The sequence below is a fragment of the Streptomyces sp. NPDC043878 genome, assembly GCF_056435735.1.
The window spans coordinates 62911-118837 of the sequence record NZ_JBWKDW010000011.1 but is presented as its reverse complement, the minus strand read 5'-3'; the positions used below and the strand labels follow the sequence as shown (position 1 = coordinate 118837).

Annotated in this window: 50 protein-coding genes and 6 pseudogenes (2 of these 56 running past the window's edge); 22 read left to right on the top strand and 34 right to left on the bottom strand. The window is 72.3% G+C overall.

Annotated elements, in window-relative coordinates; genetic code table 11:
- The 3 genes from AC07AZ_RS17335 to AC07AZ_RS17325 form a co-directional block, all read right to left on the bottom strand.
- Window positions 1–367 carry the 5' portion of a glycosyl hydrolase family 28-related protein gene (locus AC07AZ_RS17335; RefSeq protein WP_478848481.1) on the bottom strand. 1334 nt of this gene lie to the left of the window's left edge, so the window shows 367 of its 1701 coding nt (coding positions 1–367); it begins with the start codon at window positions 365–367; the stop codon falls past the left edge of the window.
- Window positions 368–900: 533 nt separating this feature from the next.
- Window positions 901–1140 carry a hypothetical protein gene (locus AC07AZ_RS17330; RefSeq protein ID WP_478848479.1) on the bottom strand — a complete coding sequence of 80 codons (240 nt, stop codon included), beginning with the start codon at window positions 1138–1140 and terminating at the stop codon, window positions 901–903.
- Between the two features lie 79 nt (window positions 1141–1219).
- Window positions 1220–1996, bottom strand: coding sequence for a polysaccharide lyase family 7 protein (locus tag AC07AZ_RS17325; RefSeq protein ID WP_478848694.1), 777 nt, complete (start codon window positions 1994–1996; stop codon window positions 1220–1222).
- A 77-nt stretch (window positions 1997–2073) separates the two neighbouring features.
- Between AC07AZ_RS17325 and AC07AZ_RS17320 the strand changes: the two are divergent.
- A pseudogene (locus AC07AZ_RS17320) lies at window positions 2074–2617 on the top strand (YceI family protein).
- Between the two features lie 48 nt (window positions 2618–2665).
- Here AC07AZ_RS17320 and AC07AZ_RS17315 read toward each other — a convergent pair.
- From AC07AZ_RS17315 to AC07AZ_RS17300, 4 genes are all read right to left on the bottom strand, one after another.
- The gene (locus AC07AZ_RS17315; RefSeq protein WP_478848477.1) at window positions 2666–3574 is read right to left on the bottom strand and encodes a GlxA family transcriptional regulator; all 909 of its coding nucleotides are present in this window, start codon (window positions 3572–3574) and stop codon (window positions 2666–2668) included.
- Between the two features lie 10 nt (window positions 3575–3584).
- Window positions 3585–4184, bottom strand: coding sequence for a cysteine hydrolase family protein (locus AC07AZ_RS17310; protein WP_478848475.1), 600 nt, complete (start codon window positions 4182–4184; stop codon window positions 3585–3587).
- Window positions 4185–4254: 70 nt separating this feature from the next.
- A complete protein-coding gene (locus tag AC07AZ_RS17305) occupies window positions 4255–4671 on the bottom strand; it encodes a DUF1330 domain-containing protein (protein ID WP_478848473.1) in 417 nt (138 codons plus the stop codon).
- A gap of 120 nt (window positions 4672–4791) precedes the next feature.
- The gene (locus tag AC07AZ_RS17300; RefSeq protein ID WP_478848471.1) at window positions 4792–6720 is read right to left on the bottom strand and encodes a glycoside hydrolase family 5 protein; all 1929 of its coding nucleotides are present in this window, start codon (window positions 6718–6720) and stop codon (window positions 4792–4794) included.
- 185 nt (window positions 6721–6905) lie between these two features.
- On the opposite strand from AC07AZ_RS17300, the gene AC07AZ_RS17295 reads away from it, so the two are divergent.
- The 3 genes and pseudogenes from AC07AZ_RS17295 to AC07AZ_RS17285 all read left to right on the top strand — a co-directional run bounded on the left by AC07AZ_RS17295 (window position 6906) and on the right by AC07AZ_RS17285 (window position 7960).
- Entirely contained in the window at window positions 6906–7295 is a 390-nt protein-coding gene (locus tag AC07AZ_RS17295; protein ID WP_478848469.1) for a TraR/DksA family transcriptional regulator, read from the top strand.
- Between the two features lie 258 nt (window positions 7296–7553).
- Window positions 7554–7748, top strand: a pseudogene (locus tag AC07AZ_RS17290) (HAD-IA family hydrolase); the annotation flags it as partial.
- Complete coding sequence (locus AC07AZ_RS17285) at window positions 7691–7960, top strand: VOC family protein (RefSeq protein ID WP_478848467.1); 270 nt, start codon at window positions 7691–7693, stop codon at window positions 7958–7960. The pseudogene AC07AZ_RS17290 and the gene AC07AZ_RS17285, both read left to right, overlap by 58 nt.
- 29 nt (window positions 7961–7989) lie before the next feature.
- Here the strand turns inward: AC07AZ_RS17285 and AC07AZ_RS17280 are convergent, their stop codons facing one another.
- Window positions 7990–8289, bottom strand: a complete 300-nt coding sequence (locus tag AC07AZ_RS17280) for a hypothetical protein (protein ID WP_478848706.1) — start codon at window positions 8287–8289, stop codon at window positions 7990–7992.
- On the opposite strand from AC07AZ_RS17280, the pseudogene AC07AZ_RS17275 reads away from it, so the two are divergent.
- The 3 genes and pseudogenes from AC07AZ_RS17275 to AC07AZ_RS17265 form a co-directional block, all read left to right on the top strand.
- Window positions 8267–8341 (top strand): annotated as a pseudogene (locus AC07AZ_RS17275) (transposase family protein); the annotation flags it as partial. The gene AC07AZ_RS17280 and the pseudogene AC07AZ_RS17275 overlap by 23 nt on opposite strands.
- 304 nt (window positions 8342–8645) lie before the next feature.
- Window positions 8646–9515, top strand: a complete 870-nt coding sequence (locus AC07AZ_RS17270; protein WP_478848465.1) for a dioxygenase family protein — start codon at window positions 8646–8648, stop codon at window positions 9513–9515.
- Window positions 9512–10591, top strand: a complete 1080-nt coding sequence (locus tag AC07AZ_RS17265; protein WP_478848463.1) for a maleylacetate reductase — start codon at window positions 9512–9514, stop codon at window positions 10589–10591. Before AC07AZ_RS17270 ends, AC07AZ_RS17265 begins: the two co-directional genes overlap by 4 nt.
- Window positions 10592–10900: 309 nt before the next feature.
- On the opposite strand, the gene AC07AZ_RS17260 is transcribed toward AC07AZ_RS17265, so the two are convergent.
- From AC07AZ_RS17260 to AC07AZ_RS17250, 3 genes are all read right to left on the bottom strand, one after another.
- Window positions 10901–11587: a hypothetical protein gene (locus tag AC07AZ_RS17260; RefSeq protein ID WP_478848461.1), complete on the bottom strand. Its 687-nt coding sequence runs from the start codon at window positions 11585–11587 to the stop codon at window positions 10901–10903.
- Window positions 11584–13242: a serine/threonine-protein kinase gene (locus tag AC07AZ_RS17255; protein ID WP_478848459.1), complete on the bottom strand. Its 1659-nt coding sequence runs from the start codon at window positions 13240–13242 to the stop codon at window positions 11584–11586. Before AC07AZ_RS17255 ends, AC07AZ_RS17260 begins: the two co-directional genes overlap by 4 nt.
- Before the next feature lie 269 nt (window positions 13243–13511).
- Entirely contained in the window at window positions 13512–16115 is a 2604-nt protein-coding gene (locus tag AC07AZ_RS17250; protein ID WP_478848457.1) for a PA14 domain-containing protein, read from the bottom strand.
- A 159-nt stretch (window positions 16116–16274) separates the two neighbouring features.
- On the opposite strand from AC07AZ_RS17250, the gene AC07AZ_RS17245 reads away from it, so the two are divergent.
- Window positions 16275–16547 carry a hypothetical protein gene (locus tag AC07AZ_RS17245; protein WP_478848455.1) on the top strand — a complete coding sequence of 91 codons (273 nt, stop codon included), beginning with the start codon at window positions 16275–16277 and terminating at the stop codon, window positions 16545–16547.
- Window positions 16548–16640: 93 nt separating this feature from the next.
- Here AC07AZ_RS17245 and AC07AZ_RS17240 read toward each other — a convergent pair whose 3' ends face one another.
- From AC07AZ_RS17240 to AC07AZ_RS17205, 8 genes and pseudogenes are all read right to left on the bottom strand, one after another.
- Complete coding sequence (locus AC07AZ_RS17240; protein WP_478848453.1) at window positions 16641–17438, bottom strand: SAM-dependent methyltransferase; 798 nt, start codon at window positions 17436–17438, stop codon at window positions 16641–16643.
- A gap of 77 nt (window positions 17439–17515) precedes the next feature.
- Window positions 17516–17689: a hypothetical protein gene (locus tag AC07AZ_RS17235; protein WP_478848451.1), complete on the bottom strand. Its 174-nt coding sequence runs from the start codon at window positions 17687–17689 to the stop codon at window positions 17516–17518.
- A gap of 132 nt (window positions 17690–17821) precedes the next feature.
- Window positions 17822–18820 (bottom strand): type I glyceraldehyde-3-phosphate dehydrogenase, encoded by a 999-nt coding sequence (gene gap / locus AC07AZ_RS17230; RefSeq protein WP_478848449.1) that lies wholly within the window; start codon window positions 18818–18820, stop codon window positions 17822–17824.
- A 132-nt stretch (window positions 18821–18952) separates the two neighbouring features.
- Window positions 18953–19909: a GlxA family transcriptional regulator gene (locus tag AC07AZ_RS17225; RefSeq protein ID WP_478848447.1), complete on the bottom strand. Its 957-nt coding sequence runs from the start codon at window positions 19907–19909 to the stop codon at window positions 18953–18955.
- Between the two features lie 141 nt (window positions 19910–20050).
- A complete protein-coding gene (locus AC07AZ_RS17220) occupies window positions 20051–21241 on the bottom strand; it encodes an MFS transporter (protein ID WP_478848445.1) in 1191 nt (396 codons plus the stop codon).
- A gap of 399 nt (window positions 21242–21640) precedes the next feature.
- Window positions 21641–21865 (bottom strand): hypothetical protein, encoded by a 225-nt coding sequence (locus tag AC07AZ_RS17215; RefSeq protein ID WP_478848443.1) that lies wholly within the window; start codon window positions 21863–21865, stop codon window positions 21641–21643.
- Entirely contained in the window at window positions 21852–22160 is a 309-nt protein-coding gene (locus AC07AZ_RS17210) for a DUF6400 family protein (protein ID WP_478848441.1), read from the bottom strand. The genes AC07AZ_RS17215 and AC07AZ_RS17210 overlap by 14 nt, the downstream gene beginning before the upstream one ends.
- A 134-nt stretch (window positions 22161–22294) precedes the next feature.
- Window positions 22295–22443: pseudogene (locus tag AC07AZ_RS17205) on the bottom strand (cupin domain-containing protein); the annotation flags it as partial.
- On the opposite strand from AC07AZ_RS17205, the pseudogene AC07AZ_RS17200 reads away from it, so the two are divergent.
- A pseudogene (locus AC07AZ_RS17200) lies at window positions 22444–22683 on the top strand (NADPH-dependent FMN reductase family protein); the annotation flags it as partial.
- A 96-nt stretch (window positions 22684–22779) separates the two neighbouring features.
- On the top strand, window positions 22780–25176 hold the full coding sequence (locus tag AC07AZ_RS17195) for an ATP-binding cassette domain-containing protein (protein WP_478848439.1): 2397 nt from the start codon (window positions 22780–22782) through the stop codon (window positions 25174–25176).
- 14 nt (window positions 25177–25190) lie between these two features.
- On the opposite strand, the gene AC07AZ_RS17190 is transcribed toward AC07AZ_RS17195, so the two are convergent.
- The 3 genes from AC07AZ_RS17190 to AC07AZ_RS17180 all read right to left on the bottom strand — a co-directional run bounded on the left by AC07AZ_RS17190 (window position 25191) and on the right by AC07AZ_RS17180 (window position 28538).
- Window positions 25191–26351, bottom strand: a complete 1161-nt coding sequence (locus AC07AZ_RS17190) for a sigma-70 family RNA polymerase sigma factor (RefSeq protein ID WP_478848437.1) — start codon at window positions 26349–26351, stop codon at window positions 25191–25193.
- Window positions 26352–26551: 200 nt separating this feature from the next.
- Window positions 26552–27790 carry a PP2C family protein-serine/threonine phosphatase gene (locus AC07AZ_RS17185; protein ID WP_478848435.1) on the bottom strand — a complete coding sequence of 413 codons (1239 nt, stop codon included), beginning with the start codon at window positions 27788–27790 and terminating at the stop codon, window positions 26552–26554.
- Window positions 27791–28070: 280 nt separating this feature from the next.
- Complete coding sequence (locus AC07AZ_RS17180) at window positions 28071–28538, bottom strand: winged helix-turn-helix transcriptional regulator (protein WP_478848433.1); 468 nt, start codon at window positions 28536–28538, stop codon at window positions 28071–28073.
- Window positions 28539–28630: 92 nt separating this feature from the next.
- Here AC07AZ_RS17180 and AC07AZ_RS17175 point away from each other — a divergent pair, with 92 nt between their 5' ends.
- Complete coding sequence (locus AC07AZ_RS17175) at window positions 28631–29125, top strand: PaaI family thioesterase (protein WP_478848431.1); 495 nt, start codon at window positions 28631–28633, stop codon at window positions 29123–29125.
- 475 nt (window positions 29126–29600) lie between these two features.
- Here AC07AZ_RS17175 and AC07AZ_RS17170 read toward each other — a convergent pair whose 3' ends face one another.
- A complete protein-coding gene (locus tag AC07AZ_RS17170) occupies window positions 29601–29969 on the bottom strand; it encodes a VOC family protein (protein ID WP_478848429.1) in 369 nt (122 codons plus the stop codon).
- A 63-nt stretch (window positions 29970–30032) separates the two neighbouring features.
- Between AC07AZ_RS17170 and AC07AZ_RS17165 the strand changes: the two genes are divergently transcribed.
- The gene (locus tag AC07AZ_RS17165) at window positions 30033–30485 is read left to right on the top strand and encodes a MarR family winged helix-turn-helix transcriptional regulator (RefSeq protein ID WP_478848427.1); all 453 of its coding nucleotides are present in this window, start codon (window positions 30033–30035) and stop codon (window positions 30483–30485) included.
- 94 nt (window positions 30486–30579) lie between these two features.
- On the opposite strand, the gene AC07AZ_RS17160 is transcribed toward AC07AZ_RS17165, so the two are convergent.
- A complete protein-coding gene (locus AC07AZ_RS17160; protein WP_478848425.1) occupies window positions 30580–30978 on the bottom strand; it encodes a nuclear transport factor 2 family protein in 399 nt (132 codons plus the stop codon).
- Between the two features lie 56 nt (window positions 30979–31034).
- Between AC07AZ_RS17160 and AC07AZ_RS17155 the strand changes: the two are divergent.
- Window positions 31035–31211, top strand: a pseudogene (locus tag AC07AZ_RS17155) (ATP-binding protein); the annotation flags it as partial.
- A gap of 42 nt (window positions 31212–31253) precedes the next feature.
- On the opposite strand, the gene AC07AZ_RS17150 reads toward AC07AZ_RS17155, so the two are convergent.
- A complete protein-coding gene (locus AC07AZ_RS17150; protein ID WP_478848423.1) occupies window positions 31254–31568 on the bottom strand; it encodes an ANTAR domain-containing protein in 315 nt (104 codons plus the stop codon).
- 269 nt (window positions 31569–31837) lie between these two features.
- Between AC07AZ_RS17150 and AC07AZ_RS17145 the strand changes: the two genes are divergently transcribed.
- Together AC07AZ_RS17145 and AC07AZ_RS17140 are read left to right on the top strand one after the other, a co-directional pair.
- A complete protein-coding gene (locus AC07AZ_RS17145; RefSeq protein WP_478848421.1) occupies window positions 31838–31960 on the top strand; it encodes a hypothetical protein in 123 nt (40 codons plus the stop codon).
- A gap of 300 nt (window positions 31961–32260) precedes the next feature.
- A complete protein-coding gene (locus tag AC07AZ_RS17140) occupies window positions 32261–33034 on the top strand; it encodes a GAF and ANTAR domain-containing protein (RefSeq protein ID WP_478848419.1) in 774 nt (257 codons plus the stop codon).
- A 232-nt stretch (window positions 33035–33266) separates the two neighbouring features.
- Here AC07AZ_RS17140 and AC07AZ_RS17135 read toward each other — a convergent pair whose 3' ends face one another.
- Window positions 33267–34253 carry a helix-turn-helix domain-containing protein gene (locus tag AC07AZ_RS17135; RefSeq protein ID WP_478848416.1) on the bottom strand — a complete coding sequence of 329 codons (987 nt, stop codon included), beginning with the start codon at window positions 34251–34253 and terminating at the stop codon, window positions 33267–33269.
- Between the two features lie 634 nt (window positions 34254–34887).
- Here AC07AZ_RS17135 and AC07AZ_RS17130 point away from each other — a divergent pair.
- Together AC07AZ_RS17130 and AC07AZ_RS17125 are read left to right on the top strand one after the other, a co-directional pair.
- Window positions 34888–35913: an alcohol dehydrogenase gene (locus AC07AZ_RS17130; RefSeq protein ID WP_478848414.1), complete on the top strand. Its 1026-nt coding sequence runs from the start codon at window positions 34888–34890 to the stop codon at window positions 35911–35913.
- A 596-nt stretch (window positions 35914–36509) separates the two neighbouring features.
- Window positions 36510–37040 (top strand): hypothetical protein, encoded by a 531-nt coding sequence (locus AC07AZ_RS17125; RefSeq protein WP_478848412.1) that lies wholly within the window; start codon window positions 36510–36512, stop codon window positions 37038–37040.
- Window positions 37041–37212: 172 nt separating this feature from the next.
- Here AC07AZ_RS17125 and AC07AZ_RS17120 read toward each other — a convergent pair whose 3' ends face one another.
- The gene (locus tag AC07AZ_RS17120; RefSeq protein ID WP_478848410.1) at window positions 37213–38550 is read right to left on the bottom strand and encodes a HupE/UreJ family protein; all 1338 of its coding nucleotides are present in this window, start codon (window positions 38548–38550) and stop codon (window positions 37213–37215) included.
- A gap of 2 nt (window positions 38551–38552) precedes the next feature.
- The gene (locus tag AC07AZ_RS17115; protein WP_478848408.1) at window positions 38553–39563 is read right to left on the bottom strand and encodes a DUF3500 domain-containing protein; all 1011 of its coding nucleotides are present in this window, start codon (window positions 39561–39563) and stop codon (window positions 38553–38555) included.
- A gap of 601 nt (window positions 39564–40164) precedes the next feature.
- Here AC07AZ_RS17115 and AC07AZ_RS17110 point away from each other — a divergent pair.
- Window positions 40165–42423: an N-acetylmuramoyl-L-alanine amidase gene (locus AC07AZ_RS17110; RefSeq protein WP_478848406.1), complete on the top strand. Its 2259-nt coding sequence runs from the start codon at window positions 40165–40167 to the stop codon at window positions 42421–42423.
- 3 nt (window positions 42424–42426) lie between these two features.
- On the opposite strand, the gene AC07AZ_RS17105 is transcribed toward AC07AZ_RS17110, so the two are convergent.
- Complete coding sequence (locus tag AC07AZ_RS17105; protein ID WP_478848404.1) at window positions 42427–42678, bottom strand: hypothetical protein; 252 nt, start codon at window positions 42676–42678, stop codon at window positions 42427–42429.
- 29 nt (window positions 42679–42707) lie between these two features.
- Window positions 42708–43544, bottom strand: a complete 837-nt coding sequence (locus tag AC07AZ_RS17100) for a PHP domain-containing protein (RefSeq protein WP_478848402.1) — start codon at window positions 43542–43544, stop codon at window positions 42708–42710.
- 154 nt (window positions 43545–43698) lie between these two features.
- Here AC07AZ_RS17100 and AC07AZ_RS17095 point away from each other — a divergent pair, with 154 nt between their 5' ends.
- Entirely contained in the window at window positions 43699–44619 is a 921-nt protein-coding gene (locus tag AC07AZ_RS17095; RefSeq protein ID WP_478848400.1) for a macrolide 2'-phosphotransferase, read from the top strand.
- A gap of 11 nt (window positions 44620–44630) precedes the next feature.
- On the opposite strand, the gene AC07AZ_RS17090 is transcribed toward AC07AZ_RS17095, so the two are convergent.
- From AC07AZ_RS17090 to AC07AZ_RS17075, 4 genes are read right to left on the bottom strand one after another with little or no spacing between them, the layout of a single operon-like run.
- Window positions 44631–45446 (bottom strand): hypothetical protein, encoded by an 816-nt coding sequence (locus tag AC07AZ_RS17090; protein ID WP_478848398.1) that lies wholly within the window; start codon window positions 45444–45446, stop codon window positions 44631–44633.
- Window positions 45447–45453: 7 nt separating this feature from the next.
- Window positions 45454–47094, bottom strand: a complete 1641-nt coding sequence (locus tag AC07AZ_RS17085; RefSeq protein ID WP_478848396.1) for a hypothetical protein — start codon at window positions 47092–47094, stop codon at window positions 45454–45456.
- The gene (locus tag AC07AZ_RS17080; protein ID WP_478848394.1) at window positions 47087–49807 is read right to left on the bottom strand and encodes a tetratricopeptide repeat protein; all 2721 of its coding nucleotides are present in this window, start codon (window positions 49805–49807) and stop codon (window positions 47087–47089) included. The genes AC07AZ_RS17085 and AC07AZ_RS17080 overlap by 8 nt, the downstream gene beginning before the upstream one ends.
- 44 nt (window positions 49808–49851) lie before the next feature.
- The gene (locus tag AC07AZ_RS17075; RefSeq protein WP_478848392.1) at window positions 49852–52803 is read right to left on the bottom strand and encodes a CHAT domain-containing protein; all 2952 of its coding nucleotides are present in this window, start codon (window positions 52801–52803) and stop codon (window positions 49852–49854) included.
- Window positions 52804–52998: 195 nt separating this feature from the next.
- Here AC07AZ_RS17075 and AC07AZ_RS17070 point away from each other — a divergent pair, with 195 nt between their 5' ends.
- The 3 genes in view from AC07AZ_RS17070 to AC07AZ_RS17060 are tightly spaced (each overlapping or abutting the next) and all read left to right on the top strand, a layout consistent with a single transcriptional unit that may run on beyond the window.
- Window positions 52999–54093, top strand: coding sequence for a lysine-2,3-aminomutase-like protein (locus AC07AZ_RS17070; protein ID WP_478848390.1), 1095 nt, complete (start codon window positions 52999–53001; stop codon window positions 54091–54093).
- Entirely contained in the window at window positions 54090–55268 is a 1179-nt protein-coding gene (locus tag AC07AZ_RS17065; protein WP_478848388.1) for a hypothetical protein, read from the top strand. Before AC07AZ_RS17070 ends, AC07AZ_RS17065 begins: the two co-directional genes overlap by 4 nt.
- On the top strand, window positions 55265–55927 hold the 5' portion of the coding sequence (locus tag AC07AZ_RS17060; RefSeq protein WP_478848386.1) for a class I SAM-dependent methyltransferase. The gene runs 84 nt beyond the window's last position; 663 of the gene's 747 nt are visible here — the first part of the coding sequence; its start codon is at window positions 55265–55267; its stop codon lies off the right edge, out of view. Before AC07AZ_RS17065 ends, AC07AZ_RS17060 begins: the two co-directional genes overlap by 4 nt.

Here is a 55927-nt window from a genome sequence, read left to right as displayed (position 1 = left end):
TGACCGTGCCACCGCCGGCCTGTCCGGCGGCGGCGATGGCACGGTTGATCGCGGGGGCGGAGTCGGTGGCGGCGTCCGCCGAGGCGCCGAAGGCGCGGACGTCGAACACGCGGGGGTGGCGGGGGAAGCACGCCGCCCCGCCCCGGTAGCCCGCTCGGCCGACATGGGGGATCTGCGGGTGGGTATAGGGCGTGCGGGTGAACTCCCGCCAGAGTCGCGGGACTTCGCCGCGGGGGGTGGGTGCTGCGGCTGCCGTGCCGGTGCCGGTCACGACGCCGGCCGCGACGGTCACGGCACTGCCCAGCAGCGTTCGTCGCGTGATGCCGGTGTGCCTGTCTCCGCTCTCGTTGGGGTGTAGCTCGCTCAAGACCGTCCGCCCTTCGATTCATGTACATGAACAATGTCTATGAATCTGTCGGCCGTGAGCATGCCATGTCTTCCCTCGGGCGGAAAGAGGTGTGCACGGCGGAACCTGACGGCGAACTCCAGGGGGTCGGCTCCTTGACGGTCTGACGCCTCTGCCTGCATCGTTGTCCGCTGATCGGTGGAAGGGGGCCGGCCTCGCCGCAGCTGCCGGGGGCTGTGACGACGGCGCACTCGGTGCTAACTCCCGTAGGACCGATCTCGCAGTCGTTCAAGGTGATGATCACGGACCTCGGCCGGACAGAGGGGCGAGGCGCTCGGCGAGGCGGTGGACGCGGCAATGGGCGGGGACACCGGACCCTCACCCCCGCCTCCCATCCGGGTCGCCGACCGGATACCGCCCGCCTTCGGCGCCCAGGGCCTGGTCCTGTCCTCCGCCGACGAGGGACGCCTGAAGATCATCGGTCACCACGGCCACCCGCCCGACGTCGTGGAGCGCCTCGACGCCCTGTGGGTCGGTCCTCGTCCACGGGCCCGTCAGCTCGGATGCCCCGGTCGGTGCCCCGTCTGCGGGCCCCAGTCATCCGGTCCGACCCCGCGCCAGTCGATCCAGAGGGCCTCGGTCACCTCCGACGGGTCGATCTCCAGCCCCGCCCGCCGCAGGAACTCCGCCACGTCGACCACGCTGTGCGCCAGGCCGAGGATCTCGCCGTCCACCCGCACCCGCCGGCCACCCGTGGGCGACGGCGGGTGCACGATCACGCGAATCGCCGACATGCCTCAATGATCGTCCGAACCGACCGGGCCCGCACCCGGACCGAACGGCGGCACCCGGCGCCCCGCCTGCGGTGACGCGTCAGCCGTGCGAGACGTTCAGGCCGTAGAAGGCCACCCGCGCCCCCTTGGTGGTGCTGTCGGAGGACGACTGGTTGTAGGAGCCGGCCTTGAAGTACTGCTTGTAGGGGAAGAACGCCGACGGGATCGGGTAGTGCGTGGTGCTGCCGTTGACGGTCAGGTCGATGGTGTCGCCCCCGGAGACGGCGATGGTGTAGCTCCAGGTCTTGCCGACCGGCACGTGTCCGACGGTGTGCGTGGTCTGGCCGCCGGAGGGGGAGTTCTCGGTGCCGATGACGATGTCGCCGCTGGAGCGGTAGTAGAGCTCCATGAGCGGCTTGGTGGAGGAGCCGCCGGAGCCGAGGTGTATCTGTCCGACGCACACGTTGGAGGTGACCGAGACGACGCGCAGCGTGGCGCTCAGCTTGTGGCTGCCGCCCAGTGACCAGTCGGCCGCGCCACCGCCGCGGTTCATCTCCCTCAACTCGGAGCGGGCGTAGTTGGAGTTGGGGGTGGTGACGCCCTTCTCGGGCGCCCAGAAGGTCATCGCGCCGTCCCGGGTGTCGGTGTAGAAGTACGCGTCCTGGAAGCCGTTGGCTCCCTGGAGTCGGGCGGAGGAGATGGTGGTGGGCGAGCCGGGGGAGCCCACCGGTTCCTGCAACTGCCAGGTCGACAGGTCGAAGTTGCCGCCGGGTGCGACCTTCGGATCGGCCGCGCCCGCGCTGCCGGTGCCCAGGAGGGTCACCACGGTGACGACGCCCGCGAGGGTGGTCGCGGCCAGAGCCCTGGAACGGATCATGTTCACGTCCTCGGTGATGTGGGGGAAGGGAGAGGTGCGCTGCGGATTCACCGTCCGGGAGTTCATGAACGTGAACGATGGGCGCACCCGTGAACCCTGTTGTGGGCGGTGACGCTAAAAGTCTGAACCAATCTCGTCAAGGGGTCGCGCGTCGAAAGCGCGCGGGTCCGGTGCGCGGCGCGGTCGCGCGGACGCACCCCAGCCGCCTTTACTTCGACGGGCGCGACCCGGCCCGTTCCCGGGCCGAGATCGTGCTGTCCACGGCGAGCGTCGACACCGGCGTCGAACAGCGCGACGCCCACCTGGTCGGCCGGGACTTCCTGTACGCCGCCACCTACCAGCACCGCCGTCCAGATGGCGGGAAGCGACGTCTACCGGATGACCGGGGACCTCACCATCAAGGACGTCGCCCGGCCCGTCGTACTGGAGCTCACCTACACAGGTCACGTCGACGACCCCTTCGGCTACCAGCGGGTCGGTTTCGACGGTACGACGACGATCAACCGCTCCGACTGAGGACGGACGTACAACAGCCGGCTGGCCGAGGGCGGTGCCATGGTGAGCGAGAAGGTACGGCTCCAGTTCGACATCGCCGCCATCCGGACGGCGCCTGTCGGCTGACGGGGCCGGACGGCCGGCGGCGGTCCTGCGGCGGCGCGCCCGAGACCGTCACCAGGTGCGGGCGCGAAGGCGACGCAGCATGCGCGGGTCCTCGAAACCGACCGAGCGGGCGGCGGCGGCGACCGTCGTGCCGTGTCCGATGAGGTATTCGGCGCGCTCCAGCCGCAGGGTCTGCTGGTAGCGCAGCGGGGTGAGTCCGGTGGCGCCGGCGAAGAGACGGGTGAGGGTGCGCTCACTCACGCCGACGGCCGAGGCCAGCGCGGGCAGCGGCAGCGGCTGGTCGAAGCGGGCGTCGATCAGGTCCTGAGCGCGGTGCACGGTGTCGTCGAGGTGGGACCGGTGCCGGAGCATCGCGCTGGACTGCGGCTCGTCGCCGTTGCGCCGGGCGTAGACGACCATGTTCCGCGCGACCTGGGCCGCGACGGCCGGACCGTGCCGGGCCGCGACCAGGTGCAGGGCCAGGTCGATGCCGCTGGCGATGCCGGCCGAGGTGATCACCCGGTCGTCGCAGGTGAAGAGGACGTCGCGGACGACGGTCGCCGCCGGATGGCGCAGGGCCAGCGTGTCCTGCACCTCGTGGTGGGTGGTGCAGCGGCGGCCGTCGAGCAGGCCGGCCTGGCCGAGCGCCTCGGCTCCGGCGCACACGCTGGCCACCGTGCCGCCCCTGCCGTGATGGTCCCGCAGGACCCCGAGGGGAGCGCCGCCGATGGCCGGTACGTCGGTCAGGCCGCCCGTGCGCCAGCCCGGCACCACGATCAGGTCGTCGGCCGCCAGCTCGGGCCAGTCGAGTGCGGCGACCAACGGCAGACCCTGTGCGGTGGGGACCACCGGTTGCTCGGCGACGTAGGACAGCGTGTAGGGGTGCCCGAAGTCGGCGGCCGTGGAGAAGACCTGCGCGGGGCCGGCCAGGTCCAGCAGATGGACGCCGGGCACCAGGAAGAAGACGACGTGGCTCACGATCCGGTCATCATGCCCGACGCGCGGCCGAGGCTTCCAGTTCGCCGACCGTGGCGATGGTCGCGAAGCGTCCGGCGAGGGCGTACTCGGTACGCCTGATGATCTCCTCGGCCGACAGCGTGCGGGGGTCCGCCAGCAGTTCGGCGACGCTCAGGCCGGCGGGCGCGTCGCGGTGCGCGACGGGGTTGGTCGCGGTGGCGTCGACGACGAACGTGACCTCGTAGCCGAGGTCCGAGGCGACTCGGGTGGTGGTCTCCACGCACTGCTCGGTGCGGATGCCGCAGACGGTGAGCTCGCGGATGCCGCGTGCGGTCAGCAACTGCTGGAGGCTGGTGGTGGTGAAGGCGTTGTGCGAGGTCTTGTGGAGCAGGGGTTCCCCCTCCGCCCGGTGCAGCTCCTCCATCAGCCGGACGTGTCCCAGGGCGGGGTCGAAGACGTCGCCGCTGCCGGGCTCGGAGTGCAGCACCCACACCACCAGGTCCCCGGCCTCCCGGGCGAGCCGGACCAGACGGTCCACCCGGTCGGCGATCTTCGGGTCGGAGATGGTCGCCCACAGGGGGCGGGCGCGGAAGGACTCCTGGACATCGATGACGATCAGTGCTCGGGTCATGTCGCCCAGCCTGCCGCCTCTGCGGCGGGCGGCGACAGGCAGCATCGGGTCCGGCAGCGGACCGATCCGGTCAGGCCGGGGAAGCGCCGGACCCTTTTTGCGGCGCGCCGGCTCCTTCTCGCGGTGCGCGGCCCGACGGCACCTCGTCGGGCAGGCTCTCGCGCAGCGCCTGCGCGGTGGTCGAGGGGTCGTAGCCCTCGGGGACGCCCGCGACCAGGATGATGTCGCCGTCGATGTGCCGGGAACGCAGCGGGGCGATCCTCTGGTAGGCGGGGGAGTCCCACCAGTCCCGCGCCTGTGCGAGCGACGGGAAGCCGATCACGACGACATGGCCGGGCCAGGTGCCCTCCTTCACCTCGTGCCCGGCGCCGTGCACCAGGAAGCGGCCGCCGTGCGGCGCGAAGGTGGCGGTGATGCGGTCGATGTAGTCGGCGATCTCCCGGTGCGGGGTGGCCTCTCGCAGGTGAGCTATCGCGTAGGCGGTCATGGCGGTCCTTCCGGTCGGTCGGTCTCCCTACGCCGACGACTGTGGCACCGGGGCCCGCCGCCGGTCGATGACCCGAGAGGTAATGCCCGCGGCGGGCGCGGCGGGGTCGGCGGGGTCGGCTCAGGCCAGCTTGCGGCAGTAGAGCGCGTCCGGGGTCTTCGCCGAACCCACCCGGCCGGTGTAGGCGATCCCGGCCGCGTACTCGTCGCTCGCGCACTGGCCCTTGTACCGGCCGTCGGCGAACTCACCGCCCCTGGCTGCCGCGCCCCTGTTGTCGCCCCGGTCGAACCACACCGTACGGGCGCCCGCGCCCAGCTTCCCGGCCGGGGCCGCCGTGCACAGGGCCGCGGAGACGGCCGAGCCGCGGACGCTGTAGCCGCTCAGGAACTGACCGTCGGCGCACTGGAGTTTCGTGTACCCCGACGCCCAGTCCTGCCCCGCCGCGACATGCCGCTCGTCGACGACGACCTCGGGTCCGGCGGACGTGGCCCCCAGCGCGCCGGTGGTCACGTCCGAGCACAGACCCCGGTTGCCCGTGTGGCTGAGGCCGAGCAGTCGCTGACCGTCGGGGCAGGCGGCCTTGCGGGCACCCGGGTCCCAGTCCGGGAGGGCGCGCATGCGCCGCGACGCGACGAAGTCGCCGTGGTCGGGGCTCAGCATCGACCAGTCCGGGACGGGATCGACGTGACCGGTGCGGCTGTCGGCCTCGATCAGCCGGGTCCAGGCGGCGGCCCGCCAGTCGTCGCCGTCGTACAGGCCCATCCGGTGCCCGGCGGCGTCCCAGTGCAGCAGCGCCCAGCCGTTGCCCTTGCGGTTCTCGTGCCAGCCGACCAGCGGCCAGTAGGCGAAGTCGGCGTCGGTACGGATCAGTTGGTCGACGAAGTGCTCGAACCAGGCGCGCTGGGCCACCCCGGTCTCGTCGCGGCCCCCGACACCGAACTCGCTGATCCAGACGGGGGCGGTGAAGTGCTGGTCGGGTTCCGACGCCACGAAGAACGCCTGCCGGTCGAGCACCCGGACGAGTTCGGCCGGGCTCAGGTCGCGGTAGCGGGGGTCGCTGGTCTCGCCCGTTCCGGTGGCACCGCTGTGGTTCGGTCCGGTGTAGTCATAGAAGTGGGCGGAGTACACGAGTTTGCCGGAGTCGACCAGGGTGTGGGAGAGGCGGCGGACGGGCTCCAGGGTGGGGCGTGCGTGGGGGAGGCCGTCGACCGGGACACCGGTCCAGTTGATGCCCTCGACGATGATCAGCAGGTCGGGGTCGGCCTCGGTCAGGATGCGGTCGCCGAGGTGCTGGGAGGCGGCGAACCAGTCGTGGTCGTCGCCGAGGCCCCAGTTGGGGTCGTCGAGGACGGAGCGGCGCACCTCGTTGTACAGGTCGGCGCCGACGACCCGCTTGTTGTCGCGGTAGCGGCGGGCCATGAACAGCCAGTCGTTCTCCCAGGCGTCGGTGGACCGGCTCGCGTTCCAGCGTTCGTTGCCGTCGACGCCGCAGCACCAACGGGTCGTGTTGGTGTGGTTGTTGAGGATCACGGCGAGGCCGGCGGCGGTGAGTTCGCGTACCACGACGTCGTAGACCTGCAGGGGGGTCCTGCCGCGCAGCGCGGGGTTGGCGGCGACGGCTGCGTCCGCGACGGGGCTGCTGTCGTGGATCATCTCGTTGGAGAACGGCAGCCGGATGCTGTTGACGCCGATCTCCCGGAAGCCGGCGATGATCTCGGCCATGGGGGCGCGGTCGAGGCCCAGCGGCATGCGGTGGGAGTTCTCGCCGGCGTGGTGGTCGGCGTCGTCGTCCACGCTGCCGGAACCGTTCCAGGTGCCGCTGGCGCCGTGCCAGTTGCCGGAGCGGAGCTTGAAGCGGTTGCCGTTCGCGTCCACGATCCAGCGGCCCCGGGTGCTGAGCGGGGCGGTCCAGTCGGCCGCCGCCACCCGGGGCGGGGCGGCGGACTCGGTTGCCGGTCGCTGTCCGGCCGCCGCCGCGGGGACGGGCACCGTGGGCGCCACGAGAAGGACGACGGCGGCCAGAGTGGCCCTGACGAAGGATCCACGCACGGTCGGCCTCCCGGGACGATGATTGTCATGACAGCGTCATCATGGGGGGTGGTGTGGTGTTGGTCCAGTCCTTCGGGTGCCGGAGATTCGTGGGTGGGCGCGCGGTCGCCCGGTGGCCGGCGCGACTCGTCATCACTCGGGGTAACCGGTGGAACGGATGGGGTCGCGCGGGCGTTGTACGGAGTATGAGTGACGTGCCCGACCAGGCGTCCGCGTCCACGCACGGACCCTCGTCGGCCCGGGAGCGACTCCTGGCCGAGCGGGCGTCGACGTGCGAGCGGATCGCGGCCCTCCAGCGTGACTTCGACAGCATCGTCGAGGCGAACGCGCTGGTGGCGGTCGACGACGAGCACGACCCGGAGGGGTCCAGTACGGCCTTCGAGCGTGCTCACGTCGCCGCCCTGCTGTCCCGGTCCCGCGAGCAGCTCGCCGAGCTGGACCGCGCGCTGGATCGGCTGTCGCGGGGCGGCTACGGGCGGTGCGAGGAGTGTGGCGAGGTGATTCCCGAGGCTCGGCTGGAGGCGCGGCCGGGGGCGACGAGGTGTGTGCGCTGTGCGGGGATCCGCCGTTTGTGAACGGCGCGCTGTGGCGGGGGCGGATCGGTCGGGCGCCGGGGGTGTGGGGGCTGGGGTGGTCGCGCAGTTCCCAAGCGTCCCCGGTGGGGGTGCTGAGGTTGGCTGGTTCCCGGCCGGACCGTGCTCGCGAGCCTCACCGGTGTGACCCCGTGACGGCTGCGCACGCTTCTCGGGCAGCCGCAGCCCTGAACCGCGGGTCATGAGCTGGACTCTGTGGCTCGGCGGACCAGGGTGAACGACCACCGGGCCAAGCAGCACTGGTCGCAAGAACACCCGGTGCACGAGGGCGGCAGCGGACGGCCCGAACCGCCGGACCGCGTCGGCCACGTCCTGCGCAACGGTCGTGGCCTGAGCGTTCTCGACCCCCGCTCCTTCGTCACCGGTACCCCGCGCCCGTGGCCCGACGTGACCGACAACGACGGGCCCTCCGACCACGCGGCGGTGATCACCACCCTCCCGGTGCGCTGGACCGTGTCCGACCACCGGCGTCGCCGGCCCGGACTACGCACCTGGACATCGAGGTCACCGACCTGGCCGCGGCCGTCGAGCGCGCGACCGCACTGGGCGCGTCGGTGGCAGGCTTCCAGCCTCAGGACGACGTACGGGTCATGCTCGATCCGGTCGGCCATCCGTTCTGCCTCTGGATCCGCGACCCCACCGCGTAGCCGGAGCGGTGGGGCCGGGCGCCGGCGGGTCAGACCTCGTGCCCCGGGTCCGCGAGCCACCGGTGGACGGCTTCCTTGCCGGCCACGGTGACCGGCGCGGGCCCGTCGGGTGCGGGGCCCTCGTCCTCGTCGACGCCGGTGGGACGACGCGGGCCGCGACCCGGGCGGCACCGGGCGAACAGCGCGCCCTGCTTCCGGGCGGCTTCGTCCCCGGCCGTCCCGGACCGGTGCCCGGCCGCCTCACGCAGCCACACCGGCGCCGGACGGTCGACGACCCGCTGATCCGTGGTCCGCCCGGCGGGCGGGCTGGTCGCCGCGTACTGGCGCACGAACCTGACCCTGCGCCAACTGGCGTCGCTGTTCGGGATGTCCAAGTCCGCCGGTGCGATGAGTCCGTCATGGTGACCGAGTCACCGCCGAGGGCGGGGGGACGTCACCTGCTGCCGGGTTCGTCTCACCCGGTACGCGGCCACCAGAAAGCATCCAGCCTGAACCCCCACGCTCCTCCAACCTCGCGCGCCGTGCAATGAACGGCCGGGACCACCCCGCCCAGCCGCAGGTGGGGCCCCTCGCGCCACTGGCGTGCCCCCGGCGCCGACGTGGCCGGTGGCCGGACGGTTGCCCATCGGCCCGCCGCGGCGGATCCTCGGGCACGGATGATCCTCGTACCGGGCAGGGAGCAGGCATGACGACCGACGCCACCGAGACCACCGTCACCGACGAGGTGGTGCGGAGCCTGCGCGGGACGGCGGACCCCCGCCTGCGCGAGCTGCTCACCGGCCTGGTCCGCCATCTGCACGCCTTCGCCCGCGAGACCCGCCTGACGCGGGAGGAGTGGGAGCGGGCCATCGGGTTCCTGACGGCGACCGGACAGACGTGTACCGACACCCGGCAGGAGTTCATCCTCCTCTCGGACGTCCTCGGACTGTCCATGCTGGTCGAGACGGTCCACGGCGACCGAGCGGCCGGCGCGACCGAGTCGACGGTCCTCGGCCCCTTCCACCTGACCGAGTCCCCGGTCCGCGCCCTCGGCGACAGCATCGACCTGGTGGGCGGCGGCGAGCCCTGCGTTGTCAGCGGCCGGGTGCGGTCCCAGGACGGCACCCCGCTGCCCGGTGCCGTGCTCGACGTCTGGCAGGCCGACGGCGACGGCTTCTACGACGTGCAGCGCCCGGACACCCAGCCGCCGGGCAACGGCCGCGGCCTGTTCACGGCGGACGCCGAGGGTCGCTTCCGGTTCCGCACCTGCGTGCCGAGCCCCTACCCGATCCCCACGGACGGCCCGGTCGGCGAGCTGCTGCGGGCCACCGGCCGGCACCCCTACCGCCCCGCGCACATCCACTTCATCGCAGCCGCCGACGGGCACACGCCGGTCACCACGCACATCTTCGTGGCGGGCGGCGACCACCTCGACTCCGACGCGGTGTTCGCGGTGAAGGAGAACCTGGTCCAGGACTTCGAAGTGACCGACGACCCCGCCCTGGCACGGGAGTTCGGGGTCCCGAACCCGTTCCGCCACGCCCGCTTCGACCTCGTACTGGAGCGCACCGCGTGAACGTCCCGGGCTTCTCCCACGAGACCCGCCCGGTGCGGGTCGTCTTCCGCCCCGGCGCCGCCCGGACCGCACCGCCGGAGGAGGCCGACCGCCTCGGCCTGCGGCGGCTGCTCGTGGTCTGCGGCAGCCGGGGCGAGAGCACCGCGCGGGCCGTCGCACAGGCGCTCGGCGACGCCTGCGCGGGACTGCACACCGGGGCCCGTATGCATGTGCCCGCCGACACCGCCGAGCGGGCCGTCGAGGCGGCCCGGGCAGCCGGCGCCGACGGGATCACCGCGGTCGGCGGCGGCTCCGCGATCGGCCTCGGCAAGGCGATCGCCCTGCGCACGCGGCTGCCGCTGATGGCCGTGCCGTCGACCTACTCCGGCTCCGAGATGACCCCCGTCTGGGGCCTGACCGAGCACGGCGTCAAACGCACCGGCCGCGACGCGGTGGTCCAGCCCCGCAGCGTCGTCTACGACCCCGAACTCACCCTGTCCCTGCCCGGACCGCTCACCGTGACCAGCGGTGTCAACGCGCTCGCCCACGCCGTCGAGGCCCTCTACGCCTCGGACGCCTCGCCCCTGGTGTCGCTGATGGCGGAGGACGGCGCCCGGGCGCTGGCCGAAGCCCTGCCGGCCCTGGCGAAGCGGCCCGGCGACCTCGACGCGCGTGCCCGTGCCCTCTACGGGGCCTGGCTGTGCGGGACGTGCCTCGGCTCCACCACGATGGGCCTGCACCACAAGATCTGCCATGTGCTGGGCGGCACCTTCGGGATGCCGCACGCCGAGACGCACACGGTGGTGCTTCCGTACGTCCTCGCCCACAACGCCCCCGCCGTTCCACAAGCGATGGCCGCGCTGCGCCGGGCGCTGGGCGCGCGGGACGTCCCGCGCGCCCTGTGGGAGCTGGCCGGGAGCCTGGGCGCGCCGCGCTCCCTGGCCGAACTCGGCCTGGCACCGGGCGATGTGGGGACGGCGGCCGACCAGGTGGCGGCCCAGCCGTACGCCAATCCGCGTCCGGTGACGGCGGACGCGGTCCGGGCCGTTCTCCGGGCGGCCTACGAGGGCCGGCCGCCGCGGACGCCCGAGGTGTGAGCGCCGGCCACGGGAGCGCGGGCGGACGCGGGAAGGCCCCGACTGGACGGGGGGACCAGCCGGGGCCGTGCGCGGTGGCGTGCGGAGGGCGGTCGCCTCGCGGCGAAAGGCTCCACAGGGCTTCAGCCGAACGATCGTCCCTGTGGGCTGTGGGTAGGCCCGGGGACACTGTCCCCTCCGCGGCCACATACAGATGAACGGTCAACCAACGCTGGTTGTTCCGGCCTTGTCCCGTGCCGCGTGTGAAGTGGAGCACGCCTCCCCGGCAGTACGAGGTCTGCGGCCGGCCGTGGATGAAGTGCCCGCCCGTCAGGGGCAGTCGTAGGTGAATCGGGTGCCGGCCGTCCGGCCCGAGGGGGTGAGGACGCGCAGCGTCGCCCGGGCGCGGTAGAGACCCTCGCCGTGGAACGTCCACAGCAGATGTACCCGCGCCTGCTTCCGGCCCGAGGGCAGCACCTCGCGCAGGACACCGGAGGTCGTGCCGTCGCTGCGTACCCAGCGGTAGGTGACGGTGCCCGGCCGGCCGTCGGTGGTGATCACGCCCGTCACGTCCACGGTGTCGTCGCAGGCCGCGGCCGACGCGCGGGAGGTGACGGACACGCTCTCCACGGTGAGACTGCTGCCCGCGCGGTACCAGGCGAGGAGTACGACGAGCGCGACCAGCACCAGCAGTGGCAGGGCGTGCCGGCGCGGGTCACGGCGTGGACGCGGGGCGGGCGCCGGCAGGACCGGCAGGGTCGTGTGGGAGCGGTTCGCCAGGGCGGCGGTCACGCCGGGTCCGAAGCGCAGCAGTGTGCCCTCGACGCGGTCGGGCGGAGTCGGCGGCGGGGCCGGCCTCCCGGCGGGTTCCTCGACCAGTGTGCGGTCCGGCTCGGGACGCTGGAACCAGTGACTGCCCAGCACCGTGGCGCTGTACTCGTCCTCGGCGGTGGGGACGGCGACGGCGGAGGGCGGTTCGCCGCCGAGCCGCCGCGTGGAATCGTCGGGCGCGGTCATCGGATGTCGCACCGCCTCGTGAGGAGTTGCTGCGACGCGCCGCCGTCGGCGGACGCGGGGGTCGTGGTGGCCTGTACGGCCCAGTAGCAGCCGGTGCCCTGGAAGGTGTGGTCGACGGAGAGCGTGTACTGCGTGGCGCCGCTGCGGTCGAAGGTCTGCGGCGAGCCGTCCGGCGTGCCGAGCTGCCCGCTGGTGTCGCCCGTGTACCAGGAGACGGTGACGGTGACGGGACCGGTGCCGTCCACGGTGACGGTGACGGTCGTCGTACCCGTGCTCGGGCCGGTCTGCCGGAAGCCGGTGACGGTGACGGACTTGACCGCGGGCGCGGCAGGCGGGGCGGACGTCGTGGGCGGAGCGGTCGTCGGCGGCGGCGTGGTCGTCGCGCCGCCGGACGGCGTCACGTCGGCGGTGGTGTCCGGGGCGGACGGCGACGCGCCGCCGGAGGTTGCCGTGCCGGAGCCGGACGGTGAGGGGCTCGGCGGCCCGGTGGGGTCGGGGGACCCGGACGGACCGGCCGTCGAGGTCGCCGTGGAGGCGGCGGCGGTGGGGCCCGACGCCACTGCGGGCCGCGCGCTGGTCGTGGCGAGCGCCTGCGCCGCCTGCGCCGCGTCCGGGTTCCCGCCGCGCGGCAGGCCGTGGGCGAGAAGGACCAGCAGGAGCGCGGCGACGACGGCCACGAGCACCCCGGGGAGGGTGGGACGCCACGCGCGCGCCCGTCCGGCGCCCCGGGCCGGCGCCTGACGCAGGACGGTCCGTGCCAGGTCCGTGGTGGATTCCGCCCTGCTGCGGGCCGACGGCAGCAGCAGCGCCAGCAGTACGACGAGGGCGGCGAGTCCGGCCCGGCCGCGTTCCTCCCAGTCGGGGCCGTAGCCGCCGACCGCGGCCGCCTCCAGTTCCGCGACGAACGCCTCGGCGTGCGAGGGCCGCTGTGCCGGGGACTTGGCCAGACCGCGCAGGACCAGTGGCCGTACGGCTTCGGGCACCTCCTCGGCGGGGACGGGGGAGTCGACGTGGTGCAGGGCGAGTTCGGCGAGGTTGTCGCCCGCGTACGGTTTGTGGCCCGTCAGGCATTCGAAGAAGGTCGCCGTGGCCGCGTACACGTCGCCGGCCGGTGAGGCGGGCGCCCCCGTCCACTGCTCAGGAGCCATGTAGGAGGGCGTTCCGGCCACACCGGCGCTCTCACCGGTGCTCACGGCGATGCCGAAGTCGACGAGCTTCGACGCGCCGTCCGGCATGACCAGGACGTTCTCCGGCTTGTAGTCCCGGTGGACCACGCCGAGGCGGTGCGCGTCGGCCAGGCCGAGCAGCGAGCCCTTGAGGAGCACGAGCGCCGCCTCGGGCTCGATCGGGCCCTGCCTGGTCAGCACGGACCGCAGGGAGGCGCCGTCCACGAGCTCCATCACGATGGCGGCGCCGTCGGGGCTCTCCACGTACTCGTACAGTCCTGCGACATAGGGGCTGTCGAGGCCGCCGAGCAGCCGGGCCTCCGCGCGGAAGTCGTGCACGAAGCCCGGGCGGGTGTGCAGCGACTCACTGAGGTACTTCACCGCGACCGGGATGCCGGTGTCCTCGTGCACGGCGAGCACGACCCGCCCGCTCGCACCGGAGCCCAGTTCCAGCGACTCGGTGTATCCGGGAACTGCCCATGTGCTCATCCGCATCCCCCTCGGGGCCGTCCTGGTTCCGGTGCGTTCCAGGCCTCGGAAGCTTCCGGCCACGCGATGACAGACACCATTTCGGCCACTTCGGTTGCGGTCAAGCGGCGAGACGGCTCCCGGTGCGTGGCCGGCGGTCCACGCCGTGGCCGCAAACGCGCCACGGTCCACCTCCCGGCGGGGGCGGTGGACCGTGGCGACCCTCCCGGAGGGTCAGGCCCGGGCGGGCGCGGGAACGCGGGGAGGCGTTCCCCCGGGGTGCGCCGGCGTCAGGAGCAGCCCGCCGGCGTGGGCTGCGACGCGTCGCGGATCAGCGCCTCGTGGGCCGCCTTCAGCCGTTCCACGTCGGGCTTCACCACCTTCCGGTCGTAGGTGACCAGTCCGTTCAGTTCGCCCTCCACGTCGGAGATCTGGGTGTAGACGGCGCCGTTGCCGCCCGCGCAGGCGAGCCGGTGCACCTCGGCCAGCCGGGCCAGGTAGTCGTCGGTGTACGTCGCCGGGTCGACGTCCACGTAGGACTGCTGCACCGACCAGGCGTGACCGGGCACCGCAAGGCCGAGACCGCCGTACTCACCGCTGACCAGGGCCCGTTTCCCGTCGGGGGCGGGGGGCAGCGCGGGGCTCGGATAGCCGTGCTCGTCCATGATGTCGCCGGTGCCGCCGTCGGCGCCCAGGTTGAGGCCCGACATGCTGTTGACCAGCCGGGTCGGGTCCCAGGACTTGGCCTGGTCGGCGATGCGGGCCTCGTCGTACTGGCCCCAGCCCTCGTTGAAGGTCACCCACATGACGATCGACGGGCTGCTGTAGTGCTCGTCGATCATCTGCTTCATCTCGCGCTCGTACTCGGCGCGGGACGCGGCGTCCGGATCGACCCCGGCGGTCATCGCGGGCATGTCCTGCCACACCATCAGGCCCAGCCGGTCCGCCCAGTAGAACCAGCGGTCGGGCTCCACCTTGATGTGCTTGCGGACCGCGTTGTAGCCCAGCCGCTTGTGCAGCTTGAGGTCGTAGGCGAGGGCCTCGTCGGTCGGCGCGGTGTGCAGGCCGTCCGGCCAGAATCCCTGGTCGAGGGTGGCCATCATGAAGACGGGCTTGCCGTTGAGGACGGTGCGCGGGACGCCGTCGACCTTCTCCACGGCGACGGACCGCATCCCGAAGTAACTGCCGACCCGGTCGGCGCCGACCTTCACCCGCAGGTCGTACAGGAACGGGTCGTCGGGCGACCACAGGCGCGGATGGGCGATCCTCAGCACCAGCGGCTTCCCGGTGCGGCCCGTGACCGTACCCACCGCGCGCTTCCCGGCGTACGCCGTGGCGGTGACCGCCACTCCGTCCCGGACGCCCTGGGGTTCGACGACGAGCCGGCTGCCCGCCACGTCGGGCGTCAGCTTCAGCGAGTCGACGTGGTCGGCGGCGACCGGTTCCATCCAGACGGTCTGCCAGATGCCGGAGGACGGCGTGTACCAGATGCCGCTGGGGTCCAGACGCTGCTTGCCCAGCGGCGGGTTCGCACCGCCCTGCGCGTCCGTCGGGTCGAAGACGCCGACGATCAGTTCCTGGGTACGGCCGGGCTTCAGCGCGTCGGTGACGTCGGCGCTGAACTTGTCGTAACCGCCCTTGTGTTCGGCCACCCTGGTGCCGTTGACGTACACCTCGGACTGCCAGTCGACGGCGCCGAAGTTGAGCCGCAGCCGCTTGCCCGAGCCGATCTTCCAGTCCTTGGGAACGGTGAAGGTCCGGCGGTACCACATGCGGTCCTCGTGCCGTTCGATGCCGGAGAGCTGGGACTCCACCGGGTACGGCACGAGGATCCTCTCGCCGAGGTTCCTGCCGACCGGGGGCCGCTCCCCGGCCTCGGCCGCCGCGAACTGCCACTGGCCGTTGAGGTTGCGCCAGTCGGCGCGGGTCAGTTGGGGGCGCGGGTACTCGGGGTGGGCGTTGCGCGGGGTGACGTCGTCCGCCCACTTCGTGCGGAGTTGGTGGGTGGAGTGGTTGGGGCCGCTGCTCCAGAAGGCGTTGACAACGTTGCCATCGCTGCCGGAAAGGCCACCCTGTCCGTCGTAGCGCAGGTCGGCGGTGCCACGGGCCGTGCCGGTCTTGTTGCCGACGACCGGTTCCGCTAGGCCGATCAGCAGGATCCTCGGGTCGGCGGGATCCAGACGGGCGTCGGTCAGCGGCCACTTGGCGCCGCCGATCACGGCCTGCGTGTGGTCCGTGAAGCCGGCCGGGGGCGCGGTGAGGGCCTGGGCGAAGTCCAGGCGCAGGGTGCGTCCGTCGGCCAGGACCGTCGTCGCGACGGCGCCGTCGTAGGCGTAGCCGTCGGGCAGCCGGAACGCCGACTGGGGGACGGCCGTCCTGTCGCCGCCGGGCGGAGTCCAGCGCAGGTGCAGGTTGGAGCCGCCGAAGTGCTCGAAGTACTCGACCTTGATGTCGTAGGCCCGTCCGGCGGTCAGGTCGACGGGCTGGGAGGTCTGTTCCCGGTCCCAGTCGTCGACCCAGTGGTCGATGGTGAGCCGACCGTCGATCCACAGCCGGAAGCCGTTGTCGCCGGTGATCGAGAAGGTGTGGGCGCCGGTCTGGTCCGGGACGATCCGGCCGGTCCAGCGGACGCTGACGTCGTCGGACTGTCCGGTGGCGAAGTTCAGGCGCGGCTCCAGGTTGTCGAAGTCGAGATGGGTGTCGAAGCCGGTGGCCTTCAACTCGTGGAAGTCGAAGGCCCCGGGGGCGGACTGGGTGTAGTACTCGGCTTTCAGGCCGTGGACCTCGACGGGTTCACCAGCCGCGGTCGCGGCCGGCGCGGCGGTGAGACCCGCCATGCCGAGCACCGCTGCGAGCAGGAGAGCCAGTCGAATTCTGAGGTGCCTGATGCGCACGAATCCTCCTTGCTGAGGAAGGGTGGCGGCTCGTTGCTTCGGTCTCTACAACGTGGGAAGGAGCGGCGGTTGGCATCACAACACGGCTCCTGCCCTCTGTCCAGGGGCATGACGAACGCGCCGGTGGTGGGCGGCGCGCGGGCATGAGGAGGAGTCGCCGTGCGGGTCGGCCCCTGCCGCACGAGCACGGTCTGCGCGCGCCGCAGGACGTGGCGGTGGCCGGGTTCGACGATCTTCAGGGGCCGGTTCGGGGCGGTCACCCTGACCACCGTCTCACCGGACAGGCAGGCCGTCGCACGCCTGGCGGTGGCCCCCCTCCTGCGCGGCCTCGCGGGCGCGGCGAAGCCCGGCGGGCCGCGACTGACGCCGGGAATCAGGCTGACGGAGCGCGAGAGCACCCTGGGCGCGGACGGCACCAGCCGTCACGCGTGACCGCGCCGAGGAACCCGAGACCGCCCGGCGCCACTGCACGATCGTCTCCGTCTCCAGGTGGGCCGGCACCGTACCGGCGCGGCACCTCCCGCTTCAGTCGCTCTTGCGGGCCACGCCGCCGTAGAAGCCGATCTCGCCGGAGCGGGCCGGAGGCGGGGTGTCCGGACGCCAGAACGGGACCTGGGCCAGGCCGGGTTCGATCAGGTCGAAGCCGTCGAAGAACCGCTCGATCTCCGCGCGGGGGCGCAGGTTGAGGGTGGCGGTGGCCTGGCGGTAGACGGCCTGGGCGGCGCTGCGGTCGGCGAAGTCGCCGGTGGCGTGGGAGAGCACGAGGAAGCTGCCGACGGGGAGCGCGTCCCGGAGGGTGGCGATGATCTGTCCTGGTCTGTCCGCTTCGGTGAGGAAGTGGACGACGGCCACCAGCAGCAGGGCGACCGGCTCGTCGAAGTCGATGACGCGGCGGACCTCGGGGTGGTCCAGGACGGCCTGCGGGTCGCGCAGGTCGGCGAGGACGGTGCTGGTCTCGCCGGAGCGGCTGAGCAGCGCGTTGGCGTGCGTGTTGACGATCGGGTCGTTGTCGACGTAGGCGATGCGTACGTCCGGTGCGATCTCCTGGGCGGTCTCGTGCACGTTCGGCGAGGTGGGCAGCCCGGTGCCGATGTCGAGGATCTGCCGGACCCCGCTCTTGACGACGTGGCGGACGGCGCGCTGGAGGAAGGCGCGGTTGGCGCGCACGCCGATCCGCACCTCGGGTGCCGCGGCGGCGAGTTGGTCGGCGGCCCGCTGGTCGACCTCGTAGTTGTCCTTGCCGCCGAGCAGGTAGTCGTAGATGCGCGCGGGGTGCGGCCTGCTGGTGTCGATCTCCTCGGCACGGAAGCCGTTCTCTCTCACGCTGTGCTCCTCTCGACGAACCGCTCCGGCTCCCCACCGTGCACGGTTCGGACAGTTTTCCATATCAACCTCGTTGCTCAGGGCGGCAGTTCACGGGACAGGGCGAACCCGGCACCGAGGGTGCGCCGGCTGCCGGGTTGCTCGTCGGGTCCGGATGCCGACCGGTGGCGGGACACGGCTGCTGTCCTGAAGACGAAGGCGCAGGGCGTCGCGAACAGGGTGCTGCCCGACAGTGTCAGGGCAGCGCCCACCGCGGGATGGCGGAGCCGGTCACCGCGGGCGACGGCGGGACGGCGTGGGAGAACGCGCCGAGGGCCGGTCCCGTGCTTGCGGGGACCGGCCCTCGGGCTCGGGGAGTCGCGGACTGCCGGTGGGTGCGCCGGTCAGTGGGCGGCGAGGAGTTCGAGCGTGTCGATCACGCGGTTCGAGAAGCCCCACTCGTTGTCGTACCAGGCGACCACCTTGACGTGCCGGCCGTCGACGCGGGTGAGCGCCGAGTCGAAGATCGACGAGGCCGGGTTGCCGGTGATGTCGGACGACACGAGTTCGTCCTCGGAGTACTCCAGGATGCCGGCGAGCGGACCCTGGGCCGCCGTGCGGTAGGCCGCCAGGACCTCGTCGCGGGTCACGTCGCGGGCGACTGTGGTGTTGAGTTCGACGATCGACCCGACCGGGACCGGCACGCGGATCGAGTCGCCCGACAGCTTGCCGTCGAGGCTCGGCAGGACCAGGCCGATCGCCTTGGCCGCGCCGGTCGTGGTCGGCACGATGTTGACCGCGGCGGCGCGGGCCCGGCGGGCGTCACGGTGCGGGCCGTCCTGGAGGTTCTGCTCCTGCGTGTAGGCGTGCACCGTCGTCATGAAGCCGTGTTCGATGCCGGCGAGCTCGTCCAGCACCGCGGCGAGGGGCGCGAGGGCGTTGGTGGTGCACGAGGCGTTCGAGACGACCGTGTGCAGGGCCGGGTCGTAGGCGTCGGTGTTGACCCCGAAAGCGAGGGTGACGTCGGCGCCGTCGGAGGGCGCGCTGACCAGGACCTTCCGCGCGCCCGCGTCGAGGTGGGCGCGGGCGTCCTTGGCCGACGTGAAGCGACCTGTCGCCTCCAGCACGATGTCGACGCCCAGTTCACCCCACGGCAGCTGGGCCGGCTCCCGCTCGGCGAGCACGGCGATACGGCGGCCGTCCACGACGAGGGCGTCCTCCTCGGCGGTCACGGGGCGGCCGAGCCGGCCGGCCGTCGAGTCGTAGGCGAGCAGTCGCGCGAGGGTGGCGGGCTTCGTGAGGTCGTTGACGGCGACGATCTCCAGGTCGCTGTCGCGTTCGAGAAGTGCGCGCAGCACGTTGCGTCCGATGCGGCCGAATCCGTTGATGGCGATGCGAGTCATGTGAGGTGTCCCTTCGGTTCGTCACCAGGCTCGCGCGCGGCGTCCGCGCGGGACAGCGGCGAGATCGCCATGGTTCGAAAGGATCGCGCCAGGGCGCCGGGGTACTGAGGGATCGCGCCAAGCGCCGGAGAGCTACTCGCCCTTGGTGAAGGTGCGCCGGTACTCGCTCGGCGTGGTGCCCAGGATGCGCTGGAAGTGCAGCCGCAGATTGGCGCCGGTGCCCAGGCCCACGTCCGCGGCGATCTGCTCCACGCCGCGCTCCGACCGCTCCAGCAGCTCACGGGCCAGGTCGACGCGGGCACGCATCACCCACTGCATCGGCGTGTAACCGGTCTCCTCGACGAAGCGCCGTGAGAACGTGCGCGGCGCCACCGCCGCGTGCCGGGCGAGGACGTCGAGGGTGAGCGGTTCGCCGAGCCGGTGCAGCGCCCACTCACGGGTGACGGCGAACCGCTCACCGAGCGGCTCGGGCACACTGCGCGGCACGTACTGCGCCTGTCCGCCGCTGCGGTACGGCGCCGCGACGAGCCGCCGGGCGGCGTGGTTCGACGCGGCCACTCCGAGCTCGCCGCGCAGGACGTGCAGGCACAGGTCGATGCCCGAGGCGGCGCCCGCCGACGTCAGGACGCTGCCCTCGTCGACGAACAGCACGTTCTCGTCGACCCGGACGAGCGGATGCTTCGCCGCGAGGGCCCGCGTGTAGTGCCAGTGCGTCGTGGCACGCCGGCCGTCGAGCAGTCCGGTGGCGGCGAGCGCGAAGGCGCCCGTCGAGATGGCGGCGAGCCGCGCGCCCCGGTCGTGGGCGGTGACCAGCGCGTCGACGACTGCGCGCGGGGGGTCTTCGCGGTCGGGGAACCGGTAGCCGGGGATGAACACGATGTCGGCCCACGCCAGTGCGTCGAGCCCGTCGGCGACGTGGTACGACAGACCGTCGCCGCCGGTCACCAGACCCGGTTCCGCCCCGCACACCCGTACCTCGTACGGCATGCTCGCCCGGGTCGTGAAGACCTGCGCGGGGATGCCCACGTCGAGCGGCTTCGCGCCTTCGAGCACGAGGACGGCGACACGATGCAGGCGGGAGGCTGACACGGGGAACAGGGTATGCGGGGCGCGACGCGGCAGCGGGGGCGACCTCAGGCCACCTCACACTTCGGGCGCGAGCTGACCGTTCCGGCGGGCGGGCGGGCGGGCGGAGCGGCGGTGCGGCTGCCGATCGGACGGTCGCGGCGGTCAGGCTTTCGTGGGCACCGGTCGCCGCAGCAGGTAGACGCCCGCCGCCGACACCAGGACGGCCATGCAGGCGATGAACACCAGGCCGGCGCCCTCCAGGCCGATCGGGTCCACCAGCAGCCCCACCCCGATCACCGGCACCGAGATGCCGGTGTAGGCCACCACGAACAGGGCCGAGACGACCGCGGCGCGCCGGTCCGCGGGAGACGCCCCGGCAACCGCCGACAACGCCCCGCGGAACGCCAGCCCCTGTCCGCCGCCGCCGACGACCGCGGCCAGCACCACCAGCACCAGCAGGTCCCAGTGCAGCGCGCCGGCGAGGAGGGCCAGCCCGGCGAGGAGCGCCGCGCAGCCCAGGGGCAGTGAGCGCCCCACCCCGACCCGGCCGACGGCCAGTTGGCCCGCGGTCGAGGCGAAGAAGGCGAGCGCGACGACGAGTCCGCTCACGGCGTGGTCGGTCACGTCCAGGGACTGCGCGAGGAAGGCGGGGCTGACCGAGGTGAACACCCCGAACAGGGCGAACCCCACGAAGGAGGCGATCGCCGCCGGCCCGAACACCGCCCGTACCTGCGAGGGGAGTTGGGGTCGCTGCGGCCGTACGGCGCGCAGCGGCCGCCGCTTGTCCACGGTCTCCGGCAGCCGCAGCAGGACGGCGGCCGAGCAGGCCACCAGGGCGAGGTGCACGGCGAACGGCAGGTACAGCGGCCAGGGGGCGTACTGCGCGAGCACTCCGGCGAGCAGCGGTCCGCAGCCCAGCCCGCCCATGTTGGCGGCCGTCGCCACGAACGTGGCCCGGGCGGCACCGCCGGAGGGCGCCAGGTCCATCACGTACGCGGTGGCGGCCCCGGTGAACAGACCGGCGGACAGTCCCGACAGCAGCCGCCCCGCGTACAGCCAGCCCAGCCCGGTGGCGCACAGGAAGCAGACGGCGCTGGCCGCGGCGAACCCCAGGCCCCACAGCAGCACCGGACGCCTTCCCACGGTGTCGGAGGCGTTGCCCGCCAGCAGCAGAACGCCGATGACCCCGAAGGCGTACACGGCGTAGACGACGGTGACCATCAGCTCGGAGAAGCCGAACTTCTCCTGGTAGAGGCCGTAGAGGGGGGTCGGGAGAGTGGTGCCGGCCATGCACACGGCGAACACCGCCCCACTGAGCAGACACTGGTGCCATCCTCGGCGATCACCGTCCATGCCGCAGACCGTATCCCCGCACCCCGTCCCACCCCGCCCACACCGCCCGGCGAGCCGCGGCGGCGAGGGGGCGGCCCGCGGCTGGTCGTGGGGCTCGGCGTGAACCCGGCACGCGGGCTGCGCCGAGGGCCGGATGCCGGATGCCGGATGCCGGATGCCGGATGCCGGATGCCGGCGGGGGTGGATGCACCGGCCGTCGCACCCGCGGCGTCGCGGCGTCGGTGAGGCGGAACCACCCCTGGCGTGCCGAGATCCGCGCGTGCCGAGATCCACGCGTGCCGAGGTCCGCGTGTGCCGAGGTCCGCGTGTGCCGAGATCCGCGTGTGCCGATCCGCGCGTGCCGAGGTCCGCGGGGTGCCGAAATCCTCAGGGGTGGCGGAAGAAATCGGTGGCGCGGGTTCAGCGGGAGCGGGTGGCTCCGAAGCCGGTCTCGTGGGTCCAGAGGTGGGTGCACGACGGGCACTGGAGGTGGAGCAGGCTGCCGGTGTGGGACAGCAGGTAGCGCCAGTGCTCGGAGCAGGTGCGCCGCTCGGTGCAGGCCGTGCAGCCGCGCGCGTCGTCGCAGCCCGGGCAGGCCACCCAGGCGCGGCGGCCGATCTCCGCCTGAGGGTCAAGTGGCAGCACGGCCGCCCCCGGTGCCGGGCAGCACGCCGGCCGCCACCAGGTCGTCGTAGACGCGCTGCTGCTGCTCGTCCAGACCCGAGTACAGCAGGCCGTACGCGGCGCTCTCGTCGCGCAGGGCGTCGAGCGGGTTCCAGTCGGGGCCGAGGGCGTCCAGGACGTGGGCGCGGCGCAGCAGCTCGTGTGCGGTGAGGTCGACGGCGAAGTCGGTCGGCGCGGCGGGGTCCGGCGGGCTCGCCGCCGGTCGGTTCCCGGCCGGTTCGTCCCGTTCGCCGGGGGTGGGGTCTTCAGGGCGCATGTGGCCGAACTTAGGTAGCCCTTCCTGGTGAGGGCAAGGGAACGTTAGGCACCTCACAGCAGGTCGGCACGGGCTCGGGCCCGCTCCCACCGGCTCGTGCGCGGCTGCCGGAGCCGGCGTCCGCGGCCGGGCCCTCAGTCCTGCTCGGGGGAAAGGGCGTACAGCCGGGGCAGGTTGACCACGACCGCCTCCCTGGTGCTGCGGGCGGTGACCACCACGGCCTCGTCGGACGGGTCGGGGTTCTCCTCGCGATGCGGACGAAGGGCGGTACCAAGACGTGGTCAAGACGGTGCTCCCGCCGGCCACCGGCGGCAGCGTCGCCCACGTCCTGGCGATCGGCTGCACGCCGGGGCCGGTGCTGAGTTCCATGGGGGCCGCGCACATCGTCCCGGGCTGGTTCACGCTCGACAAGGACATCACCGTCGACGCCGACGGCACACCGGTGGTCGCCACCGCCACCGCCGAGGCCCTCGGACCGGTCAGTAATGGAGAAGCGCCGGTCACCGGGTCGCGGATACCGTGACTCGACCGGGCCGGAGCCAGTCGGAGCGGGTGGGATCGAGTCGGGCGGCAGCGGCGGACACCGCCGGGGCGGTCCCGCCGGAGCGAGGGAGACACGATGAGCAGGGCCACGACGACGGACACGCGGTCGCCTGCGCCGCACGACGCCGACAGCCACGACCTGATCCGGGTGCACGGCGCCCGCGTGAACAACCTCAAGGATGTCAGCGTCGAGATCCCCAAGCGGCGGCTGACGGTGTTCACCGGCGTGTCCGGCTCGGGCAAGAGCTCGCTGGTGTTCGGGACCATCGCCGCCGAGTCGCAGCGGATGATCAACGAGACCTACAGCGCCTTCGTGCAGGGCTTCATGCCGACGCTGGCGCGGCCCGAGGTCGACGTCCTCGAAGGGCTGACGACCGCGATCATCGTCGACCAGCAGCGGCTGGGCGCCGACCCCCGCTCCACGGTCGGCACCGCCACCGACGCCAACGCGATGCTGCGCATCCTCTTCAGCAGGCTGGGCGATCCGCACATCGGCTCGCCCCAGGCGTTCTCCTTCAACGTCGCCTCGGTCCAGGCGAGCGGCGCGTACAAGGTGGACCGCGGCGCCGACAGGACCAAGACCGTCAAGCGGACCTTCACCCGCACCGGCGGCATGTGCACGCGCTGCGAAGGGCGGGGCGCGGTCTCCGACATCGACCTCACGCAGCTCTACGACGACTCCAAGTCGATCGCCGAGGGCGCGTTCACCATCCCCGGCTGGAAGTCGGACAGCTTCTGGACCGTCCGCGTCTACGCCGAGTCGGGCCTCCTCGACCCGGACAAACCGATCCGCAGGTTCACCAAGAAGGAGATGCACGACTTCCTCTACCGGGAGCCCACCAAGGTGAAGGTCGAGGGCGTGAACCTCACCTACGAGGGGCTGATCCCGAAGATCCAGAAGTCGTTCCTCTCCAAGGACCGGGAGGCGATGCAACCGCACATCCGCGAGTTCGTGGACCGGGCGGTCACCTTCACCACCTGCCCCGAGTGCGACGGCACCCGGCTCAGCGAGGCCGCCCGGTCGTCACGGATCGGCAGGATCAGCATCGCCGACGCGTGCGCGATGCAGATCAGCGACCTGGCCGACTGGGTCCGCGGCCTCGACGAGCCCACGGTCGCGCCACTGCTCACCGCGCTGCGGCAGGCCCTCGACTCGTTCGTGGAGATCGGCCTCGGCTACCTCTCCCTCGACCGGCCGTCCGGCACCCTGTCGGGCGGCGAGGCGCAGCGCGTCAAGATGGTCCGCCACCTCGGCTCCTCGCTCACCGACGTCACCTACGTCTTCGACGAGCCCACCATCGGTCTGCACCCCCATGACATCGAGCGGATGAACGGCCTGCTGCTGCGCCTGCGGGACAAGGGCAACACGGTGCTCGTGGTGGAACACAAGCCGGAGACGATCCGGATCGCCGACCACGTCGTGGACCTCGGCCCCGGCGCCGGTACGGCGGGCGGCACCGTCTGCTTCGAGGGCACCGTCGAGGGGCTGCGGACCGGGGGCACCGTCACCGGCCGTCACTTCGACGACCGGGCGTCGCTGAAGAAGACGGTGCGCACCCCCACCGGCACCCTGGAGGTCCGTGGGGCGAAGGCGCACAACCTGCGCGACGTCGACGTCGACATCCCGCTCGGGGTGATGGTCGTCGTCACCGGGGTCGCCGGTTCCGGCAAGAGCTCGCTGGTGCACGGGTCCGTCCCGGCCGGCGCGGGGGTGGTGTCGGTCGACCAGGGCGCGATCCGTGGCTCCAGGCGCAGCAATCCGGCGACGTACACCGGGCTCCTCGACCCGATCCGCAAGGCGTTCGCGAAGGCCAACGGCGTCAAGCCGGCCCTGTTCAGCGCCAACTCCGAGGGCGCCTGCCCCACCTGCAACGGCGCCGGGGTCGTCTACACCGACCTGGCGATGATGGCGGGCGTCGCCACCACCTGCGAGGAGTGCGAGGGCAAGCGGTTCGAGGCGTCGGTCCTCGACCACCACCTCGGCGGTCGTGACATCAGCGAGGTGCTCGCGATGTCGGTGACGGAGGCCAGGGACTTCTTCGCGGCCGGCGAGGCGAGCACGCCGGCCGCGCACCGCATCCTGGAGCGGCTCGCCGACGTCGGACTCGGCTATCTCAGCCTCGGCCAGCCGCTCACCACGCTGTCCGGCGGCGAGCGGCAGCGGCTCAAGCTGGCGGGCCACATGGGTGAGAAGGGCGGCATCTACGTCCTGGACGAGCCGACCGCGGGGCTGCACCTCGCCGACGTCGAGCAACTGCTGGGCCTGCTCGACCGGCTCGTGGAGTCCGGGAAGTCGGTCATCGTGGTCGAGCACCACCAGGCGGTGATGGCGCACGCCGACTGGATCATCGACCTCGGGCCCGGCGCCGGTCACGACGGCGGCCGCGTCGTCTTCGAGGGCACACCCGCCGACCTCGTCGCAGCCCGCTCCACCCTCACCGGCGAACACCTCGCGGCCTACGTCGGCGCCTGACCCGGCGCGCCGGGTCAGGCAGCGGCCTCTCGTACGGCGACCGCACCTTGACCGGCCGGCTCGGGGCTCGGGGAGCGGCTCAGCGACCGCCCCAGCGTTCGGCCCGGCGCTTCGACACAGCGCCGGGTCAGCACGCACAGGGGCAACAGGGCGGCGAAGAAAGCCACTTCGAGTACGAGGTTGTCCCGTCGCCACCGGCCGATCGTGCCGTCGGTCACCGCCAGCAGCACGGGATGCACCAGGTAGACCGAGTAGCTGATCGTGCCGAGTCCCGTCAGCCACCGCCAGACACGGCGGTCGCGTACCGCCCACCCGGCACCGAAGGTGAGCACGGCCAGCAGGAACGCGACGATCCAGCCGAGCCGGGTGGCGAAGGCCCCGTCGCCGTACCCGTACGCGCTCCCCACCGCGCAGGCGACCACCACGGCAGCCGTGACGGCCGTGCGCCGCCGGCTGCTCTGCCCGTGGTCCGCCCGGTACACGGCGGTCCCGAGGAACATCACGGCGAGGATCACCAGGCCCTCCCAGAGCGGAACCGTGCCGTTCGACGCGAGAAGGACGAGCGCGAGGGCCCGGCCGAGGAGGCCTCCGGCGACGCGTGGCACGGGCGACCCGGCGCTCGCGCAGCGGACGGCGATCACCAGGACCACCGAGGCGGAGGCGGTGACCTGGCGGATACCCAGTGCCGCCGCGGCCTCCGTCACGGTCAGCTGGTCCACCGCGATCAGTTCCATGACGGCCCGCTCGCCCTCGGGAAGCCTTGCCAGTGCCGCCCACACGCGTCGTCCCGGGCTCTCCGCGTCGACCTTGTCCTCGAGCCGGGGGATGTCGTCGGACTCCAGCAACCGCCGCCCACGGAACCGGAGATCGCGTTCCGCCTCCCGGGCGATCCGGCGCCGCTCCGACGACACGACGTTGCGTGCGATGCCGTAGAGCCAGGCGGTCTCGCTGCCGAGGCCGGGGCGGTAGGAGTCGGCCGAGTCGAGGACGGCGAGGAAGACCTCGGCCGTCAGGTCGGCCGCGGTGTGCGGGTCCTCGACGCGCCGGGCCACGAACCGCATTACCGCGTCCACGTGGCGCCGGTAGAACTCCTCGAAGAGCCGCGGATCCCGTACCGCCGCGGCCGGCCCGACCCGTAACCGCTGCGTCCGCTGTTTTCGCTCCGCGCCACCCACAGGTGTCTCCCTCTCCTCAAGGCTCCCCGGTCCGCCTCCTCCTCGCCGGAGGTTCACCGGAGGTCCGCGCACCCGCTTCACCGGTATTTGGGCCGGGAGGCGAAAAGCGTTACATCCGGCGCGACGGCGCGGGCGCGGCCGCTCGTGACACGCGGCACGGTCCCGCGCGGCACCACGGGAGGGGGCCGCAGGTCAGCGGGTCACAGGCGGATGACCACCAGGGCGCTGTCGTCGGTGTTGCCGGCGGGCGGGAGAAGGTCCGCCAGGAGACGGTCGGACAGGACCTCGGGGTCGGCGTCCCGGTGGCGGGTGAGGGAGTCGGCGAGGCGGGCCAGGCCGGCGTCGATGTCCTCGGTACGGCGTTCGATCAGTCCGTCGGTGTAGAGGACCAGGGTGGCGCCCTCGGTGAAGGCTGTGCTCGCCTGGGGGCGGGGGACGTGTTCGGGGCGGGCGCCGAGCGGCGGGTCGGTGGCCTGGTCGAGGAAGACCACACTGCCGTCGGGGTGCAGCAGCGCGGGAGGCGGATGGCCGGCGCTGCTGTAGGTGATGGTGTGGCTGCCCCAGTCGATGAAGGCCTTCACGGCGGTGGTCGACTCGGCGCCGTCGACGTATCGGGCGTACATCCCGAGGACGTCCAGCGCCTGGGCGGGGCCCTCGGCCACACGGGCGGCCGCGCTCAGGGCGCTGCGCAGCTGCCCCATGACGCAGGCCGCTCTCAGGCCGTGGCCCACGACGTCGCCGACCGCGATCCCGACGCGGTCGCCGTCGCCGGGCAGGTCGACGAGGTCGTACCAGTCGCCGCACACGTTGAGCGCGTCGGTGGCCGGCCGGTAGCGGACGGCCACCGGGTGGTGTCCCACGGGGCCGGGCGCGGGAAGCAGCGCCTCCTGCAGGGCGAGGGCGACCTCGCGCTCGCGGGCGTGGGCATGGCGCAGCCGCTCGTTGACCTCCTGGAGTTCACGGGAGCGGGTGTAGAGCTCCGCTGCGAGGACGCGGGCCCGACTGCTGTCGCTGCCCGGGCCGCCGCGGGTGCGGATGAGGCCGGTCACCTCCTCCACCCGGTGCACGATCAGCGCCACCCGCCCGTCGGCGTCGAGGACGGGGGCGTTGACCGGGCTCCAGTAGTGCTCCTCCCAGTGGCCGGACCGTGCGGTGTCCTCGATGTCGTAACGGAGCAGTGCCATCGTGTCGCGCTCGCCGGTGGTCACCACGCGGAGCATCGACTCCCGGGTCTCGCGCATGCCGGACGCGGCCTCGTCGTGCGGGTTCTCGGGGAAGACCTCGAAGATGTAGCGGCCCAGCAGCTGTTCGCGGGTGCGTCCGGCCAGCCGCAGGAAGTCGTCGTTGGCGTCGGCGTACACGAGGTCGGGGGTCAGCAGCGCCACCATGCCGGGCAGGGCCTGGAAGACGGCCGCGTAGTCGATCTGTGGTTCCTTCATGCAGTGCCCGCCTCGACAAGAGCCATCATGGTGTGATTTGCCATGATAGAAGGGCACCTGGCCAGGTCACTCACCGTCATGGGCCCCGGCAGGCCGGCCCCGTCTCGGTGGGCGGTCCCGGTCACCTCGCGGGAGGGTACGGCGGCGGTTGTACGGCAGGTTCCGGGCCGTGCCGTGGAAACGCCACCCGGGCAGGCGGGGTCACTGCGGCGCTCGTGCCGCGGGGCCGGGAAGGTGGGGTCACGACGGCGCTCGTGGCCGCGGGGCCGGGAACGTGGGGTCACCGCAGCGGTCGTGCCGCGGGGCCGGGGCGGACGGTGACGTCCGAGGGCGCGAGCGCGGCATGGTCGTCCGCGCACTCCACCACCACCCGCACCGGGGCGCCGCACTCGCTGTGCCGGATGTCGAGGACCGACCCGTTCGGATCGCCGTCGTACGCCTCGCCCCACTGCCGTAGCGCCACGAGTACCGGCCACAGGTCCCAGCCCTTACGCGTCAGCCGGTACTCGTGGCGTACCCGGCTGCCCGGCTCCCGGTACGGCACGGCCTTCAGGATGCCGGCCGCCGTGAGCGTGCGCAGCCGGTTGCTGAGGACCGCTTCCGAGAGGCCGATGTGGCGCCGGAACTCGTCGAAGCGCCGCACCCCGTTGCTGGCGTCCCGCAGGATCAGCAGCGTCCACTTCTCCCCGACGACGTCGAGCGTGCGCTGGACCGGGCAGTTCTCCGTGCTTGTCTCGAGCCACGTCATGGCGCCATCGTAGGCACCTGGCTTCGTTGTTGACAGTCAGGGAACGTCACGGCTAGCTTCGTTTCACGAAGCCAGGCCCGGAGGTGCAGGACGTGGGACGAACGCGTACGTACGAGTGGGACGACCCCGCGATCGCGGCGGCCGCCGCCGGGCGGACCTCCGGGCTGGAGATGATGCGGGACCTGCTGGCGGGCCGCCTGCCCCGGCCGCCGGTCATGGCCACCCTGGACATCGCCCTCGACGAGGTGGAGGAAGGCCGCGCGGTCTTCTCGATGATGCCGGGGGAGGAGCACTACAACCCCATCGGCAGTGTGCACGGCGGGGTCTACGCCACCCTCCTCGACTCGGCGGCCGGCTGCGCCGTCCACTCCACGCTGCCGCCGGGCACGGGCTACACCTCCCTCGACCTGACCGTGAAGTTCCTCCGGCGGATCACGGTGGACACCGGCAGGGTCCGCGCCGTCGGTACGGTCCTCAGCCGGGGACGCCAGACCGCGCTCGCCCAGGCCCAACTGGTCGACGGAGACGGACGTCTGCTCGCCCACGCCACCAGCAGCATCATGCTCATCCCGCTGACCACCCCCTGAGTGGCGACCGAGTGTCCGGCCTCAGGCCCGGGCCCCTCGCTCCCGGGCCTGACAACCATGCGCCCTGGCGGTGACCGTCGGCGGCGCGAGGCCGGCGTGGCAGACGGCACGCCGACGGCCGCGAAGGCCGCGACGGCGAGGGCGGTGAAGACGCCGAAGGCCCGGCCGTCGGGCGCGCCACCGTATGCCTGATCACCGGTGGCCGGGTCACCGTCACCCCTCTCCCCGACGGCAGGGGGACAGCCGCCGTCGACCGGGCGACGGCCAAAGCGGCGTGTTCCGGGCCGTGGAGCAGTACTCGACGAAGCAACACCGCGTGGTCGGGATGCGGTTGTTGGCCGACCACTTCCAAGCCGAGGTCGTCCAGCCGGCAGAACGTCGCCAGGTCGGCAGGGCAGAAGGCGGCGTCGCGCGCGAACCTGGGGCGCGACCGCGGTCTTCGGGGATCGGTGGTCGCCCGGTGGTGTTTGGCCGATCAGGCGCGGTCGTGGAGAGTGACCTGGTAGCCGTCGGGGTCGGCGAAGGTGAATGTCCGGCCGAAGGGGCCGTCGACCGGTGCGGAGACGATGGTGTGACCGTCGGCGACGAGAGCATCGTGAATGGCCTGGACGTCTGTGGCGTGGAGCCAGATCGCGGCACCGATGCCGGGCTGGGCGACGGATGCGAGATCGGTGCCGGGAACGACGTCGCGGAGTGCGAACGCGATCGGCTTCGTCTCGAAGACGACGGCGTGCGGAGGTCCGGCCTGCGAGCGGACGAGGCCCAGATACCGCTCGTAGAACGCCTGCGAAGCGTCGAGGTCGCGCGCTTGGAGCGAGATGAAGTCGGGGCCGGTGGCGGGCATGATGATGCTCCTTCTCTCCGTGTCAGTTTTCTGACACAGGTCAACCTATGTCAGAATCCTGACATGAATCAAGACGGTGTCGACCTGGAGACGTCACTCGGCTACCTGCTGAAAGAGGCGTCGAGCGCCCTCCGCGCAGCCATGGAGGAGGTGCTGCGGCCGCTCGGGATGAGCGTGACGCGCTACTCGTGCCTCGAACTGCTGTCTCAACGGCCGGGTTTGTCGAACTCCGAGCTCGCGCGGGGCGCGTTCGTGACACGGCAGACCATGAACGTGCTGCTCCAGGCCCTGGAACGAGAGGGCTACGTGACCAGGCCGGCGGAGGCACCCGTCGGGAAGGTTCTTCCCACGCGGCTCACGCCTCGCGGCCGACGGAGCCTCGAGAAGGCGACCGTGGCGGTCCGGTCCGTCGAGGTCAGAATGCTGGCCGGCATGACCGAGACCGAGCAGTCAGGCGCGTTCCGGATCCTGCGGAGCATGATCCATTCCCTGCGGGATGGCAACGACGGTGCGTAGCCCGTTCCCCGGCGCATGTCTCGTCGCGCCCGGACGGGAGTGCAGCCGAGCGTGAAAGTCCGTGCCGGCGACCTCGAAGACCGACAGACCCCGACTACACCCTCTTCGTGTCCCCATGGCGATGGGCGACCCTCCACTCGCCGTCTTCTCGGCGATACACCTGCGTGGCCCGCAACGTGTAGGTGCGCGGTTCTCCGTCGACGGAGGCGGAGGTGTGTTCGAGGCCGACCGTGTAGGCCATGTCCCCCGACACGTCGTACGCCTGTAGCTCGAACACGTACGACGTGCAGTCGGAGAAGCTCCTGCCGAGCGCGGTGAAGAGCTTGTCGAGTTCCTGCTGGCCGTTGGCGCTGTGCCACGCCCCCAGGACGCTCACGGGCTCGTTGCGCGACCAGAGCGCCCGGCGGGGGGCCGCGTCACCGTTGTGCAGCGCAAGCTCCGCCTCGTACAGGGCGGTCTCGATCCATGCCAGGAAGTCATCACGGTCGGCCATGCCTTCATCTTCACCGGCCACTGCCTTCAGAGCCACACAAGGCGTGCGAGATCGACATGCTGCCGGTGGCCCGGGCGTCCGACCCGGGCCGGGTGGGACAGCACGGGCTGGAGATCGTGACGGCCGTCGCCCAAGCCTTCACGGCGCAGCGGGAGCCGGTCGGCGAACGCGTCACCGTCCGTCTCGCTCTCGTGGACGACCCCCTCGGCGAGCTGACCGACTGCTCTGCCTGAACTCGCGCCTCGTCAACAACTGCCCGTTCCCGGGGTCGCTCTTCAGGCATGTCGGGCGAGTGCTGTGTGCAGTTGGGCTCTGGTGTCTTCCTCCAGCGGCGCCCCCTGGGCGTGCTTGACGATCTGCTCCGCAAGACTGGACAGCTTGGTGTTGGTGCGCTGGGACACCTCGCGCAGCACGACGAACCCGTCTTGAGGGCTGATACGACCCATGCAGAGGAGGACCCCGATGGCCTGATCAACGACTGCGTGTGAGGTCATCGCACGGTGCAGCTGCTCGTTCTCCCGCCGTAGACGCTCGTTCTCTCGTGCCAGATCGATGGCGGGCGGCGAGCCGGGCTCCCGATCAGGGGACATACGCATCACCGGGACTGCCGACGAATGGGAACATACCGGTGCCCCTTCCCGGCTTTACCCGCCCGGAATCCCGGGGCACCGCGAGCCCCGGAACCGATGGCGCGAAATGTGCCGGCTCTTTGGGATGAACCCGCGGAGTCCTGGCGAGGTCACCCGATCGGCCCCTCCTGCCGGGTCTTGACGTGCGACGTCACCTGTTCGGCTGCACGCTGGGTCTACGCCACTCGCGGTACGCCACGTAGGTGATCACAGCTCCGTCGGGAGGCACCGTGATCCTGATCGCTCTGCTTGTTCCCGTCGCGCTACTGCTGATGACGTTCGCACGCGACGCGTTCGAGACCTATCTGTTTCCCCCGGCTGAACCGCCACCGCCACACGGCAGCGGAGACTGAGAGGCGATCGAGCCTCGGAGACTGGGGTGGCGATCGAGTGGGTCGGCCGGGGGCCGTCACGCGCGAGCCGCCCAGGACACCGATGGGCCAGGGCCACCCGTTCGGGCGGATGGGCAGCGCGAAGTTCGTCGCGCAGGAGTTCGGTTGCCGCTGCCCCGCTGCCCCGTTCGCGCGGTACCGCAGGCACCCTCGCGAGGGCGATGAGGGTTTGGATCCTGAGCGCGGGTAGGCGGCTATGGACAGGGACAGGCATACCGAGGGTGACTGTCGGCGGATGAACGGCGCTGAGTGCTCTCGCGTGTGCTGATCCGCGCGAGGGGTGATCTGGTGAGCGGTGACGGGATGGCGGCCCGGTTGGTGGCGGCGGCGGGTGACGACCCTGCGGTTCTGCCGCACCGGCTGAGTGTGGCGGTGGGCGCGGAGTTGGAGGTGGACGGGGTGACACTGTCGTTGCTGACCGACACCCCCTCCAGACAACTGCTCGCCGCATCGAGTGAGGCAGCGCTGAAACTTGACGAGCTTCAGTTCACCGTGCAGGAAGGGCCCTGCATCACCGCGGCGGCAACCGGCCGGCCGGTGATCGTCTCCGATCTTCGTCGGGAGGTGACGCCGTGGCCGTTGTTCGGGGCGAGCATGCGGGAGCAACTGCCCGAGGTCGCTGCCGTCTACGGGTTCCCGCTGTTGGTGGGTGGTCAGAGTGTCGGCTCGATGGATCTGCTCCGTCTGCAGCCCGCCGGCCCCGACGCTGAACACCTGGTGCGGCAAGGGACGCGGGCGGCGGCGGCGGTGACGATGGCGCTGGCACCCGCGTGGATCCGGTGGCTTGAGGAAGAGGAAATGCCGTTGTGGGAGCGGGCTGATGTGGTCAGGGCGCACTGGCTGGATACGCATCAGGCGATCGGCGTGGTGGCGGTCAACAGAGGTGTCAGTGTCGATGACGCCCTGGCTTTGATGCGGGCCGAGGCATTCCGTGGTGGCAGGACTCTCGCCGAGGTCACCGCCGACATCCTCGACGGCAGAGATCCAGGCCGCGGGCGCAGCGGTTCCGGGGGCGGACAGGACGCGGACGGCTGAGCCTGGCTGGACGTATCGTCACCGCCGTTGTCGCGGGGGGCAGGCGCGGGGCGTGATGGATCAGCGGGGCGCTGGCCCGGCGGGTGCCTCCCCGGCCGGGGCCCGCACGCGGGACGACGCGTGGCGATGGGACGGTGCCGTGCCGACTGCCTTCGGCTGACCGATTTCCCGCACAGCGAAGGCCCTTGACCTCTGCTGAACGGCATGGGCGCACAGGTCGTCGGGGCCGCGTCTACGTTCCCTCGGACAGGGCCTGAAGCCGGTACTCCTTGGGTGAGAGGCCGTAGGCGGCGCGGAAGCTTCGGGTGAAATCGGAGGCGCGGGGGAAGTTCCAGCGGGCGGCGACGGCGTGTATGGGCATGGTGCCCAGGGCCGGGTCGGCCAGGTCGTGGCGGGCGCCTTCCAGTCGCTGGCGGCGCATCCAGGCCGCGACCGTTTCGCCTTGCGTTTGCTGCTGGAAGATGCGGTGCAGGTAGCTGACGGAGATGTGGTGTGCGGCGGCGATCGCCGAGGGAGTCAGCTCCGGGTCGTGAAGGTTCTGCCGGACGAACGCACGGATACGTTCCGTCAGGGCCTGCTGGCGGGTCTCGGGCGGCAGAGCGGCCTCCGCGTCGAGTAGCTGGCCGATCCATGCCGCCATCAGGTCCACCACGACCCTGCCCACACGGGGCGCGTCGGAAGGCCGGAGGGCGTCGGCCTGCCGGTCCAGTCCGGTGAGGAAGTCCGTCAGCAGGGCGCCGATTCCCTCGTTCCCCGGCAGGCGCCGGTTCAGCAACTCCCCTACCCTGCGCGGCGGCAGGGGCAACAGAGCCTTCGGAATGTCCACACCCACGCCCCTGACGACCCGGCGTTCCGTGCCGTCAGCCGGCCGGAAGTCGTAGGGCCGAGAGCTGTCGGCCAGGTGCAGGTCATGGGGGTCGAACGCGGTGGTCCGGTCGGCGTGGTCGAGAGCCATCCCCCCGTCGAGCATCAACGTCAGGTGATACAGCTCGCGGTCGCTCTGGCGCACCATTCTCGGGCTCCGCCGGAAACGCGTCGGCAAGAACGACACCTGCATCATGGTCGCCGGTCCCAGCTCCAACAGCCGTAGCTCTCCCCAGAACTGGGCGGAGTGGCTGCTGATGAAATCGTTCGAGCGTGTCCGGGCGATCAGTTCCCGCCAGTAGTCGAACCTGTCCGCCGCAGGTACGTCATCGCTGCGGAACACCGTCCCGATCATCCCGCCCCACCATCCCCACCGGACACACTTCCGTCGCCATCCTAAACAGGGGGCGACGGGAAGCAGGCGGCTCCCCAACCGACCTCGCCTCACCACCGTCTGTGCCGAACAGTGGTCGTGGCCGGCGACACCCGTACGGCCGAGGCGACAGCGCGCGGTGAGGCCCTCAGGTGAGCCCGGCTTCGCACTGTCACCTCCCCCAGGAGCAGCACGTACGCAGAGCGACTCCCGCAGCACGGGCGCCGACGTGAGTGCACTCGGCTGTCCACCGCGGCGCCGGGCCACGCGGGGACCGTCGTCACGGACACCGCGCGGCCGGTGTACGGCACCCCTCGGTGCAGCCGGAGCACGGTGGCACCGGTTGCCGGGCTGAGCAGTCGGTGGTGGGATGGAGTGGTCTGCGTCGGACCGCGGTGGAGGGCGACCGCTGGGCGAGGAGTGCCCCGACCCATTCCCGATCGTGACCGGACAGCTGGGGTCACGACGCTGAGGACAACCCTCTACCCCATTCCTGATCGTGACCGGACAGCTGGGTCAGACGCTGAGGACAACCTTCTACGCCCTCGTCGACGAGCGAGCCAGAAGTGGTTGGCCACTGGGCGGCGGCACCGTTTCCTGATCGAGGAGGCACCCTGTGGACACCTACCGCGCCGCGCAGGTGGCTACGGCGAACGGACGTTTCGAGATCGTTGAACGCGATGTGCCGAGGCCGGGCCACAACCAGGTGCGTCTGTCTGTTGAAGCCTGCGGGATCTGCCACAGCGACGACGCCTTCGTGAGTGATGGCCTGCCCGGAGTTCGATTTCCGCTGGTTCCGGGGCATGAGGTCGCCGGGCGGATCGAGGACTTGGGCGAGGGTGCCGAGAGCTTCCACTGGAAGGTGGGGGACCGGGTGACAGTTGGCTGGTTCGGCGGCAGCTGCTGGCACTGCCCACCCTGCAGGCGGGGCGACTTCATCGTCTGCGAGAACCTCAAGGTTCCCGGCTGGGCATACGACGGCGGTTTCGCCGAGTCGATGGTCGCTCCGGTTGACGCTCTCGCGCGGATCCCCGAATCCCTGTCGGCGGCGGAAGCGGGCCCCATGGCCTGCGCGGGAGTCACCACCCACAACGGGCTACGGCGCAGTTCCGCCGAACCGGGTGAGCGGGTGGCCGTGCTGGGCCTGGGTGGTCTCGGCCACCTTGGTGTGCAGTTCGCCGTAGCCATGGGATTCGAGACGATAGCCATCGCCCGAGGGCCGCAAAAGGCCGAACTGGCCGAACAATTCGGAGCGCACCACTACATCGACAGCACCGGACCAACCTCAGTCGCGGACGCACTGCGGTCCCTGGGCGGTGCCAAGGTGGTGCTGGCAACCGCCGGCAACTCCGATGCCATCGCGGCCACAGTCGACGGGTTGACGCCTCGAGGTGAGCTTGTGGTCATCGGCGCTTCGCCCGAGCCTCTGGGAATCAGCCCGTTCCAGCTCATTCTGTCCGGCAGGATCGTGCGCGGCCATCCCTCGGGTACGGCGCAGGACGTGCAGGCTGCACTGGACTTCAGCGCCCTGCACGGCATCCGTCCGACTGTGGAAACGGTGCCTCTCGATGAGGCTGACGCCGCCTACCAGAAGATGCTCTCCGGTGCAGCCCGCTTCCGTATGGTCCTCACCAACGGCTGACGTGCCTCGTGCCGGCGGTGACCGCCACACAGCCCGTACGTGAGGCGGAGCACTGCTTCTGCCGCGGGGCGAAGCGACGGCACTCCCCACGCCGCGGCATCGCAGCCCACGGGCCGGTCTCACCGCATGATCGAGACGGAACACCTCCGGCACCGCCCGCACCGTCGCCGTACCGGAAACACCAGCGACGGTGAGGACCGCCCCGTCGGGAACCATCACGAGCGACGCCTGACGGTGATACGCCACAGCCACCCTGCCGCCAGTGCGCTCGATCAGACGAGCACCCGCACCGGAAGTGGCCGGGAGAATCCTGACCGGCCGGACCACAGGATCCACCGCTGAGGCGTCCGGCAAATCCCCTCGCGTCCCTGCTCGTTGCTCCGGCCGATCCCACGGTGCATCCTTCCCACAGCCCCAGACACAGAAGCCCACCGCGCCCAACGAACCAGACCCACACCTGGATGCCGCGACGGCCGGGAATGCGGCGACCACGACTGCTTACCCCGCTGCCGCTCGTGAGCGTGGCGCTGCCGTTCGCATTCAGCAGGCGTCACGCAAGGCCGGTCCGCGGCTCCGAGGCCATCCACCGCAGGTCCTTGGAGATCTCGCGGCGAGTCGGCGATGATCTGTGGCTGCCCGCTGCCCGCTGCCCGCTGCCCGCTGCCCGCTGCCCGCTGTCCGCTGTCCGCTGTCCGCTGTCCGCTGTCCGCTGTCCGCTGTCCGCTGCCCGCTGCCCGCCCCAGATCCTGCGCCGCACCCGGCGCAGGCGGACCGCCGGCGTCGCCGCCGTCGCCGCCGCCCTCATCGCGGCGGGCGGGGGCACCGCCCTGGCCACCTCGGCCGTGGGCGGCGACTCGAAGCCGGCGGCGGTGACCACCACGGCCACCAGCAGCGACGCCACCACCATGCTGTTCGACAACCACGGAGTGACCATCCCGGTCGACTTCTCCATGTCGGACCTCACACTGGCCAATCAGGCGCTGCTCAAGACCCAGACGAAGCTCGGCACGGTCACCAAGAAGGCCGTCAAGGGTTGCAAGCCCGGTTCCGTGATCGGGGTGGACCCGCACACCCCGAAGGTCGTGAACAGCGGCGACACGGTCAACCTGACCCTCTGCGCCGGCTGACCGGTCCCGGCCTGACACGACGCCCGCCCCTGCACCAATCAGGGGCGGGCGTCCGTCACAGGATCCCACCAGCCCGGCTCCCCGCACCGGAACGGCGTGGACGCGGCGCGGGCGCCGGGTCCACGATGGGCGGGCGCTGGAACAGGCGGCGCATCCGTGGGGCCGCCCCGGGTCAGGCCTCGGTCGTGCGCAGGGGGGCAACCGCCCAGCAGGCCGCTGCCATGGCCGCGAGGGTCGCGGCGACGACGAACGGATGGGCGATGAGTGTGTCGGTGACGCGGTTGAGCGGATTGTCGGTGAGCAGAGTGGTGCGTTCGGCGAGCCACGCTCCGGCCAGGACGATACCGGTCCCCGCGATGGTCAGGCGTACCGCCGGATAGATCCGGGTCCGGCTGAGGACGAGCAGGGACGGCATGAGCAGGGCTACGACCATGAGCTGGGTCAGCTCGATGCCGAGGTTGAATCCCAACAGCTCGACGACGAGGGATCCGCGGCCGAGGTCGAGGCCGCCCAGCAGTGCGGCGAAGGCGAGACCGTGCATGAGCCCGAATCCGGCGGCGATCCATGGCTCGCCCCGGGGGACGAGGGGTCTGATGGCGTGGACTCCGGAGACCAGGATGGACAGGGCGATCATGCTTTCCACCACGCGCGTCGGGGCGCTGATGTAGCCGAGAGCCGCGAGGGCGAGGGTGATCGAGTGGCCGACGGCGAAGGCGGTGACGACGTGCACGACGCGCAGGCAGTTGCGGCGCAGGTCGTCGGCGCGGACCCATCGGCCGCGGCGGGCGAGGAGCGGTGCGGGCAGCAGGAGCATGATGAGGAACAGCAGGTGGTCGGCGCCTTCGGCGATGTGCCGGACGCCCAGGCGTACGGCGGCGCCGAAACCGCTCCCGGTGCCGGCGCCGGCGGCGGCCGGGATCGCGAGGGTGTGCTGCTGCCAGTCGAGCACGCCGACGGCCGTGTAGCTGCCGGAGCCGTCGGAGCGGAGCGACACGAGGATCTGGTGGGACAGCAGGTGGTGCACGATCCCGTCGTAGGTGAGCCTGAAGTCGTGCACCGTGCCGTTCGGCGGCTTCAGCACGAGGTCGAAGACGAGGTGGGGGACGCCGTCGATCTTCTTGACGCGGCCGCCGGTGACGGTGGTGGTCCACCGGGTGCCGTTCTGGTCGGCGGCGGAGGTGTGGCTGAGGACGTAGCGGCGCAGTTCTTCACGCTGGGCCGGTTTGGCGACGGTCGTCGGCGTGAGGGGCTGGGCGAGGGCGAGGGCGAGCCGGTCGATGGGCAGCTCCACCACGCCCGTCACCCGGTCCGGCGAGGCGTCGAGGAGGATCGCCGTGGTGCTGAGCGGATGGGCGTCCGCGTGCGTCGGCGTGATGAGCGTCGCCGTGACGAGCGTGATCGCGAGACACGCGAGCAGCGCCCCGGCGCGGGCCGCCCACCTGCCGAGCGGACCACGCCGGGCATACGGCCGTGCGCTGTGCCCCGGTCGGGGCGGCGTGAAGCGGTGCATGGTCAGCTCGTCGGCTTGCTGCTGCCGTAGTCGTTGGTCTTGTCCCGGTATACCGAGTGGTAGTGGATGTCGGGCGTGCTCTGGCTGCGGGTGTTGATGAACTCGATCCACACGCTCGGGCCGTCGATGCGGATGTAGCTGTTCTCGTCGGTGGGGCCGGTGTTGTTGGACCAGCCGATGCGCGTCCTGTCCAACTCCGACGCGTAGGTGGCCATCACCTTGGCGGCGGCCGTGCTGTTGAGGTCGCCGACGTACGACTCGATCGCGGCCAGGACCTTCTTCTTCTGGGCGGCGGTCAGCTCCGATCCCAACAGCCCCTCGGCGGTGGGGAACACCCCAGAGTCCTTACCGGGTCCCATGACCAGGTCGTCGAAGGTCCCGGAGGTGATCTCCGCGCTCTTCTTCTGCTCGGCGGTGAGCGACGACAGCATGCCGAACATGGCCGTCGACTCGGCCTTGACCGGCTCCACGGTGGTGCCGCCGGACGTGAACGAGGTCGGCTCGGAGCCGACGAACTGCGGGGTCTGGCTGACCTGGTCGCCGTTGTAGGTGAGGTTGCGGGCCAGGTGGTGCCCACCGAACTGGACCATGAACGGCTCCGTCGTCGACGGCGTCCCGTACACGGCGAAGTAGTAGTCCTTCAGCGCACCGAAGCCGTCCGCCCCCTGGCCGCCCAGGCGGTTCAGCTCGTCGTCGGCCTTCTGGATGTCGGTGTCCTCCTCGGCCCCGCTGGAACTCAACGCCGTCTCGAGCACCGCGGCGGCGGCCTTCTGCTGGGCGGTGGTGAGGTCGGACAGCTCGATGCCCTCACGGGGCACGGTGGTCGCGGGGAAGTTGGACCAGGTCTGCCGCGCCCTGTTGTCCGAGAAGTCGTACTCGACCTTGTCCCGCTCGGTGTCGTCCAGGGTGGCCAGGAACGCGTTCACCGCCTTGACGACCGCCGCGGTGTTGGCGCCGCCCGGGCTCGCTCCGTCGGTGTTGAGGTCCACCTCCGTGACCTGCTGCATGCCCATGCCCCCTCCCCCCGGACCGCCGCTCTGCCGTGCCGAAGCGCTCGACGACGAGGTCGACGAGGTCGAGGAGGAATCACTCGAGCCGCAGCCACTGATCACGAGAGCCGCCGACAGTACGGCGCCGGATGTGACAGCAAGGTGTTTGCGCATGGTGGGTCGTGTCTCCTCGGGCCGTGACGTCACGTCGCGTTTTATGGTCCGATCGGTCTATCAAACCGGCCTGTGAGCTCTCACGGGACACTCATAGGTGATTCAGAGCCGGAACTCCGCGAAACCCAGGGCCAGGACAGGAGACGCGGGATGTGCCTACGGGGTGGTGCCGTGCCCCCAGCCACCGACCCGGGCGGGGAGAACGCTGGACAGCGGTGGTGAAGGTGGCCCGCCGCACATCGGAGGCCTGCTCCTGCTGCCGCTGTTCGTTGCCGTCCTGGGCACCCGCGACACGGTCGCGGTCCTCACGGTCGCCCAGTTGGCCGTCACCGAGCGGCAACCACCTTGGCTGCGGGGCCATTTGGCCGTGTAGATTTCCACTCTCGGGGCCCAGGCGAGCCGGAACGTGCGCCGCCGTTCCATGGGTTCGTCCGTCTTGTTCTGAGATCCGATGGTGTGTGGGGTGGTCCGCGTGAAGCGGCGTGTGCTGTGGGGTGCGGTCGTGGTGGCGACCGCGGTGTCCGCGGGGGTGCTTGCCGTCCAGTCATGGGACTCTCCCGGTTCCGGACCGGACGCGAAGGCGGCACAGGGGCCGGTCGTCACCCATGTGCGGTCGACCAAGCTGGGGGCCGATGCCGCCGGCCGGGTTTCGCTGCGCCGACGGGATGTCGAACCCTTCAGCATGCTGAGGCTGTCGTGGGACGATCCACAGGCCCATGTCCGGGGCGTGGCCCAGGCCCGGGTCCGCACCGTGACGACGGGGAAGTGGACTTCCTGGGTGACGCTGGACGCCGACGACGGCGGCGGGGAGGACGCTGCCCGCAAGGGAATGCGCGGCGCCACGGAGGCGGCCTGGTTCGGTCCGTCGGACGGGGTGGAGATCAAGGTCGCCGCGGGCGGCGCGCTGCCCGGCGGGCTGCGATTGGACGTCGTCGATCCCGGTGCCTCCACGAGCAAGGGGATGGAGGCGGCGGCCTACGCCGTGGACGCGGAGAGTCCCGAGCCGAGTGGCACCCCCACCGACGCTGTCGCCTCCCCGACGCCTTCGGTGGAGACATCCGAATCCGCGGTGACACCGCCCACGACGCCGAGCGAGACCTCTGTCGCCCCCACCGCCACGCCCACGGAGACCTCCCCGTCGGCCGGCGGCACCCCCACGGCACCGACACCACCCCCATCCTCGGCGAGCGCGCCGCCCGGGCCGTCGTCCGCCGTGCCCCAGCCTCCTGTGGTGAGCCGGGCGGCCTGGGGGGCGGACGAGACCCTCAACGACGAGGCGCCCGAGTACGGAACCACCATCAACGCCGTCTTCGTTCACCACACCGCCCAGACCAACGCCTATTCCTGCGCCGACTCCGCGGCCATCGTGCGGGGCCTGCGCGCCCTGCATCTGAACCAGGGCTGGAAGGACATCGGCTACAACTTCGTCGTCGACAAGTGCGGCACGATCTTCGAAGGGCGCAAGGGTGGCATCGACCGGCCCGTCATCGGTGCGCAGGCCGAGGGGTTCAACACCAACACCACGGGTATCGCCGTGATCGGTACGTTCACGAGCGAGGACGCACCGGTCGCCGCGAAGACCGCCGTCGCCCGGCTCGCGGCCTGGAAGCTCGGCCAGTACAACAGGGATCCTCTGGGGAAGGTGACCCTGACGGCAGGGAAGGCCAACGGCAAGTTCGCACTCGGGCAGTCCGCGGTCTTCAACCGGATCTCCGGCCACCGTGACGCCTACGCCACCGAGTGCCCAGGTACCGCCCTGTACAACCAGCTGCCGACCCTGCGCGCATGGGCTGCGGGCCCCGTCGCCGGACTCGCGATCACGTCGGTCACCGGAGCGAGCCTGTCGGGGAGCACCTACCTGACCAAGGGAGCGGTCACCGTCAACTGGACCGCCACCACGCCGGCTTCCCTCATCAGCACGTACGAGGTCCTCGTCGACGGCAGGAGCGCCGCCACCAAGACCGGCGGTGCGACCTCCGCAGCTGTCACCCTCGCATCGGGCAGCCACACCGTTCAGGTCCGCGCGACCCACCAGTCCGGCGAAACCAGCACCTCACCGGGCATCACGGTGACAGCGGAGACCACCCCGCCGGTGTTCACCACCAAGCCCACGCTGTCCCTGCGTACCGGAACCGTCGACACCACCGCCCTCCCCGTCACCCTCACCTGGAAGGCCACCGACAACGCGGCCCTGAAGGAGGTCCGCCTGACCACCCCCTCGGCGAAGACCTACGGCCCCACCACGACCAGCGCCCAACTGACCGCCAAGTCCGGCGCGGCCACCGCCTTCAGCCTCACCGCGCAGGACCTGGCGGGCAACACCGCCGCCGCCACCGCGTCAGCCACCCCGGTGATCCTCCAGGAGACGGCCGCCACCAAGACCGGCACCTGGACCAGGAAGTCGTCCAGCAGCTACCTCGGCGGCGCCTCGCTGAGCAGTGCCACCAAGAACGCCTCGCTCAGTTGGACGTTCACCGGCCGCTCGGTGGCCTGGATCGTCTCCCGCGCCGCCACCTCGGGACAGGCCGTCGTCTACGTCGACGGAACCAAGACCGCCACCGTCGACCTGAAGTCGAGCACCACGGCGTACCGCAACGCCCTCTGGACCAAGAAGTGGTCTGCCGCGGGCAAGCACACTCTCAAGATCGTCGTCTCCGCGACGAGCGGACGCCCCACCGTCACCACCGACGGCCTGGCCTACCTGCGGTAGAAGTCAGGGGTCGGCAGTCGAGGTCGGGCCGGGTGACGGGACCGTGTCACCCGCGGTGGTCAGGGTGCTGGTCGTACCGGCGGTGGTCACCACCGTGACCGCCGCGCCGCTGCTCGCCTCGTGGGACCGGCGCGACGGCGCCGCCCCCGACGAGCGAGGCGGTACGGGCGGCGCCCCGAAGGAGGAGGCGGCCCGGGTGGGGGCCCGCGCGGACCGCCGGATGATCAGAACGCGCAGCCGGCTCCCGAGCGTCACTCGGCCGACCCTGCCCTACGAGGAATCGGTCACCGCGTCCAGAAGTCGTGGTCCGTGCGCCCGGGCCGGAAGCCCGCGGCCTCCGCCAGCGCCGCCGCCTCCCGGAAGTTCCGCGCGACCTCGCCCGGCTCGTGCGCGTCGCTGCCGAAACTCAGCGCCGTACCGCCGCATTCGTACCACCAGCGGACGACGGCGCCGTAGGGCATCCTGCTGGTGTTGACTTCCAGGACCCGTCCGCCGGCGGCGAGCGCCCGCAGCGCCGTGCGGAACTCGTCCTCGAAGATGCCGATCCGGCAGGGGCCGGCGTCCGCAGGCCAGGACCGCAGCGCGTAGTCGATGTGCCCGAGGATCTCGAACGCGTCCGACGTCTGGACCATGCGGGTGACCTCGCGGAGGTAGTCTCGGACGATGTCGGCGGGCGGGCGCAGCCCGAAGAGCCGGTCCACGGCCAGCAGCCGCCCGCCCGATTCCAGGGAGTGCAGCGACCCGATGACACGTCCGAAGTCCGCGGCGGACAGCAGGTCGCTCACCGCCTCCGCGTACCAGTGCGGCTCACCGAGTTCGACACCCGTGACGATGTGCAGGCCGGGGAAGAGTGCCCGGCACCGCTCGATCGAGCCCAGATAGCCCTCGACGTCAAAAGGCGGCGTTCGGAAGAGCCCGTCCGCTCCGACCATCGCCTGGAAGGCGTCGGGCATGGTCGCCACGGCCGCCGCCGGGATGGTCCAGGTGGTGAAGTCGGTGTGCTCGGTGAAGGAGAGCGAGCGCAGGCCGAGCGACAGCGCCTGCCGGCAGGTGGCCTCCATGCAGCCGGCAAGCGCGTCCCACGACCACTGCGTATGAATGTGATTGTCGGCCGGAAGCATGCCCCTGATGCTCGCCGTCGTGAGCCGGGCGCACCAGGCCGGCGTCCGCCCGGAGTTGTCCGGCGTCGTACGAGGTGTGCTCGGAAGGACCCGTACGGGCGTTCCTGCCCGGCGGCCTTGGTGGACGCGCCAGCCGCACCTAGCATCCGGTGCCGTGGACGATACGACCGCGCGCCTCGTGGACGCGCTGCTGACGACGGCACGGGACCGGGGCCTCGACCTCCGGCGCGAATACGCGGTGTTGGACGAGACGGGCTGGGACTTCCGCGTGCTGCACGGCGTCGACACCGAGGGCGTCCGGTGGATCCTGCGCGTGCCGCGGCGCCCCGATGTCGCCGCGGCGGTGGACGCCGAGGCGCGACTGCTCGCCCTCGTCCGCGACCGCTTCCCCGTCGCTGTCCCGCACTGGCGTATCGCGGACCGTGAACTCGTCGCCTACCCACGGCTGGCGGGTGAGCCCGCGGCGAGCGAGGACGTGGTGACCTACCGGCTGCACTGGCGCATCGACCGGGACAATCCGCCACGGTCCTACGTCGAGGCGCTCGGCCGGTGCATGGCCGCCCTGCACGCCACACCGGTCGAGGAGGCTGCCGCGACCGGCGTCCCGGTACGCCGCCTTGACGGCGTACGGGCCCGCTTCGGCGAGCAACTGGCCCTCGGCCGCGCCGAACTGGGCATGCACGGCACCTGGTGGGACCGCGGTCGGCGGTGGCTTGACGACGACGCCCTGTGGTCGCCGCGCAGCGTGCTGGTCCACGGTGACCTGCACCCCGGGCACACCTTGGTGGACGACACCGGGAACCTGGTCGGTGTCCTCGACTGGAGCGACGCCGAAGTCGGCGACCCCGGCACGGAGTTCGTCGAGGCTGCCAGGAAGTTCGAGCCGCCGATGCTCGATGACCTGCTCGCCGCGTACGCCGCGCACGGCGGCCCCAGCTGGCCGGGGCTGGCACAGCACGTCCGCGAGGGCATCGCCTTCGCGCCGCTGTCCCTCGGCGTGCTGGGCCTGACGTCCGACCAGGAACGGTACGTCGAAGCGGCACGGGCCCGTCTCGGAGTGCCCACGCAGGGGTGAGGGCGGACGCCTCACGCGCCCTTGCGCAGCCGCACGGTGACAAGGCGCCCGGCCGAAGGGTCGACCCGCCCGTCCGCCGTGCCGACGCCCAACTGCGCCGCCAGGTCGCGCGCGTGGAGGTCGACGGCCGCCTCGGCGAGGTCGGTGAGCGCCTCCACGGCCCCGCGGGCCGAGCGCAGCGCCGACATCAGCGCCACCCCCGCGAGCAGCAGCAGCGGCCACCACGCCACCGCGAGCACCCCGTAGAGCAGTGCCCAGGCGCCCTGGCCGGTGGCCCGCCGCCATGCCGTGGCCGCGCTGCGCAGTTCGACGCGGCAGGGCTCGGGGACGACCAGCCACAGCCGCGGCCAGGCGGATGGAAAGTCCAGCCCGTACTCGCTGGACACCCGGGTCTCCAGCGCCCGGAATCGGTCGCCCATCCAGGTCGCGGACTGCGGCGGGGCCAGTGCGACACGGTTGCGCAGGGCGATGTGACGCAGCCGCTCCTGGGGGTTGCCGGCCGACTTGCCGGCGGCGTGCGCCGCGGCCCAACGCCTGCGGCGGCGCTCCAGCAGTGGCCCCAGCACCGCGCGGAGCCGGCGGCCGAGCCAGAGCTCGCCCAACCACCCGCTCAGCGGCCCGCTCACCAGACCGGCCAGCGCCACCGCCCCGGTCAGCCGCAGCCCGGCCGTGAGCCAGGCGCGGCCGCCCGCCGTCCACGGCTGGGTACCGAACCACCGGCCGCCCAGGCCCGCATGGTCCGCGATCACCGCGGCGAGCGCCCACAAAGCCGCCCCCGAGCTGAGGAACGCGGGCCACCGATTGTCGTCGAGGTCGTAGAAGGGCATCCCCGGGTCACCGGTGCTCGGGCTTCAGCTGCTGCGGCTGGGTTCGGGACAGGTGACAGATCGGTGGGGATCCGCCGGGCTCGCGGCCCTCGCGCCGGTCGCACAGTTCCAGCGGGCACACGTACCACTCGTCGGTGACCGGCGTGCCGTCCCGCCCCTCGGTGCCGAAGCGGGTGTCGTCGTCGGGGCCGCCGATCCGTCGGGTGAGGTCGCGGTAGTCCGCCGCGCGGTCCAGGCCTCCCAGCGCGGCGGTGCGCAGGTCCTCGACCCGGTCGGCGAGCGCCACGGCGCCGTCGTCGCGGCTCCGGTCCGGGGCTGACGCGCGCGACACGACCTCCGCGACCTCCGGCAGGTCGCGGCACATGCGGCCGATCCAGCCGGTCCGCCCGGCGGCCGGGGCGGGGTCTGGAGCGGTCCGCGCCGCGGCGCGGCCGACAGCCGGGTGGAGCTGCTCGAAGCGTTCCGCGGCGCGGCCGGCCAGCCGCAGGAACCACCCCCGATCCTCCTCGCGGATGGACTTGCGCCCGACGAACATCAGCGCACACGCCAGCAGTGACAGCAGGGTCTGCGCACGCCACTCGGCGGTCAGCCCGGAGTCCTCGACCCATGCCAGACACGCGGCGTCGACCGCCTTGACGACGTCGACCAGCCAGCCGGGCAGCCGGTGGCCGGGGTCGGCGCCCGGGGTGATCAGCAGGTCGATGAGGGCGTTCTGCTGGGAGGGAGACAGCTCGTCCATGGTGCGGGCCACGATGTAGAGGAGCAGATGCACCGGGTCGCGGGTGAGCGGGCCCCGCTCCTCGTACAGCGCGTTGTCGATCAGGTGGTAGTCGCGGGTGTCGATCGCAGGCCGGACCCGTAGCAGCGCGTTGTCGGTGTGCAGGTCGCCGTGCGTCTTGCCGAGCAGCGGCCGGATCAGGCCGGCGTCGGAGAAGCAGCGGCCCTCTGCGACGGCCAGGGGGTTGGGCAGGGCGCGTCCGTCGGGCTCGCTGTGCAGCATGTCGCCCTGGTGGAGCTGCGCGTACGGGTGGAGCCGGCCGCCGGGCTCGAACTGGCCTGCCAGGTGCAGGGTCAGGAACGCCGACACCGACATCGGCGGCGCGTGCTCGTCCAGGTCGGGATGTTCGGCCCACTCGCCGAGGACGCCGGCGACGACGGTGGCGCACGCCTTCGCGAATGTGGGGGAGTCGCAGCTCACCGGCTCGGCGCCGGGCTCCGTCGTGCCTGGCCGTTCCAGCATCCGGTAGAGCAGGACGGTGAGCACCTCGGTGTCCTCCAGGGTGCGGCCGGCCACCCGTTGGAACGTGATCCACGACCCGTCACCGACCCGGATCGGGGTGTGCGCCGTCGTTGACAGGTGCGCGGCGGCGAAGACCGGGGCCTGCTTGACGGCCGCGCGATGGCGGGCGAACTCGTTGAGGCGCAGCTCCTCACCGTCTTGCGCGGGCACTTTCAGGATCAGCTTGGTGGTCTTGCCCTCATGCCGGTCGATCTCTTGCGCCACCGCCACCGGCGCCCGGCTGCGGCCGTTGACCAGCCAGCGGACGAGGAGGTAGTGGCGGTTGTGGAGCGCCGAGTAGTCGCTGAGAGCCTGGGCTGCTGCCGGGCCGATGCCCTGCGCGAGACCTTCGTCGACGTTGTCATACATGGGTGCTGTCGGTCCGCCGATCGCTGTGAGGGTGAGGGTGGTCGCGTGGCCCGGCCGAGGCTCGCCCGTCCGCTTGCTGGCGGACCGCGGCGAGGGTGGCCTGGGACATGCGGGTGTGCGGGTGATGCGGTCCGAGGACGCGCTGGCGGTCGATCACCACCGCCTGCAGCTCCCGCTCGGCTTCGTCGCTCGCGCCGAGGTCCGAGCGCAGGAGCGCCAGCCGGTAGCGGGCGCGCAGCGTCGCCGGGTGCGCGTCGCCGAGCAGCCGACGGCAGGCGGACACGAGCGGAAGCGCCAGCTCCTGCGCCTCGTACGTGCGGCCCGTGTCGTGCAGGGCCTCCACCAGGGACTGCCGTACGGCCAGGGTGCGGGGGTGGTCGGCGCCGCGCACCTCCTGGTTGACGGCGGCCAGTCGGCGCAGCTCCGCCTCGGCGGCGCCGGGCTGGTCGAGTTCCTGGCGCACCTCGGCGAGATACTGTCCGGTCACCAGCGTCGCCGGGTGCCGTTCGCCCAGCACCTGCGTGCGCAGGGCGAGGACGTTCTCGTACGCGGTCAGCGCCTCGGCGAAGCGGTTCCGGGCGCGCAGCATGTCCGCCACGCCGTTGCTGCTGGTCAGCGTGTCGGGGTGGCGGTCGCCCAGGAGCTCGGTCCTGGCCCGCAGGGTGGCCGTGGAGAGAGCCTCCGCCTCGTCGAGCAGACCGCGGTTGCGTAGCGTTCTGGCCAGGTAGTGCTGGGTGGTGAGGGTGTCGGGGTGCTCCGGGCCCAGGGCGGCGAGCCGGCCGGCCAGCACCTCGCGGAAGAGCGCTTCCGCTGTCGCCGGCCGCCCCTGGTCGTAGGCCGTCCTGGCCAGGTCGTGGCGGATGCCGAGTACCAGCGGGTGGCTGTCCGGCAGCCGGTGCCGGGCCGCGGCGAGTGACCGCAGCCCGGCGGCCTCGGCCTGGCCCAAGTGCCCTGCGGCTCGCAGGTAGTTCGCGGCGCGGTTCGCCAGCCGCAGCGCGGCGGGGAAGGGCGTGGGGGTCTCGCCGGGACGGTCGCCGTACCGGTGGTCGATGAGGTCCAGCGGCGCCGCGCAGTGGTCGGCCAGCAGCCGCCACCGCTCCCACGTACTCGGCGCCTTCGGGTCGGCGCCCTCCACCACCGGGGTCAGCAGCGCCGTGGTGAGCGCGAGGTAGTCGTCGAGGTGCCCCAGGACCTGCGGGTGGCGGCGCGACATGTCCCGTACGAGGGGGTGCAGCGCGAGGGTCTGCGCCGTGCCGGAGCGCGACAGGGTGACCAGCCCGAGACCGTCCAGAGCGCGTAGCGATTCCCAGATGCCCGGTGCCGGGACCCCCGCGAACGGCGGGGCGGCTGCCAGCAGGTCGGCGCGCAGCAGCAGTTCGTAGGGGATGGGGGCCTGTCCCAGGCAGGAGAGGGTCTGCAGCAGCGGGCGCGCTCCCGCGAAACCCCGCTCGGCCAGCAGATCGAGGGACAGCTCCCAGGCGCGGCCGACGGCGGCGTGGGCGCGTCGGGCCGCGGGGGCGCCGTCGGGCGGCAGCGCGAACAGCTCGTCGTGCATGCCGCGGTCCAGGGCCTCGCGGTAGCCGTGGAAGTCTCGGGGGAGGCCGGGCGTGGCCAGGCCCGGCGGGATGTCCTGTGACTCGGCGAGGTAGCGGCCGGCGAAGGCGAGCGCCAGCGGGAGCCCGCCGAGCCGGGCCGACAACGCCCGGGCCTCGGCCGGGTCGCCGGCGCGCGGGCCGGCGAGTTCGAGCAGGACGTCGGCGCCGTACTCCGGGGCGAGGACGCCCACCCGGTGCAGCCGCAGCCAGTCCGGTCGCCGCCTGCCCCATGTGGTTGCGCTGCCGTCGCGGGTGGTCAGGAGGAGAGTTCCGGTGGTGCGGCGGGCCGGCCGCAGCCACCCGGCGCCGTCGGTGAGTCCGCTGCCGGTGACAGCCAGCGCCGCGACCGGGTCGTCCACGTCGTCCAGCACCAGTAGCCACGGCTTGTCCAGCTCGTCCAGCAGCCGCCAGACGATGTCAGGCAGGCTGCCCACCCGTAAGCGGTCGGGCGCCGCGCCCAGTTCGACGGCGAGGGCGAGCATGCCCGCCGTGACCGTGGCGGCGTCATCCGCCGGTATCCACCAGGTGCGGATCCCGGCCGCGGCGGCGTGCCGGACCGCGGCGAGGGCGACCGTGCTCTTGCCGCATCCGCCGAGCCCGTGCAGCACATGGACCCGCGGCGCGTCATGGGCGTGGCCGGACCTCAGGGCGGCCCGGGCCAGCGCGTCCAGCAGCCGGTCCCGGCCGCGCACGGACGGCTCGCCGTCGAGTCTCTCCAGCGGCGGCCGGATCGACACCGCCACCGGCGCCACACCTGCGGCCGTGTACAGCGGGGCGCGGTCGGGGGCCGGTGGTTCGGCCGCCGCCGGGACGCGGCCTGCTCCGTGCCGGACCCGCCAGTACGCCCGCCGCCAGTTCTCCAGGTCGGCGGGGTCGGTCACCTTCGCCGCCACCAGGATGCGGCCCAGCAGGTCGGGCGGTTGGAGCGCGGGCAGGTGGGTGCCCGCGAAGTACCCACCGAGGGTGCTCACGGGGACGCCCGCCGCCCTGGCCACCTGCCGTACGCTCAGCCCGGAGGCCTGGCGGGCGAGAGTCAGTTCGCGGCCGAAGTCCTGCCGGGTCGCGACGCGGCGCGGGTCCGGGCGCGCCGGGTCGTCTGGTCCGGGGCGGTCGGTCATGACTGCCTCCTCGTGGCGGCCGGGTGCCGCAGTGCGCACGGCTCTCAGACGGGCCCGCTGTGGACGAACGCGGCCCATTCGTAAGGATTCATCAGATAGTTCCGCCTCATCTCGCGGGCGGCAAGGTTGACCGCGCGGGCCGGCGGGTGGCGGGCCAGCGCGGTGTACGTGATCCGTGCCGTCTCCTGCGAGGCCAGGTCGGGGACGCGCCAGAGCGTGCCGATGGCGGTGGAGAAGCCGGCGAGCTGGAACGCCGAGGAGATGTGGATCGTCTCGTCCGGGAGCCGCCCGCCGCTCAGCGCCGTCGTGCACGCCGACAGGTACACGACGCCCCCGGCGGCCAGCCGCAGTGCCGCGATGTCCCGCACCCGCAGATCGCCGTCGGACAGCCGCAGGCAGCTGTCCGAGGGGCGTTCGGCGTCGCTGACGCAGTGGCAGGCGAAGTGTGCCCAGCCGGACGACGCCAGGCACTCCAGTACCGCCTGCCGGGTGGCTTGTCCGCCGGTCAGGTGGACCACGCTGCCGGGGTGGCGCACCGCCGCCAGATTGGCAGCCACCAGGTCCGCCTCCACCTCCGCCATGGCCAGCGGGGCGGTGTCGCCACCCACGGCAACGACGAGCGCGGATTCCTGCTCCGGGTCGGCCGGCCGGTCGCGCACATGGCGAAGGAAGCCGAGCGTGGGCGCGTACGAGCTGGCCACCCGGTGCAGGGCACTGTGCCGGTCGCCGTCCCGCGCGGTGTGCAGGCCGGCGGCGTGCACGGGCAGGACACTCAGCGGCCCGGTCGGTACCCACCACAGATGCGGCAGCGTCTGGCTGTCCGAGGCAGGCAGGCCGAGGTGCGTGAACACCGGCTCGGTCACCGCCTCCCACAGCCAGGTCAGCACGTCCCGCACGGTGTCGTTGGTGCCCCACGCGTTGGCGTTGACCGCGCTGACGAAGGCGCCGGCGCGCTCGGCGGCGTCTCCCGCGGTCAGGCCGGGCAGTGGAACGGCCTCGGTGCCCCGTTCGGTGGTCACCAGCGCGTCGCAGCGCAGCGAGGACACGTTCACGGTCACCACCGGTCCCGAGCCGGCGGGCGGGCGCAGGGCGACGGGGTCGGGCGAGAGCAGGAAGCGCTCGAAGCGGGGGCGGCGGCGGATGCGGGCGAGCAGGGCGTCCCGCCGCACCGCCCGGCGCTGGCGTTCCCGCGCCGTCGACTCGATCTCGGCGTGTGACGCGGCGAGTTCGGCGGCGAGTGAGGGTTCGAGCGCCCGCAGCTCGTCATGGTCTGTGCGCACCGCCAGCGTCTGGCCGAGCAGGACCCCGCGGCCCTGCTCCAGGACCGCCAGCGCCCGCTCCTGGTCGCCGAGTTCGAGCGCGCAGGCCGCCGCGGCGCTGCCGAGCCCGGTGAAAGGGACCAGGTGCCTTTCCTGGTCGTCTCGCTCCAAGCCCTGCCAGGCGACCAGGTCGAGCAGCTCCAGGGCCGTGGACAGCGCCGTGAGTCCCGCGTCGAAGTCACGGGCCAGCATGTGGAGGCGGCCGAGGTGCTGGGCGGCGTCGGCCCGGGTGCGTCCGGGTGCCGCCGGCGTCTGCGCGGCGGTGAAGGCGTGTACGGCGTCGCGGTAGGCGTCGGCGGCCCCCTCGCGGACGAACCGCGCCCGGTGGGCGAGCCCCAGGGTGAAGTGGACGTTCGCGTGCAGGCTGTCCTCACCGCCGGGCCTCTTCAGCGAGCGGTTCAGCACTTCGACGGCCTCCTTCTGCAGATGCGGGTCCCACCCGATCTCGATCCGGGCGATCAGCGCCGCGCCCTGGTTCGCCTCGTGCATCGCCAGGTCCGGGTGCGGCGCGGGAACGCTTCCGGCGGCGTTTCGCAGGGCCGCCGCGGCCCGGTCCAGGAGGTCGGTGTCCCGCTCGTGCTCGCCGAGCCGGGAGAGGCAGTTGCCGAGATCGGCCTCCCACTTGACCCGTTCGGGAAGGTCGTCGTCGGCGGCCTCCAGCACCCCCTCCAGCAGCGTGACGGCCTCGCGCAGCACCGCGAGGTCCTTGGTGTACTCGAAACGGACGCGCAGCGTCGTCGCCAGGTTCGACGCCAGGAACAGCCGGTGGGGATGGGCGATGGGGGTACGGGTGAGCGCTGCGCGCCGCCATCGGATGGCCTCGTCCAGCGCGCGCGTGTCGCCGGTCCTGGTGAAGATGGCCCGCAGCGCCGTGGCGAACTGGTTGAGGAACAGCGGCGCGTCCGGGTCGTCGTCCTCCAGCCCCTCGACCACCGCCCGCAGCTCGTCGATCGCGTCGAGGCAGAGCACGATGTCGCCGTCCGCGTCGGCCATGGCGGACAGGGCGTCGCCCAGACCGGCGTAGCAGCCCGGCGCGTTGCCGTCGCCCGGCGGCACGGTCCTGACCGCCTTGCGGTACGCCTCCACGGCCGCGGTGAGCTGCGCCCGGTCGCCGGTGGCGCGGTAGAGCACCATCAGCGCCATGCCGAGGTTCGCCAGCCGCGCCGCGGCGTCCGCGGGTGTGCCGCGGCCAGTTCTGATGGCCGCGGTGAGCGCCGCCACCGCCTGAAGCGCCGCGCCGGCGTCCCGGTTGCGTTCGCTCCAGCGGGTCAGCGCCAGGCCCAGGTTGGACTGGTGCGCCGGGTAGTGGGCGTTGTCCTCGGCGATCCTGCCCGCCGCCAGGCGCAGCACGTCCACCGCTTCGTCGAGCTGGTCGGCCTCGCCCGTCTGCTCGAACCAACGGGTCAGGCACAGGCCGAGGTTGGACAGCGCGACCGTACTGTCGGGACTTTCCCGGACCGCCGCGCGATGCGCGTCCAGTGCCCCCTGCAGGGCGCCGAGGTCACCGGTCAGCTCGAAGCGGTACGTCAGCACGACCCCGAGGTCGGACACGTAGCGTCCGCGCTGCTCGGGGTCGGCCGCGGCGGCCTTCGTCAGCAGCGCCGCGGCTTCCGTCAGCGGTTCGACCTGCCGCTCGCGGATCGCGGCGGCGGCCAGTTCACGTGCGCGCCGGCGCATTTCGGAACCGGTCCGCGCCCCTTCGTTCCCGGTCAATGAGCCCCCGTTCCTCACCGATTCACCTTAGCCGTCCGAGTGCGACGCGGGTGTCCGACCTTGTCCGGCCTTTACCGGCACCGCTTCCGGTGCCCCGGCGCCGTGGGGTTGCCTCGTGGCGTACCGGCTCGACGTTCCTTTCGTCCAGGAGGCCATCCCATGCGTGACGAACGACGTACCACGAGGACCGTCCAGGGCCTGGTCCGGGAGGGGTTGGTGGCACAGGACGAACGGGCCGGGATCGAGCGGGTCGCGAGCCGGTACGCGATCAGCGTGACGGCGGCCGTGCGGGAGCGGATCAGCGGCGGCGCGGACGACCCGGTCGCCCGGCAGTTCGTGCCCGACCCGCGGGAGTTGGAGACGGAACCGCACGAGAGTGACGATCCCATCGGCGATGGCCCCTTCACGCCGCTGCCCGGGATCACCCACCGCTATCCCGACCGGGTGCTGCTCAAGCCGCTGCATCTGTGCCCGGTGTACTGCCGGTTCTGCTTCCGGCGCGAGATGGTCGGTCCTGGGCATGGCGTCCTCGGGGAAGAAGACCTGAGCCGGGCGCTCGGGTACGTCAGGGACCACCCGCCGATCTGGGAGGTCATCCTCACCGGCGGCGACCCGTTCATGCTCTCCCCGGCCCGGCTGCGCCGCATCGTTTCCGAACTCGACGCCATCGCGCACGTCGGAGTGGTCCGCGTCCACACCCGCGTGCCGGTGGTCGCACCGGAACGCATCACCGACGAGCTGTTGGACGCCCTGACCGCGGAGACCCCGGTATGGACCGTCGTCCACTGCAACCACCGCCAGGAACTCGGGGAGGGCGCCCTGTCTGCCCTCCACCGCCTGGCCGACCGGGGCTTTCCGCTGCTCAGCCAGAGCGTCCTGCTCAAGGGCGTCAACGATACGGCGGAAGCGCTGGAGGACCTCTTCCGCACCCTCGTACGGCACCGGGTCAAGCCGTACTACCTGCACCACGCCGACCTCGCCCCGGGGACCGGCCACTTCCGCACCACCGTGGCGGCCGGCCAGGAGCTGACGAGCGCCCTGCGGGGAGCGGTGTCCGGGCTGTGCCAGCCGACGTACGTGCTGGACATTCCCGGCGGGCACGGCAAGGTGCCGATCGGCCGCGGCTACCTCGACGAGCGCCCCGACGGATACCTGGTGACCGATCCGCGCGGAGGTCGGCACCGCTATCCGCCGACCGCCGAGTCCCCCGGAGCTCGCACCACCGGGGACGGGCCCTCCGGTGGTGTCGTGTGAGCGCGCCCCCGGCCCGGGCCGACCAGGTGGGCGGCCTGCTGGTGGAGCGCGAGGGACCGCACTGCTCACCGGTTCAATGGACGATCCCCGGCCTCACCGTCGCCGCGGCGTGGCAGGCGGCCCGCGCCGCCTTCGCCGACGAGGCCTCGGGCCCGCCCCGCCGGCAGGCGAAGCTCCTGCTCGCCGGCGCACCCGAGACGTCCCCGGCGCGGTGGCCGCACCGCGACGCCGCGGCCGAGACCGGCCCGTGGCACTGGCTCACCACTCTCGGCCGCTCCGCCGCGGACGGCGGCTGCCTCGCCTACGCGCGGGACGTGCAGCGCCACCACCGCCCGCTCTTCCGGGCTCTGGTGGGCGCACTCGCCCCCCGTCTCACGGCGCTCGGCATGCCCGGCGGCCCTGTCGAGGCCGAGGTCTTCCTCGGCGACTACCCCTCCACGCCCGGCGGCATCCACCGCGAGCGCTGCGCCAACGTCCACCTTGTCCTGGCAGGGTCCAAGAGCATGCACCTGTGGCCGGACCCGCTCCGGCCGCCAGGAGCCACCCCTGTGCGCGCCGACACCGCCCCCGGCGCCGGCACGGCCGAGGAATACCTGCCCGCCCTCGACCCGGCGTCGGCCCGGGCCGACGCGATGACACTCACGGCCCGTGCGGGCGGCGGCTTCGCCTGGCCGGCCGGCACCTGGCACGTCGGCGAGACGCACGGACCCGCCCTGGCCCTCAACCTCGCCGCGTACGAGCGGACGGGCCAGACCGGCTCCCTGCGGCTGTGGGGCGAGCACCTGCACGGCGAGGTGCCCGCGCCCTGGCTCGCCGCGTACCGCCACCACACAGGCGGCCACGGCGGTCCCGGCAGCCTGCTTGCCCGGCTGTCCGCGCTCGGCATGTGCCCGGCGCCGGCGCCGCCCCGGCCGTCCGCCGCCCGTCTCCGCCCGGCCGGCCCGCTCGCCTGCCGTACCGCGGCCCCGGTGCTGTGGACGCCGGTGGGCCGCGGGCACCTGCTGGTCGCCGCGCTCGGCGCGGTGGCCACCGCGCACGACGGACCCGACGTCCGCGACTGGCTCGCCCGGGCGACCCGCCCCGGCCCCGCCGCCCACGCCGTGCCCGCCTCCTGCCGGGCCCTCGCCGCCTGGCTGCGCCGCCAGGAAATCCTCGACTCACCGGAGGAAGCATGACCACCGCACCCCAGAGGTGGGACGAATCCGACGACCAGCTCTTCCTGCGCTACGGCGACGTGTTCGTCCCGCGTCGCGCCGAGCAGATCGACACCGTCTGCGGCCTCGTCGCACCGCTCCCGGACCGTGACGCCCCGCGCCTCCTCGATCTCGGCTGCGGCGAGGGCCGGCTGACCGCCGCCCTGCTGCGGCGCCACCCCGGGGCGCGCGTGACGGGCCTCGACGGCTCCGACACGATGCTGGCCGCCGCCGCCGAACGACTCGCACCCTTCGGCGACCGGGCCCGACTCGTCAAGGCGTCCCTGCAGGACCGCAGTTGGCGGCACGGAACGTACGCGGCGATCGTGTCGTCGCTGACCGTTCACCACCTCGACGACGATGGCAAGCGGCAGCTCTACAGCGACCTGCACACCATGTTGCTGCCGGGCGGCCGACTGGTCCTGGCCGACCTGGTTCGGCCCGCCACCGCGTCCGCGACGGCGTGGACGGCGTGCCGTTGGGACGACGAGGTCGACCGGCAGGCGGCCGGACCGCCCGGCGCCCCGGCCGCCGCCGACGCCTTCCGCGACTCCCGGTGGAACACCTTCCGCCATCCCGACCCGGTCGACAAGCCCGCCACCCTGGCGCAGCACCTGCGCTGGCTCGACGGGGCCGGCTTC

What these genes read in the sequence shown, in the direction of transcription:
- AC07AZ_RS17330 (WP_478848479.1), bottom strand. Translation starts at nt 1,140, where the DNA reads ATGTCGGCGATTCGCGTGATCGTGCACCCGCCGTCGCCCACGGGTGGC.
- AC07AZ_RS17085 (WP_478848396.1), bottom strand. Translation starts at nt 47,094, where the DNA reads ATGTATGACAACGTCGACGAAGGTCTCGCGCAGGGCATCGGCCCGGCA.
- AC07AZ_RS17220 (WP_478848445.1), bottom strand. Translation starts at nt 21,241, where the DNA reads ATGGACGGTGATCGCCGAGGATGGCACCAGTGTCTGCTCAGTGGGGCG.
- AC07AZ_RS17195 (WP_478848439.1), top strand. Translation starts at nt 22,780, where the DNA reads ATGAGCAGGGCCACGACGACGGACACGCGGTCGCCTGCGCCGCACGAC.
- AC07AZ_RS17160 (WP_478848425.1), bottom strand. Translation starts at nt 30,978, where the DNA reads ATGGCCGACCGTGATGACTTCCTGGCATGGATCGAGACCGCCCTGTAC.
- AC07AZ_RS17120 (WP_478848410.1), bottom strand. Translation starts at nt 38,550, where the DNA reads ATGCACCGCTTCACGCCGCCCCGACCGGGGCACAGCGCACGGCCGTAT.
- AC07AZ_RS17185 (WP_478848435.1), bottom strand. Translation starts at nt 27,790, where the DNA reads ATGAAGGAACCACAGATCGACTACGCGGCCGTCTTCCAGGCCCTGCCC.
- AC07AZ_RS17070 (WP_478848390.1), top strand. Translation starts at nt 52,999, where the DNA reads ATGCGTGACGAACGACGTACCACGAGGACCGTCCAGGGCCTGGTCCGG.
- AC07AZ_RS17325 (WP_478848694.1), bottom strand. Translation starts at nt 1,996, where the DNA reads ATGATCCGTTCCAGGGCTCTGGCCGCGACCACCCTCGCGGGCGTCGTC.
- AC07AZ_RS17170 (WP_478848429.1), bottom strand. Translation starts at nt 29,969, where the DNA reads ATGCCCGCCACCGGCCCCGACTTCATCTCGCTCCAAGCGCGCGACCTC.
- AC07AZ_RS17270 (WP_478848465.1), top strand. Translation starts at nt 8,646, where the DNA reads ATGACGACCGACGCCACCGAGACCACCGTCACCGACGAGGTGGTGCGG.
- AC07AZ_RS17090 (WP_478848398.1), bottom strand. Translation starts at nt 45,446, where the DNA reads ATGCCCTTCTACGACCTCGACGACAATCGGTGGCCCGCGTTCCTCAGC.
- AC07AZ_RS17210 (WP_478848441.1), bottom strand. Translation starts at nt 22,160, where the DNA reads ATGCGCCCTGAAGACCCCACCCCCGGCGAACGGGACGAACCGGCCGGG.
- AC07AZ_RS17165 (WP_478848427.1), top strand. Translation starts at nt 30,033, where the DNA reads ATGAATCAAGACGGTGTCGACCTGGAGACGTCACTCGGCTACCTGCTG.
- AC07AZ_RS17110 (WP_478848406.1), top strand. Translation starts at nt 40,165, where the DNA reads ATGGTGTGTGGGGTGGTCCGCGTGAAGCGGCGTGTGCTGTGGGGTGCG.
- AC07AZ_RS17295 (WP_478848469.1), top strand. Translation starts at nt 6,906, where the DNA reads ATGAGTGACGTGCCCGACCAGGCGTCCGCGTCCACGCACGGACCCTCG.
- AC07AZ_RS17100 (WP_478848402.1), bottom strand. Translation starts at nt 43,544, where the DNA reads ATGCTTCCGGCCGACAATCACATTCATACGCAGTGGTCGTGGGACGCG.
- AC07AZ_RS17115 (WP_478848408.1), bottom strand. Translation starts at nt 39,563, where the DNA reads ATGGGCATGCAGCAGGTCACGGAGGTGGACCTCAACACCGACGGAGCG.
- AC07AZ_RS17305 (WP_478848473.1), bottom strand. Translation starts at nt 4,671, where the DNA reads ATGACCGCCTACGCGATAGCTCACCTGCGAGAGGCCACCCCGCACCGG.
- AC07AZ_RS17255 (WP_478848459.1), bottom strand. Translation starts at nt 13,242, where the DNA reads ATGAGCACATGGGCAGTTCCCGGATACACCGAGTCGCTGGAACTGGGC.
- AC07AZ_RS17260 (WP_478848461.1), bottom strand. Translation starts at nt 11,587, where the DNA reads ATGACCGCGCCCGACGATTCCACGCGGCGGCTCGGCGGCGAACCGCCC.
- AC07AZ_RS17150 (WP_478848423.1), bottom strand. Translation starts at nt 31,568, where the DNA reads ATGTCCCCTGATCGGGAGCCCGGCTCGCCGCCCGCCATCGATCTGGCA.
- AC07AZ_RS17180 (WP_478848433.1), bottom strand. Translation starts at nt 28,538, where the DNA reads ATGACGTGGCTCGAGACAAGCACGGAGAACTGCCCGGTCCAGCGCACG.
- AC07AZ_RS17075 (WP_478848392.1), bottom strand. Translation starts at nt 52,803, where the DNA reads ATGCGCCGGCGCGCACGTGAACTGGCCGCCGCCGCGATCCGCGAGCGG.
- AC07AZ_RS17135 (WP_478848416.1), bottom strand. Translation starts at nt 34,253, where the DNA reads ATGATCGGGACGGTGTTCCGCAGCGATGACGTACCTGCGGCGGACAGG.
- AC07AZ_RS17080 (WP_478848394.1), bottom strand. Translation starts at nt 49,807, where the DNA reads ATGACCGACCGCCCCGGACCAGACGACCCGGCGCGCCCGGACCCGCGC.
- AC07AZ_RS17310 (WP_478848475.1), bottom strand. Translation starts at nt 4,184, where the DNA reads ATGACCCGAGCACTGATCGTCATCGATGTCCAGGAGTCCTTCCGCGCC.
- gap (WP_478848449.1), bottom strand. Translation starts at nt 18,820, where the DNA reads ATGACTCGCATCGCCATCAACGGATTCGGCCGCATCGGACGCAACGTG.